39 protein-coding genes and 1 riboswitch (1 of these 40 cut by a window edge) are annotated in these 57,671 nt (G+C 47.2%); of the genes, 17 read left to right on the top strand and 22 right to left on the bottom strand.

The window, feature by feature from the left end; translation table 11 throughout:
* The 4 genes from ACU52_RS01210 to ACU52_RS01195 form a co-directional block, all read left to right on the top strand.
* Positions 1-53 carry the 3' end of a retropepsin-like aspartic protease gene (locus ACU52_RS01210; RefSeq protein ID WP_082335097.1) on the top strand. 814 nt of this gene lie to the left of the window's left edge, so the window shows 53 of its 867 coding nt (coding positions 815-867); its start codon lies off the left edge, out of view; its stop codon occupies positions 51-53.
* Positions 54-419: 366 nt separating this feature from the next.
* Positions 420-1,028, top strand: coding sequence for a DUF6088 family protein (locus ACU52_RS01205; protein ID WP_053397436.1), 609 nt, complete (start codon positions 420-422; stop codon positions 1,026-1,028).
* A 14-nt stretch (positions 1,029-1,042) separates the two neighbouring features.
* Complete coding sequence (locus tag ACU52_RS01200; protein WP_053397435.1) at positions 1,043-2,062, top strand: nucleotidyl transferase AbiEii/AbiGii toxin family protein; 1,020 nt, start codon at positions 1,043-1,045, stop codon at positions 2,060-2,062.
* Positions 2,063-2,759: 697 nt separating this feature from the next.
* Positions 2,760-4,406 carry a fumarate hydratase gene (locus ACU52_RS01195; protein ID WP_021853299.1) on the top strand — a complete coding sequence of 549 codons (1,647 nt, stop codon included), beginning with the start codon at positions 2,760-2,762 and terminating at the stop codon, positions 4,404-4,406.
* A gap of 430 nt (positions 4,407-4,836) precedes the next feature.
* Here ACU52_RS01195 and ACU52_RS01190 read toward each other — a convergent pair whose 3' ends face one another.
* Together ACU52_RS01190 and ACU52_RS01185 are read right to left on the bottom strand one after the other, a co-directional pair.
* The gene (locus ACU52_RS01190; protein ID WP_147630732.1) at positions 4,837-6,246 is read right to left on the bottom strand and encodes a DUF5723 family protein; all 1,410 of its coding nucleotides are present in this window, start codon (positions 6,244-6,246) and stop codon (positions 4,837-4,839) included.
* 19 nt (positions 6,247-6,265) lie between these two features.
* Positions 6,266-8,041 (bottom strand): hypothetical protein, encoded by a 1,776-nt coding sequence (locus tag ACU52_RS01185; protein WP_147630731.1) that lies wholly within the window; start codon positions 8,039-8,041, stop codon positions 6,266-6,268.
* 872 nt (positions 8,042-8,913) lie between these two features.
* Positions 8,914-9,010, top strand: a riboswitch (TPP riboswitch).
* 72 nt (positions 9,011-9,082) lie between these two features.
* Between ACU52_RS01185 and ACU52_RS01180 the strand changes: the two genes are divergently transcribed.
* From ACU52_RS01180 to ACU52_RS01170, 3 genes are all read left to right on the top strand, one after another.
* Complete coding sequence (locus ACU52_RS01180) at positions 9,083-11,353, top strand: TonB-dependent receptor (protein ID WP_053397432.1); 2,271 nt, start codon at positions 9,083-9,085, stop codon at positions 11,351-11,353.
* A gap of 16 nt (positions 11,354-11,369) precedes the next feature.
* Entirely contained in the window at positions 11,370-11,978 is a 609-nt protein-coding gene (pnuC, locus tag ACU52_RS01175) for a nicotinamide riboside transporter PnuC (protein ID WP_053397431.1), read from the top strand.
* Positions 11,979-12,056: 78 nt separating this feature from the next.
* Positions 12,057-12,707, top strand: a complete 651-nt coding sequence (locus ACU52_RS01170) for a thiamine diphosphokinase (RefSeq protein WP_053397430.1) — start codon at positions 12,057-12,059, stop codon at positions 12,705-12,707.
* Positions 12,708-12,867: 160 nt separating this feature from the next.
* Here ACU52_RS01170 and ACU52_RS01165 read toward each other — a convergent pair whose 3' ends face one another.
* The 4 genes from ACU52_RS01165 to ACU52_RS01150 form a co-directional block, all read right to left on the bottom strand.
* Complete coding sequence (locus tag ACU52_RS01165) at positions 12,868-14,235, bottom strand: efflux transporter outer membrane subunit (protein WP_053397429.1); 1,368 nt, start codon at positions 14,233-14,235, stop codon at positions 12,868-12,870.
* A 3-nt stretch (positions 14,236-14,238) separates the two neighbouring features.
* Positions 14,239-17,379, bottom strand: a complete 3,141-nt coding sequence (locus tag ACU52_RS01160) for an efflux RND transporter permease subunit (RefSeq protein WP_053397428.1) — start codon at positions 17,377-17,379, stop codon at positions 14,239-14,241.
* A gap of 19 nt (positions 17,380-17,398) precedes the next feature.
* A complete protein-coding gene (locus tag ACU52_RS01155; protein WP_193391567.1) occupies positions 17,399-18,595 on the bottom strand; it encodes an efflux RND transporter periplasmic adaptor subunit in 1,197 nt (398 codons plus the stop codon).
* A gap of 1,018 nt (positions 18,596-19,613) precedes the next feature.
* Positions 19,614-20,354 (bottom strand): nitroreductase family protein, encoded by a 741-nt coding sequence (locus tag ACU52_RS01150; protein WP_053397427.1) that lies wholly within the window; start codon positions 20,352-20,354, stop codon positions 19,614-19,616.
* Positions 20,355-20,710: 356 nt separating this feature from the next.
* Between ACU52_RS01150 and ACU52_RS01145 the strand changes: the two genes are divergently transcribed.
* The 3 genes from ACU52_RS01145 to ACU52_RS01135 are packed head-to-tail and all read left to right on the top strand — an operon-like array spanning position 20,711 to position 22,739.
* A complete protein-coding gene (locus ACU52_RS01145) occupies positions 20,711-21,160 on the top strand; it encodes a hypothetical protein (protein ID WP_021855050.1) in 450 nt (149 codons plus the stop codon).
* Positions 21,161-21,173: 13 nt separating this feature from the next.
* On the top strand, positions 21,174-21,374 hold the full coding sequence (locus ACU52_RS01140; protein ID WP_021855051.1) for a helix-turn-helix transcriptional regulator: 201 nt from the start codon (positions 21,174-21,176) through the stop codon (positions 21,372-21,374).
* Between the two features lie 60 nt (positions 21,375-21,434).
* The gene (locus tag ACU52_RS01135; RefSeq protein WP_147630730.1) at positions 21,435-22,739 is read left to right on the top strand and encodes a M1 family metallopeptidase; all 1,305 of its coding nucleotides are present in this window, start codon (positions 21,435-21,437) and stop codon (positions 22,737-22,739) included.
* A gap of 253 nt (positions 22,740-22,992) precedes the next feature.
* Here the strand turns inward: ACU52_RS01135 and dnaA are convergent, their stop codons facing one another.
* The 12 genes from dnaA to ACU52_RS01075 all read right to left on the bottom strand — a co-directional run bounded on the left by dnaA (position 22,993) and on the right by ACU52_RS01075 (position 42,579).
* On the bottom strand, positions 22,993-24,405 hold the full coding sequence (gene dnaA, locus ACU52_RS01130; RefSeq protein ID WP_021855053.1) for a chromosomal replication initiator protein DnaA: 1,413 nt from the start codon (positions 24,403-24,405) through the stop codon (positions 22,993-22,995).
* A 430-nt stretch (positions 24,406-24,835) separates the two neighbouring features.
* Positions 24,836-25,738, bottom strand: a complete 903-nt coding sequence (locus tag ACU52_RS01125) for an MlaD family protein (RefSeq protein ID WP_021855054.1) — start codon at positions 25,736-25,738, stop codon at positions 24,836-24,838.
* Positions 25,739-25,753: 15 nt separating this feature from the next.
* Positions 25,754-26,995, bottom strand: a complete 1,242-nt coding sequence (locus ACU52_RS01120) for an N-acetylmuramoyl-L-alanine amidase family protein (protein WP_053397424.1) — start codon at positions 26,993-26,995, stop codon at positions 25,754-25,756.
* A 56-nt stretch (positions 26,996-27,051) separates the two neighbouring features.
* Positions 27,052-27,432 carry a dihydroneopterin aldolase gene (gene folB, locus ACU52_RS01115; RefSeq protein ID WP_021855056.1) on the bottom strand — a complete coding sequence of 127 codons (381 nt, stop codon included), beginning with the start codon at positions 27,430-27,432 and terminating at the stop codon, positions 27,052-27,054.
* A gap of 14 nt (positions 27,433-27,446) precedes the next feature.
* Positions 27,447-30,008, bottom strand: a complete 2,562-nt coding sequence (locus tag ACU52_RS01110) for an adenosylcobalamin-dependent ribonucleoside-diphosphate reductase (protein ID WP_053397423.1) — start codon at positions 30,006-30,008, stop codon at positions 27,447-27,449.
* A 254-nt stretch (positions 30,009-30,262) separates the two neighbouring features.
* Positions 30,263-31,456, bottom strand: a complete 1,194-nt coding sequence (locus ACU52_RS01105) for a nucleoside hydrolase-like domain-containing protein (RefSeq protein ID WP_239684848.1) — start codon at positions 31,454-31,456, stop codon at positions 30,263-30,265.
* 578 nt (positions 31,457-32,034) lie between these two features.
* Positions 32,035-33,717 (bottom strand): hypothetical protein, encoded by a 1,683-nt coding sequence (locus tag ACU52_RS01100; RefSeq protein WP_147630729.1) that lies wholly within the window; start codon positions 33,715-33,717, stop codon positions 32,035-32,037.
* 505 nt (positions 33,718-34,222) lie between these two features.
* Positions 34,223-36,292: a TonB-dependent receptor plug domain-containing protein gene (locus ACU52_RS01095; RefSeq protein WP_053397420.1), complete on the bottom strand. Its 2,070-nt coding sequence runs from the start codon at positions 36,290-36,292 to the stop codon at positions 34,223-34,225.
* A 331-nt stretch (positions 36,293-36,623) separates the two neighbouring features.
* Positions 36,624-37,286 carry a porin family protein gene (locus tag ACU52_RS01090; RefSeq protein ID WP_053397419.1) on the bottom strand — a complete coding sequence of 221 codons (663 nt, stop codon included), beginning with the start codon at positions 37,284-37,286 and terminating at the stop codon, positions 36,624-36,626.
* 205 nt (positions 37,287-37,491) lie between these two features.
* Entirely contained in the window at positions 37,492-38,940 is a 1,449-nt protein-coding gene (locus ACU52_RS01085) for an MFS transporter (RefSeq protein ID WP_053397418.1), read from the bottom strand.
* Between the two features lie 133 nt (positions 38,941-39,073).
* Positions 39,074-41,548 (bottom strand): bifunctional UDP-N-acetylmuramoyl-tripeptide:D-alanyl-D-alanine ligase/alanine racemase, encoded by a 2,475-nt coding sequence (locus ACU52_RS01080; protein WP_053397417.1) that lies wholly within the window; start codon positions 41,546-41,548, stop codon positions 39,074-39,076.
* A gap of 227 nt (positions 41,549-41,775) precedes the next feature.
* Entirely contained in the window at positions 41,776-42,579 is an 804-nt protein-coding gene (locus ACU52_RS01075) for a GSCFA domain-containing protein (protein ID WP_053397416.1), read from the bottom strand.
* A gap of 223 nt (positions 42,580-42,802) precedes the next feature.
* Here ACU52_RS01075 and ACU52_RS01070 point away from each other — a divergent pair, with 223 nt between their 5' ends.
* The gene (locus tag ACU52_RS01070; RefSeq protein ID WP_147630728.1) at positions 42,803-43,195 is read left to right on the top strand and encodes a hypothetical protein; all 393 of its coding nucleotides are present in this window, start codon (positions 42,803-42,805) and stop codon (positions 43,193-43,195) included.
* A gap of 162 nt (positions 43,196-43,357) precedes the next feature.
* On the opposite strand, the gene ACU52_RS01065 is transcribed toward ACU52_RS01070, so the two are convergent.
* From ACU52_RS01065 to ACU52_RS01055, 3 genes are all read right to left on the bottom strand, one after another.
* Complete coding sequence (locus ACU52_RS01065; RefSeq protein ID WP_053397414.1) at positions 43,358-46,198, bottom strand: bifunctional fucokinase/fucose-1-phosphate guanylyltransferase; 2,841 nt, start codon at positions 46,196-46,198, stop codon at positions 43,358-43,360.
* Positions 46,195-48,693: a YfhO family protein gene (locus tag ACU52_RS01060; protein ID WP_053397413.1), complete on the bottom strand. Its 2,499-nt coding sequence runs from the start codon at positions 48,691-48,693 to the stop codon at positions 46,195-46,197. Before ACU52_RS01060 ends, ACU52_RS01065 begins: the two co-directional genes overlap by 4 nt.
* A 130-nt stretch (positions 48,694-48,823) precedes the next feature.
* Positions 48,824-50,269, bottom strand: a complete 1,446-nt coding sequence (locus ACU52_RS01055) for a sialate O-acetylesterase (protein ID WP_082335096.1) — start codon at positions 50,267-50,269, stop codon at positions 48,824-48,826.
* Positions 50,270-50,555: 286 nt separating this feature from the next.
* Between ACU52_RS01055 and ACU52_RS01050 the strand changes: the two genes are divergently transcribed.
* From ACU52_RS01050 to ACU52_RS01025, 6 genes are all read left to right on the top strand, one after another.
* Positions 50,556-51,077, top strand: a complete 522-nt coding sequence (locus ACU52_RS01050) for a hypothetical protein (RefSeq protein ID WP_053397411.1) — start codon at positions 50,556-50,558, stop codon at positions 51,075-51,077.
* A gap of 20 nt (positions 51,078-51,097) precedes the next feature.
* A complete protein-coding gene (locus ACU52_RS01045) occupies positions 51,098-51,592 on the top strand; it encodes a hypothetical protein (RefSeq protein ID WP_147630727.1) in 495 nt (164 codons plus the stop codon).
* A 111-nt stretch (positions 51,593-51,703) separates the two neighbouring features.
* Positions 51,704-52,387, top strand: coding sequence for a 5'-methylthioadenosine/adenosylhomocysteine nucleosidase (locus ACU52_RS01040; protein ID WP_021855071.1), 684 nt, complete (start codon positions 51,704-51,706; stop codon positions 52,385-52,387).
* A 128-nt stretch (positions 52,388-52,515) separates the two neighbouring features.
* Positions 52,516-52,995, top strand: a complete 480-nt coding sequence (locus ACU52_RS01035) for an S-ribosylhomocysteine lyase (protein WP_053397409.1) — start codon at positions 52,516-52,518, stop codon at positions 52,993-52,995.
* Between the two features lie 93 nt (positions 52,996-53,088).
* Entirely contained in the window at positions 53,089-55,212 is a 2,124-nt protein-coding gene (locus ACU52_RS01030) for a TonB-dependent receptor (protein ID WP_053397408.1), read from the top strand.
* Entirely contained in the window at positions 55,199-55,684 is a 486-nt protein-coding gene (locus ACU52_RS01025) for an immunity 51 family protein (RefSeq protein WP_239684847.1), read from the top strand. Before ACU52_RS01030 ends, ACU52_RS01025 begins: the two co-directional genes overlap by 14 nt.
* A 175-nt stretch (positions 55,685-55,859) precedes the next feature.
* Here ACU52_RS01025 and ACU52_RS01020 read toward each other — a convergent pair whose 3' ends face one another.
* The gene (locus ACU52_RS01020) at positions 55,860-57,167 is read right to left on the bottom strand and encodes an MATE family efflux transporter (RefSeq protein WP_053397407.1); all 1,308 of its coding nucleotides are present in this window, start codon (positions 57,165-57,167) and stop codon (positions 55,860-55,862) included.
* Between the last annotated feature and the right edge of the window lie 504 nt (positions 57,168-57,671).

The raw sequence follows: 57,671 nt of genomic DNA, 5'->3' as shown, positions 1-57,671 counted from the left end.
TTAGAAAAGTACGATTCAATTTGGTTGATTTTGTATTAACAACATTTGAATAAGAGCAAATTCTGCAAATAAGAAAAGACTTCAAATATAGGAACAATAATTATCTATTATGCAGACGAAAGAGAATTATTATCATCTTCTTTTCGTCTGCATTTATTTTTTACCTTTGTAGCATCAAGAGTTATCCATTGAAGCATAATAATTAAGAACTCAGAAATAGGAACAGTAGATCTTTCGTTTTTTAAAGTTCAAACAATCCTACCAATCGAGCTATTCTAAGCAAGTTATCTTTTCTTGCAAAAGTTACGGAAAGACATTGGAAAATCGACACAAAACAAAAATTACTTGGTAATTTACCATTTATTTGAATCCTTTCTGTATCTTTGCATTTGAAAAATCATCAAAATTTCAAAGGTGATATGACTAATGAATATTCTATAAATAGTACTACTCTCAAGCAACGTATAGAAGCGATGCCTGAAGATTGTATCCTGTTTCGTTCAGACTTCCCTGAATATCACACAGAATTTGTTGGCAGTATTTTAACTGAATTGACAAATGAAGGTACACTTGTTAAAATTGCACATGGAATATATGCCAAGCCAAGAAAAAGTCGATTCGGTAATGTACTTCCTTCGGTAGATAAAATCGTACAAGCAATTGCTGTACGAGATAAAGCAAAGGTGTTACCATCAGGTATGACTGCATTGAATTCATTAGGGCTATCAACTCAAGTACCGATGAATTATACATTTCTGACTACAGGTAGTGAAAGAACAGTAATTATATCAAACAGGAAAGTAATATTAAAACGAGGTGTCCCTAAAAACTTCTGTTATAGTACTCGCCTTATTTCACTACTTGTTCAAGCTCTTAAGGCTCTGAAAAAGGAGAATATAGGAGAACGCGAATTGAATATAATTCGACAATTGGTATCAAAAGAAACAGATAAGGAGGCTTTAATCAAAGATGTAGATATGATGCCTGCATGGATGAAACGAATTATAAAACCAATGGTAACCGCTTAAAATGAACTTAAATTATGGGAAAGCTGTGGTTAAACAATGAAATAGTGGACCGTTTAGCAATGTTACAGCAGACGGAGATTGAACATCCTGGCATTAATCAGATAGCAATAGAAAAGGACTGGTGGGTAACAGTTACGCTGAAGGCATTATTTCAAACAGATTGCCGTGATTCTTTGATATTCAAAGGCGGAACATCGTTGTCAAAAGGTTTTAATATCATAGAGCGTTTCTCTGAAGACATTGATTTGGCAATCAATCATTCATTCTTTGGTATTGAGAAAACAAGTAAAAGTCAGCGGGAAAGATTACGCAAAAAGGCACGGGCATATATTCACGAGACCCTTTCTGCACAATTAGATGCCCGTTTGAAAGAAATGGGAGTTTCTGGTTACAATATAGAGAATGTATCTCAAGTGCAAGATAAAAATGGGGAATGTAGGCCAATAGATTCGGACAAAGATCCTACTGTAATTCTATTACACTATCCATCAATTCTTGAAGATACGATAAATTATATACCTCCACGTGTTAAGATTGAAATAAGTTGTCTCTCTATGAATGAGCCTACGGAATTAAGACCAATCCGTTCCTTAATAGGTGAAAGTTTTGATGGCGAAGATACCGATGCAGATAGTTCAGCCAGAACCGTAATTCCTACTCGTACATTCCTTGAGAAGCTATTTCTTTTAGCGGAAGAATTCCAAAAAGAAAAACCACGTAGCGTACGAATGTCACGACATCTGTATGATTTAGAAAAACTGATGGATACAGAATATGGAAAAGAAGCTTTGTCAAATCGAAAACTATATGATGCTATTGTTGAACATCGTAAGACTTATTATGCTTTGAAGTATGTAAACTATGATTCACATGATCCATCAACCATCAATTTCACGATACCAGAATCGGTTATAGGGGCATGGAAAAATGACTATGCAGACATGAGGCGTTTCTTCATTTATGGTGAATCCTTAGAGTTTGATGCGCTCATGCAGAAAATAAGGGAGTTGCAAGAAAGAGTGAGGAATATGTAAAAAGTCAAACCACCGAACAGTTCTGTACCATATTACCGAAAAATATAAAAATCAAACTTGTGGGCAAAAATTGGACAGTCACAAAATGGCCAATCCGCCTTCAAAAACTCACTTATTTACGACTAAAAACTCGGCCACTTTTGATGCAAAAGTGGCCGAGTTACGACTCAAAAACGATAGGTTAACAGTTTGAAACTTGCATAGCATCTTTTGCTTACAATCAGCGTCGACAAGACATCTCTTTTACGCAGACATTAAGCATAAGAATATATTTTGCTTTCAATTTTTCGCCCTTACAATTTAACTGTCTTATTTTAAAGATTCTCATATAGCCTAAATATGTCATTACGCTACGCTTGGCAAGTGTGCTCATGCGAACATACGCAGGCATACTCCTGCGCAAGAGACTCCTTTAGAAAGACGATGCTACGGCACGCCGGAAAGGGATAAAACTGAAAAAAGGGTAAAAAGATTTAATAATGTGAACATTGCGCCGGAATGAACGTTTTGGACTTAATAAAGCAGAAATAAAGAATGGGGTTTCAAAAAAATTATATAACTTTGCAGTCAAACACCATGCCGCGACACCGTCGCTGCTGACACGGCATGAAAACACATACGGCAGCCTTAGCCGGAAAGACCGCAAGACGGCCACAAAAGCGACTTACGAACAACTGTTATATAAAATAAAAACATTATGGCAACAACACCAGAATTCAAGTACGCCCCGATGTTCCAGATGGGCAAGGACGACACAGAGTACTATCTCCTCACGAAAGAGGGAGTGTCATTAGGCGAGTTTGAAGGCAAGCCTATACTGAAGGTAAGCCCCGAAGCACTGACCATGCTCACAAACGCTGCCTTCCGCGACGTTAACTTCCTGCTGCGCCGCTCTCACAACGAGCAGGTGGCCAAGATACTTAACGACCCCGAAGCAAGCGACAACGACAAGTATGTGGCTCTGACTTTCCTGCGCAACGCCGAAGTGGCATGCAAGGGCAAGCTGCCTTTCTGCCAAGACACAGGTACTGCCATCATCCACGGCGAGAAGGGACAGCAGGTATGGACTGGCTTCTGCGACGAGGAGGCTCTGTCGAAAGGCGTATACAAGACATATACAGAAGAGAACCTGCGTTACTCTCAGAATGCTCCGCTGAGCATGTATGAGGAGGTTAACACACGCTGCAACCTGCCTGCACAGATAGATATCGAGGCTACAGAGGGCTGCGAGTATAAGTTCCTGTGCGTGGTTAAGGGCGGAGGCTCTGCCAACAAGACATATTTCTATCAGGAGACAAAGGCAAGAATACAGAACCCGGGCACGCTGGTTCCGTTCCTGGTTGAGAAGATGAAGACTCTCGGCACAGCTGCTTGTCCTCCTTATCACATAGCTTTCGTTATCGGCGGTACATCAGCCGAGAAGAACCTGCTGACAGTTAAGCTGGCTTCTACTCACTATTATGACAACCTGCCTACAACAGGCGACGAGACAGGACGCGCATTCCGCGACGTAGAACTGGAGAAAGAGCTGCTCGAGGAGGCTCACAAGATTGGACTCGGAGCTCAGTTCGGCGGCAAATACTTTGCTCACGACATCCGCGTCATCCGTCTGCCGCGCCACGGCGCATCATGCCCCATCGGTCTGGGTGTAAGCTGCTCTGCCGACCGTAACATCAAGGCTAAGATCAACAAGGACGGTATATGGATTGAGAAACTTGACGACAACCCCGGCGAGCTGATACCTGAAGAGCTGCGCAAGGCTGGCGAAGGCAACGCCGTTAAGATAGACCTCAACCAGCCTATGAGCGAGGTTTGCAAGATTCTGTCACAGTATCCTGTATCTACACGTCTCAGCCTCAACGGCACAATAATCGTTGCACGCGACATAGCACATGCCAAACTGAAGGCACGTCTTGACGCAGGCGAGGATCTGCCGCAGTATTTCAAGGATCACCCCGTACTCTATGCCGGTCCGGCAAAGACTCCGGAAGGAATGCCTTGCGGCTCAATGGGCCCGACAACAGCCAACCGTATGGACCCGTATGTAGACGAGTTCCAGGATCACGGAGGCTCTATGGTAATGATAGCAAAGGGCAACCGCACACAGGTTGTTACCGACGCCTGCAAGAAGCACGGCGGTTTCTATCTTGGAAGCATCGGCGGTCCTGCAGCAGTTCTGTCTATGAACAGCATCAAGAGCATCGAGTGTGTTGAGTATCCAGAACTCGGCATGGAGGCTATATGGAAGATTCAGGTTGAAGACTTCCCTGCTTTCATCCTCGTTGACGACAAGGGCAACGACTTCTTCAAGCAGCTGAAGCCGTGGACTCCTTCATGTAAATAATAATTTTTTCTAATATATTTTTCATTTTCAAGGCAGATTGGACGTGATGTCCGGTCTGCCTTTTTTTGCGTGTTCATGGCATGCATGGCTGCAGCGGAGCCACACGCAGCAATATTGTAAGCCAAAACGACGATTAGTCCGCATATAGCTTAATTCCACAAGAATGCAGATACATTCAGCAGGCTGCAGTTTTTCTATTTTCTTCCTACCGGCTGTTGTTTCAGAATATAGCCTGATATGCCGGAAAATAGGCAACGACAATACAGCAGAATGCCAATAACAGATATAGGATTAAGGCAAGAAAACTGCGCCACACGCATAAGCGCAATAGGCAAAAGAACAGCTTAAGATGATGAGAATGCAAAAAACAAGAGGCTGCCCGGAACGAATCCGAAGCAGCCTCTATTATTTTATTGTAAGTAAAAAAAGTTTACCACGCAATGCTCATGCCAAGCGCAAGGCTTGCATTAGAGCTGAGCGGAATGCCCTCCTTGCTGTTCTTGCCGAGGACATGGTCCATTCCGATAAAGAAGTTATAGCCTTTGGGATGAATGTTGAGCACCCAGCCCATGCTTGTTGTGAAGCTGTTGACAGCAAAGTTTACGCCGCCGTCGAGCCAGCTCAGCGGAGTCCAGTTGGCGCTGATGCGTCCTTCTGTCCATGTGTAGGCCCCGTTGATGCGCGTGCTGCTCAGTGCTCCGAATGTTATTTTGCGGTAAACAGGCAAGTTATATTCAGCACCGACGTTTACGGTTGCACCTATTCCGGTTGTACGTCCGCCCTGGTCGCCGTTGTCTCTGAGGTTTACAAAGTCTGTAATCTGGTCGCCATAGCTGTCGAGCTGGTCGTCGATGGTTGACCCGTGGTCGCTCTTGACAGACAAATCGCGGAAACCGCTGAACTCAAACTTGTCGGCTCTGTTAACGGCCTGCATGTCGTTGCTCCAGTTGATAAAACCGAGATCGAGCACAGCAGCATTGACAGTCCAGTCGTCGTTTATCTTGTAAACACCTCCGAGATCGATGGCCATACCGAAGCCTCCGATGCCTGCACCGTCAACATTAGCGCTGTTTATCTTCTCATATTCACCCTTCGACGGGTCGTTATACTCTGCTGTCTCCGACTCATAAGTGAATCCTTTCATCGATACATCGGCAGTAGCCGTTCCTGATATTATCCACTTGTCGTTTGAAGCCAGGTCGGCCTTAACATCCTTGAACAGGAAGTCGGCACTGGCTACGCCCAACAGGAACTTCAGCTTGGCGCCCACACGCAGCTTGTCGTTAATCTGACGAGAGTGGCCAAGGCCGAGCTCGACATACGACTTGGCGCCTACGTTGATGTCGCCGATGTTATAAGTCTTGTTTCCTGTGTTTTTAGCAAACTCAAACAGTTCGTAAGGCAGCGACACGCCAAACGATGTCTTAGACGACAGCGTGATGGTGTTATATCCACCGAAAGCCTTAAATCCGGCAGAAAGCAGCGTTACGCCTACATCGCCGACAATGCGGTTGTTGCCTGTGCTGAAGCCGTCGAGAGCTTCTGAAGCAGAGATATAAGGGTTCATGAATGTTGTCATCTTCTTTCCGCCCTCGATGCCATACATAGGATTATGCAGCACAACATCCTGATAGCCGAAGTTTCCGTGCAGTCCGACGTTGATGTTTCCGAGTGCAGGGATAGACACATAGTTCTGCTCGTTGCCGTAGGCAGGGTTCATTTCATGACGGAAATTATAGTCTTCTGTATAGTAGGCCGAGTTAAGTTCCTGGGCCATGGCGCCGCTGCATGCCATAAGCATTGAGGCTGCAACGATAGCCTTATTATATATTGATTTCATTTTTGCCTGTTGTTTTTTATTAATTAAAGTTGCCTATCAGTTTTCCCACAAGTTTGATTTTAATCTCGTCAACCTTAAGCGAGTGCTTCTGTGCGTTGAGCGTAATGCCCGTAACGGCTCCGCTGGCGCCGTTGGCCTTGCCCGACACGACAAACACGATACCGTCGAGCTTCTTCATTGCGCCTCTCTTGCTCTGGCTAATCTTTATATTAACAGGCGAAACTGTTTCAGTCACTCCGTCTTTAGATGCCTCTACTGTACCCTCTACTTCAACAGAAAGCTCGTCTGAACTGATGGCATTGCCGTCGGCGTCAACAGGCACTGCTGTGATAGACATATAAGCAGGCACGCAGCTCTTTATGCTTGCATCAAGATTGATATACGAACCTTCAGCAAGTTCAAAGTCCTCAATGTCGTCGTTCCATCCGTCAAGCGTGTCGCGATATTCTATATTGGCATTCTCGCCAAAGGCGATAGGAGCGTCTACCTTGTAAACCGGCTGCACCGTGTAGTTGCGTCCGAGTTCAAAGCGATAGTCGTTCTTGCTGTCTGCCGTTGCATTGGCAGAGAAAGTGATGTTGTCAGGTATAGTCTCGATAAGTTTAGACAGACTCTCGTTTACAATGACATGGTCGAAGCCGGTAACGCCTTCAGCCCTGCGGCATATGCATACGGTTGAGGTTCTGTTGGCATCAATCGGAATATCATTTACGTTCACCGTAGCCAGGAGCTGACCGTCCTTAAACGACTTAATCACGCCGTCAAGCTTGCCGGGCACGCTCATGTCGCTTGTCATGGTGAGCTTTATCTGCGGATTATACAGGTCGACAACCACATTGCCGCCAAGCAGGAAGTCTGGAATGCCGCTAACGGTTACGCTGCCGAGGTCGTTAAGCGCAATCTCAGGGTTAAACTTACCCGTAGCTGCATTAACAACAAAGCTGCTCATAGTCATTGTGCTGCTTATCTTCTTGCCTGTAGTGCTGCCTGCACCTGCATTGATACTTGTGGCCACGGCCTTGATATAGACTTTTCCGTCCATCATAATCTTGCCGCCAGAAAGTTTAAGCGAGCCGTATGTGGTGTCTTTCTCCTTAAAGTCAAGAGAAGTTACGTTTGCTGTTATAGTAAGGTTCGACGAAGTTGAAACATTCTTAAGCGTCAGCTCTGATCCAGACATCGTATATGCATGACCGCCGCAATTAACGTCAGACAATGTCATAAACGCCGGAAGGGCAATGACAATCTGGTCAAACTGGCTTACAACAGACCTTACGTCGCTGAAGTTTATCTGAAGATTTACCGAAGAGCTTACCTCAGCGTCAGACAAATCCACCACCTCTTCTGGCTGCTTGCCTTCATAAGTAAATGCCTGAAGCCATCCGTCAGCCACAAGACTTTCGCCTCCGGCACGTGTTGCACGGCTGCGACGGCGCGAACCAGAAGGCGTAGAGAACACAAGTTCAACATCATTAGAAGTCGACGTCTGCTCGGCAACAGTAATCTTATCAATAAAAGGATGAACCGGGGCTACATCGGCACCATCCTGACGGAATACGTAGTCGCCGGTCAGTTCGTCTTCAATAACACTACCATTCTCTTCCAGTTCCAAAACATCCTTCAACGGGATAATCTCTGTTGACATCGAAGGTATCTCGAGACCATCGCCTCCTATACCTATTGTTGAGTCAATCTCATTAAAATCATAGTCATTGTCCGTACATGCGGAAAATCCTAAGATTGCGGCCGTTCCTAAAAGAAGGAACAGCTTAGATGAAAAAGTTCTTTTTCTCATTAGTTCTTTTTATTGGTTTATTTCTTCTTATCAATTTATTTGGAAACAATTAACATTCTCAATATTAATGCAAAATATGCCTGCTTTTTACCGACAAAATTATTTCATACCTATTTTTTAATACCTATAAACAGCGTTTGTTATAAAAGATGTGCAAATTTAATAAAAACTTTTTAAAACAATGCAACTTTTAAACCACTTTATTTTACCAAAAGAACATCCTACAACAGACTGAATACATTTTCACTTTATCCGTAATAATATAACACGCAATATGCACAAACAGCAAGAAACACTAAGTATGATAAAAGTCAAAGACACATTGGCGCACCAAAGAAAACATGAATTCTGAGCCACAAAAGCGACAGAATAACGAAGATATGACAAAAGAGAGACACGCTTTTTAGCCACAAAAAATGGCGGCTAAATGTTAGCCGCCATTCCCTTTAGCAAAAGCGATAAGGAGTAATTATAAAAAACATCCGTATCAACAAACTGCATTTACTTTCTTTCCCCTTTCATCTTAAATAAAAAACATCAATCTCAAATCAAGTGCTTACATCTTCAACAGACTCCTCATCACTTTAAGGGCAATTATCACAAATCATCTTTTTTCTTACTTTATCAGATTGCTCTGATTGTTGCATATTTTTGAGACCGCCAGATAACTATTTGTATCTGTTCTTTTTCTGCCATAAATATACGAATAAAATTTCATATCACAAAATTTTACGCTTGAAAAATTGCTATTTTTTATTTTTTATCCATTCAGCCGTCAAAATATCATGATTATTTACATTTTTGAAACAAAAACATTACAATAGAGTTGCATGTTAGTTAAAAAAGCCTTAACTTTGCCGCCGGTTTACAAACGGTAGATTAAGGGGTGCCTGATAAATTGCAGGCTGAGATTAAACCCTGGAACCTGATACGGGTAATTCCGGCGTAGGGATAAACGGCCGAACTAATTTGTTTTTGGTCTAAAGGATTTAAGCATAAGAAAGTATGCCCCTTTTTGTGTATTTAATTATTAGTTTTTTAATGAAACGTCATTTTTTTGTTGCGGCAACATTGTCATTGGCATTAACCAACGCAACAGCAGCTAACGAAACAGGAAAGACAAAGGCAGACTCGGTAAAGACCGTTGCACTGCAGGAAGTTCAAGTATTGTCTACACGTGCAGGCGAGACAACGCCTATCACGCACACCGACATCAGCAAGTCACAGATAAAGTCGATGAACTACGGCAAGGACGTACCATTTATCCTATCACTGACACCTTCGGTAACGACAACTTCTGACGCAGGAAACGGCATCGGATACACCAGTATAAGAGTGCGCGGTACCGATCCTACACGAATAAACATAACAGCCAACGGCGTTCCAATCAACGACGCAGAGAGCAGCAACGTCTACTGGACCAACATGCCCGACTTTGCATCGAGCGTTGAGAGCATGCAGATTCAGCGCGGTGTGGGCACATCAACCAACGGTGCGGGTGCATTCGGCGCCACGATAAACATGCAGACCGAAAACATCGGCGTGAAGCCTTTCGGCGGAATAGACCTCTCTGCCGGAAGTTACGGCTCACACAAGGAAACGTTCCGCTTCGGCACAGGACTTATCAACGGTCACTGGGGCTTCCAGGGACGCCTTTCCAACGTTGGCAGCGACGGCTACATCGATCGTGCATCGTCGAAGCTCGACTCTTATTTCTTGCAGGGCGGATATTTCTCAGACAACACCGTAGTGAAGTTTATCACCTTCAACGGAAAGGAAGAGACATATCATGCATGGAACTATGCTTCGCTCTACGAGATGAACCTCTACGGCCGCAGATACAACTCCTGCGGATATATGTATACCGACGAAGACGGCAACATGCACTTCTACGACAACCAGATTGACTATTATCATCAGCAGCACTACCAGTTGCTCTGGAACCAGATTCTGTCACGTGAACTGAGCCTCAACGTGGCCCTGCATTACACAAAAGGCTTCGGCTACTACGAAGAATACAAGGACGGAAGAACACTGGCCGAATATACTCTGACCAACGACTGGAGCAAGACGAGCGACCTGGTGCGCCGCAAGCAGATGGACAACGACTTCTACGGAGCCATAGCATCGCTCAACTACAACAACCGTAAGGGTCTGAAAGCCACCATCGGCGGAGGCTGGAACAAATATGACGGCGATCACTACGGCAACGTGCTCTGGGTGAAAAACTTCGACGAAGACATAGAGCCTAACCACAAATATTATGACAACAACGCCAAAAAGACTGACGGCAATATTTACGGAAAGGTAAACTACGAGTTCATAAAGGGACTCAGTGCATACGTTGACCTGCAGTACCGCCATGTAAACTACAAGATGAGCGGACCGTGCGACGCATTCGACTACGACACATACAAGCAGATTGTGTTCAACGAAGACAACTCGTTCGACTTCTTCAACCCGAAAGCCGGAATATTCTGGCAGATGAACAACAACCACCAGGCCTACGCCTCGTTTGCCATATCTCACCGCGAGCCGACACGTAACGACTACGAGGACAACCTTGGCGAAGACCTCAAGGCAGAAAGGCTCTACGACTGGGAACTTGGCTATAAGTTCACCACGAACAGATTCTCTGCCGGAGTCAACTTCTACTACATGACTTACAACGACCAATTTGTGCTGACCGGAGAACTTAACAACATAGGCGAAATGATAGCACGCAACGTGGGCGAGAGCTACCGTATGGGCGTTGAGCTGCAGGCAGCATGGCAACCTGTCGACTGGCTGCGCTGGGACGCCAACGCAACATGGAGCCGCAACCGCGCTAAAGACTGGCACATAACACTGAGCGACACGGGCGAAAGCGTAACGCTCGGCGACACACCGCTGTCATTCTCGCCCGACTTCATCTTCAACAACATCTTTACGTTCAACTGGAAAGGACTTAGCGCATCGCTCCAGAGTCAGTATATCGGCGAGCAGTATCTCACCAACACCGGCATAAAGAGCTACATCAGCGAGAACGATAACGGAGGCAACGAGGTCAGCATGATGATTGACAGCTACTTTGTAACCAATCTTGACCTTTCATATACATTCAAGCTGAAAGGTCTGAAGAGCATAACCCTCGGCTGCACTGTATACAATCTGTTCAGCGAGAAATACATGAACAACGGATGGTCTGCCCCAGGCTACAAGAAGAATGCTGACGGCAAGGTAATAGCCTACACTGAAGACGACGAATACGAAACGGGATATGCCGCACAGGCCCCGATAAACTTTATGGCTCATCTCAGCCTGACGTTCTAACAACAGCAGCTGCAAGATGGACTTCAATCAGTTTATGTCACAATATTGGCTCGACATCGTAACAACGGTGTTGGGCCTTATATACATCTGGCTCGAATACAAGGCCAGCATAGCCCTTTGGATTGTAGGCATAGTCATGCCGGCTCTCGACGTGTGGCTCTACTGGACTCACGGACTGTATGGCGACGCAGGCATGGCTGTCTACTACACCGTTGCAGCAATCTACGGCTATGCGGTATGGAAATTCGGGCGCAAGAAGGGTCAGAAAGAAGGCGAAGATATGCCTATCACTCATTTCAGGCGCTCATTAATCCTGCCTGTAACGCTGTTTTTCTTCGCAGCATGGGCATTAACGTGGTGGGTGTTAGTAACCTACACCAACAGCACCGTGCCCGTTACCGACGCCTTTACCAATGCCCTGAGCTTTGTAGGCCTGTGGGCTTTGTCAAGAAAATACATCGAACAATGGCTTTTCTGGATTGCCGTTGATGCCGTGTGCGCATATCTCTACATCGGTAAGGGCATACCCTTCAAGGCTTCGCTCTACGCTCTCTATGTGGTAATAGCCGTAATGGGCTACTTTAAGTGGAAGCGGATGATGCAGCAGCAGTCACAGCCGGCATAAGTTCAGGCTACATCACCCTACCTCATATTTGTCTCATCCATCCCATTTTCCCATAACTCCCATTCAAAAGAAACAGCAATGCAGAACCTTCTGATAACAACATCCTTCGCCCCTGATGCCGTGATTATCGGCAACGGCGACTTTCCCACTGCCGAAATTCCGCTTGCGGCCATAAGTAATGCACGTTATATATGCTGCTGCGACGGTGCGGCTGCCAGCTATATCTCACGCGGCTTCGTGCCCGACGCGATAGTAGGAGACGGCGACTCACTGGACGAAGTGTTCAAGGAGAAATACCGCGACATACTTCACATCATAGATGAACAGGACGACAACGACCAGACCAAAGCCACACGCCACTGCCTAAGCATGGGTTTCAGAAGTATTGCATACGTGGGAGCAACGGGAAAGCGAGAAGACCACACATTGGGCAACATCAGTCTGATAGAACGCTACAGGAACGAAATGGGCATAGACGCGGTGATGCTAACAGACCACGGCTACTTTGTCGCTGCCGAAGGCGATGCTGAGTTTGAGACTTTCGCCGGTCAACAAGTCAGCATATTCAACTTTTCTTGCAGCAGGATAGAAAGCAGCGGACTGAAATGGAACTCTTACGCATACGGCAGCTGGTGGCAGGGCACTCTCAACGAGGCCACAGACAACAGCGTAAAGTTCTGTGCAGATGGCCGCTATCTGGTGTTCCGCACTTACAAGGGAAAGATTTAACATAGGCTTAACGGATAAGAACGGAACTTCTGTTTCATTTATGTGGATATGAACACAGCGGGCGGACAGTCGATAATGACTGTCCGCCCGCTGTATTTTTTATAGAGTCGGCAACCAAGACATTCCTGTCTGTGCCTGCCATGTGTTCAAACACATATCCTTACCATCCGCCGCCCAGAGCCTTATACAGGTTCACCTTTGCCAACTGACTGTCCAACAAGGCATTGCTGAGTCCGATCTGAGCATCGAGGTAAGTACGCTGGGCATCAAGCAAGTCCATATAGCCGATGGCTCCGTTTACATATTGGACAAGAGCAAGCGACAATGCCGTCTTCGACGAGTTCTCCAGGTCGTAGCGTGTCTTGTATATTTCCTTCACCTTATTAAAGTTGGCTATGGCATTATATGCATCCTTGAAAGCCGTCAGAACAGCTTTTTCGTATGCATAAGTAGCACGCTCGTATGCAGCTTTTGCTGCTCTGTGGCGAGCCTTGTTCTTGCCCATGGCAAAAATCGGCTGAAGCAGATTGGCGCTCAAGAAGTGGTAAGGCGAGCTTAACACTCCTTTCAAGTCGTCGCTTTCAGTTCCGAGATATCCCGTCAGCGTTATGTTCGGGAACATGCTTGTGTATGCAACGCCCACTTTTGCGTTTGCCGCAATAAGCTGCTGCTCGGCTTCGCGCACGTCAGGACGCCGTTCCAGCAGCGATGAAGGTAATCCTACAGGCAGACTATCAGGAAAGATAACTTCCTGAGGCAGCGTCGAGCGCTCTATGCGATGCGGATATTCGCCCGTCAGCAATGCCAGTTCGTTTTCCTTTGTAGTTATCTGCAGTTCAAGGTCGGGCACGAGTGTCTCCGTCCTTGACAATTCCACCTGAGCCTGTCGGTATGTAACCTCAGACGTCAGTCCGCCTTCATATCGTATGCGCGCAAGATGTTCGCTTTCCCGGCGTGCCGTTACGGTCTGATGTACGATTGACAGTTCGTTGTCGAGCGCCACAAGTTCATAATATGTCTGTGCCACCTGCGCAATGAGGCTTATCTGCAGTGCGCGCCGGTTTTCTACAGAGGCCATGAGTTCGGCTATGCTTTCATCATGTGCCCAGCGCAGTTTTCCCCAGAAGTCGAGTTCCCATGACATTGCAGCCTTCAGGTCAAACTGGTTGCTGTTGCCGTGATGTTCTCTTTCCTTCTCGGCGTAGATCTTAGCTCCGAACGCAGGAAACATATTAGCATAGTTTATACGCTTCATCTCTGCCAGCTCTTTTATCCTGGCTGCCGCCATCTGCATGTCCTTGTTGTAGACAAGAGACTTGGATATGAGGTTTTGCAGGATTGTATCCGTGTAAACCTCTTTCCACGAGATGTCGGCCATGGATGTCGAGTCTGTGTTTTCTTCATCAGACAGTGCTGCCGGCAGTTCTATATTCGGACGTGTGTATTTTCTGCCTATCTGACAGGCAGACAGACTTATTGCGGCCGTTAATATCAGCGCATGTATTATGTATTTTAATCCGTGTCTCATAATTTATTGTTGCTGTGCTATCGCTTTTTGTTCCTTGTTCCCTTTCTTAGCCTGCAATCTGTTTTTGGCTTTATATATTGTAATGAAGAAGAATGGAATGAGCTGTATTCCTATGAATACGGCAGCCAGCATTCCGAAGAACACACCCGTACCGATAGCCTTTCGGCTGGCAGATCCCGGTCCTGAGGCAAGCACCATTGGGAGTATGCCCAATATGAATGCGAACGAAGTCATAAGTATCGGGCGGAAGCGCAGTCTAGCTGCGTGCAGCGTGGCTTTGAGGACATTGACGCCCGCGTCGGTTTCATCCTTGGCAAACTCCACAATAAGTATGGCATTCTTAGCCGCAAGTCCCATAAGCATCACAAGTCCGATCTGGAAGTATGTGTCGTTTTCAAGTCCGCAGACTGCAATTCCGATGTAGGCTCCCAATGCAGCTACAGGCAGCGAGAGCAGCACCGCAATAGGTATGCTCCAGCTTTCATACAGTGCGGCGAGGAACAAGAAGACGAAAATGAATACCAGCGAGAGTATTATTCCGGTCTGTCCTCCGGCCTGTTTCTCCTGATATGACAGTCCGCTCCACTCCAGTCCGATATTGTCGGGCAGATGCTCCTTGACAAGTTCCTCCATTATCTCCATAGCCTGTCCTGAACTGTAGCCCTGTGCGGCCGTGCCTCGTATTATTGCCGTGTTGAACATGTTAAAGCGCTTTATGCTGCCGGGGCCAGTGGTATATTCGGTGTTGCCCAGCGCAGTCAGCGGAATCATGTCGCCGTTTGAGCCGCGGACGAAGTAGAGGCTTATGTTGTCGCGGTGCTCTCTGTATGGGGCTTCTGCCTGTATGTAGACTCGGTAAATGCGGTTGAACATGTTGAAGTCGTTGACATACACCGATCCCGTGTAGGCTTTCATTGTTGAGAACACGTCGGCCATAGGCACACCGAGCATCTTCACCTTGTCTCTGTCGACGTCAAAGTAAAGTTGCGGAATCTCTGCCTGCAGCGATGACGACAGACCTGACAGTTCCTTACGCATTGAGGCATAGTGCATCAGCGTGTCGGCAGCGTTCACCAGGTCGTCATAAGTTGCATCGCCGTGAGCTTCGAGCTGCATCTCGAATCCTCCCGACGTACCAAGGCCGGGAATTACAGGAGGAGTGGACAGATAAAACTTACACTCGGGATATTCCGACAGTTCACGGCCCACGCCGGCCATAATGTCTTCTATTGTATTATCGTCACGCTCTTTCCATTCTTTCAATATAACGGTGAGCTGTGCCCTTGTCTGGCTTGTTCCGACGCGCGGGCTCGATCCTGTTACGTTCTGCACATACTCCACAGCAGGATTCTTCATCAGGAAGCTAACCGCCCTTTCGGTTACGGCACGTGTGCGTTCGAGGGTTGTTCCTTCAGGCATTTCCAGTTCCACGGTGAAGTATCCCTGGTCTTCCGACGGCAGGAAGCTGGTAGGCGTAAGCTTGTTGAATATGAATATGGCAATCAGAATCATGCAGAACCCTATGCCAACGCGACGGGGATTCTTGATTATTCTTGATATTCCGGCTAAATATTTGTTATTGCCAAGGTCGAGCCACCTGTTGATAGCCGTGAACACCTTGTTCTTAGGCTTGTTTTTGTCCGTGGGCTTGAGTATCAGAGAGCACATCACAGGGCTGAGCGTGAGCGCCACTACCGTGGAAAGCAGCACAGAGATTACGATCGTTACGCTGAACTGGCGGTACAGCTGTCCTGTTATGCCCGACAGGAAACTAACCGGCACGAACACGGCTGCCAGGACAAGCGACGTGGCAACAAGCGCTCCCGTAAGTCCGTTCATGGCCTTCTTGGTGGCTTCATACGGACTGAGATGCTCCTCTTCCATTATGCGCTCCACATTCTCCACAACGACAATGGCATCGTCTACCACAAGGCCTATGGCAAGCACAAGGCCAAGCAGGGTGAGCATGTTGAGCGAGAAGCCCAGAATCAACATGAAGCCGAACGTTCCTATCAGTGAGATCGGCACGGCCACAAGCGGGATGAGTGTGGCACGCCAGCTCTGAAGGAAGAGGAACACGACGACGATAACGAGTACAAGTGCTTCAAACAGAGTCTTGTATACCTCGTGGATCGACTCCGATATGTATGTCGTCATATCGAACGGTATCTCGTATTTTACACCCTCAGGGAAGTTGTGGCTTATCTCCTCCATTGCCTTCTTCACGTTTTCTGCCACTTCCATTGCGTTTGCACCGGGGAGCATGTATATGCCGAGCACGGCAGCATTGCCGCCGTTTATTCCACTTTCGGTATTGTACGACTGCGCCTCGAGAGAAACGCGGGCTACGTCTCTCAGGCGTATGAACGAACCGTCGGCATTGGCCCTCAGCACGATTTCCTCAAACTGGCCAACGGAAGACAGACGTCCTTGTGCCGTGATGGGTATCGTGAAGTCGAGTCCCTTTACGGGCTGCTGGCCCAATACGCCGGCCGCCGACTCGCGGTTCTGGTCTTTCAGGGCGTTCTGCACGTCCTGCACCGTAAGGCCGAAGCTTGCCAGTCGCGCGGGGTCAAGCCATATCTGCATGGCATAGTAGCGGCTGCCCACGTTAGACACGCGCCCCACTCCCGGTATTCGCCTCAACAGGTCGACCACGTTGAGTGTGGCAAAGTTGCTGAGATATATTTCGTCAAACTTTTCATCGTTTGATGTCAGACAGATAGTCATCAGCTGGCTTGCTGCCTGCTTTTCTATCTCGATGCCGTTCTGCACCACCTCGGCCGGCAGACGCGACTCTGCCAGTTTTATGCGGTTCTGTATTTCCACAGCCGACAGGTCGGGGTCGGCAGAAATGTCAAACGTAACTGTCGCCGAGAACGAGCCTGAATTGGAGCTGTTTGACTCCATGTAAATCATGCCCGGAGTTCCGTTCAGCTCCTGCTCTATAGGCGTTGCCACAGCCTGCGACACCGTGAGCGCGCTGGCTCCCGGATAGGAGGCGCTGATCTTTACCACCGGAGGCGTTATTTGCGGATACTGGTCTATGGGCAGCATTGTAAGTCCGATAAGTCCAACAATGACTATGAGGACTGATATTACTATCGAAAAGACCGGTCTGTCTATGAAGAAGTTTACTTTCATCTATTCGGAAGCTTTTATTTTAATTGGTTTTCGCTTGCGGACGGACCGCAGTCTTCTTTCTGTTGGCTACGCGTACTTTCATTCCTGGGGTAAGCTTGTGGTATCCCTCGCTGATTATGGTTTCGCCGGGGGCGAGTCCTCTCTCCACCACAACCTTGTTGCCGAACTCAGGGCCAAGCTCGATAAAGCGGCGTTCGGCCGTAGAGTCGCGCCTCATTACGAAGACATAGGCTCCACCCTTCTCTATGATGAGTGCCTTCTGCGGTACAACAGTTGCGTTTTCGCGGACATCGAGCAATGCGTGCACTTTCGTAAACTGTCCCGGAAGCAGCACGTGGTCAGGGTTGGGCATCTCTGCACGTACAGAGAATGTTCCTGTCTTCGGACTTACCTGCGGTTCGGCAAAGTCGACGAGTCCCTTATATGGATATGTGCTGTTATCGGGCAGCGTTATTGTTACATACGGCTGCCATGAGCGCGACGAGTCGCGCTGTCCGAGGTTAATGTTTCTCTCCTTGCTCTTAAGATAGTCGAGCGCGGTCATGCTGAAGTCTATCAGCACGGTGTCGCTCTTCACAACGGTGGCAAGCAGCGACTTGCCGCCCGTGCCGACAAGTGTGCCAAGGTCTACAAGTCTTTCGCTGATATATCCTGATATAGGCGAACGCACGTAGGTGTAGCTCAGTTCCTGCTCAGCCTGAACAAGGTCGGCACGGCTCATGCCCATGCTTGCAACGGCCGTCTCATACGCTGCTGTGGCGTTGTCAAGGTCAAGGCGGCTGGCAGCGTTCTGCTCAAACAAGGGGCGTATGCGCTCAAGGTCGCGTCTGGTCTTCAGCACCAGGGCCGAGTCCTTGCGCAGCTGCGCGCGCGCCTTGTCTACCTTTGCCTTATACTGGCGCTGGTCGATTACGAAGAGTATCTGGTCTTTTTTCACGTATGTTCCTTCTGCGAAAGCCATTCGTTCAAGAAAGCCTTCCACCCTGGCGCGCACCTCTACAAACTGATGTGCACGTATGCGGCCCACATAGTCGCCGTAAATCTTGACGTCTTCCACGCCGACTTTCTCTACAGAAACGACGGGTATCTCAGGTGCCTTTTTCTTAGGCCATGTTAGGATAACGTATCCTGCTATTACGGCTACGATGCAACAGGACATCAGAATCAGGCGTTTTTTGCGCAACTTTAATTCTTTCTTGGCGAAAAATTGTTTTATTTTCATCATGGATTGTCAGTATGTTGATACTTTAGGATTATTTGTAACTAATAATTTCTTGTTTCAATATTGTTCGCTCATTTATGGTTTAATGCCCGCAGGCAGCATCTTGCTATGAGCTGTTTTTGCAACGTTCAGCATTCATTCAAAGACAGGGCCATGCAGTTCCTTTACTTGCATTGTCTCGATGGTTTCCTGTCATTATTGTATATTTCGTGTCTTTATCATCTGCAAATATAGTCTTTTAGTTTCATACAGCCAAACAAAGGCATGACGTACTGACTGTTTAGCATTAAATTGGCAAAAGTTAAGCGGGTCTTTATCCAAATTGGTCATTTCCGTCAGGCAGGATAGCCGTTTTCTGCTGTCGCTGTTTTTTTATTGAAATTGCTCCCATGCCAGCAAAAAAGCTAACGAAAATCCGTTCAATATAAAACAAAATGACGGCAGAATGCATCAATATTCTTGTAATGGTCAGCCCAATGTGCCTAATGACAGGGCTCGGTTTAAAGGCATCAAAAGGCGAATAATTTTAAAGGGGCAAAAAATCATAAGCGAAACAGGCACCTAACATTAACAAACGTTCAAAACAAGCACAATTTCTGCACTGACTGTAAGCAAAACAAGATGTATTGGTTTCAAATCATTAACCTATCGTTTACGGGTCAAAACTCGGCCACTTTTGATGCAAAAGTGGCCGAGTTTTTTATCGAAAACAAATGAGTTATAACTGCTAATCCTGAGTCTCAAGATATTTCAACAGCATGAGTTTAATATTTTGGCTGCCGACCCTACCTTCATACTGCTAAATTATACCTGTTTGGGTCGGCTGCAAAGGCCGCGCGGTTTTGCTGCAATATCTCTCTAGATTATCATAAAAGCCCATGACACACATGGAATTGCCAAGCGTATCATGGGCCGTATAATGTATTTTGCTAAACGCAGAGAGACGGCATCTGACGTTACAGGCGTGCCATATCTCACTCTGCTCCGACCTGCAAGGCCGGCAAAAAATGTCTTATCCGATGAAGCCCTGACGTTTAAGAGCCTCCATCATACCAGCCGACATAGCCTCGTTGTCTTTCTTTGTATAGCGTATGTCGGTGAATATCTGCGCAAGAGTTTCCTTGTTGTTTATCTTTACGAACTCGCGGTTTTCCTCAAGCGCCTCTTTTTCGGCATAATAGCGGTCGATGTCGGCAGGAGTATAGTCGTGGTATGTCTCGCTGTGTACAAACGAAGCGAGCGGCAGGCGGTCGGTGAGCGGCGGATTTTCGTCGGGCCAGCCCAGTGTTATCGTAGCCACAGGCATGACGAGCTTTGGCAGACCGAGCACGTCGATAATCATCTGCGGCATATATACGGTTGTGCCAAGATAGCACAGGCCGAGTCCTTCTTCCTCTGCAAGGTTGCAGAAGGTCTGTGTGTAGAGCAGTGCGTCTGATGCTGCGTTGATGAACGACAGAAAATTGTCGTATCCCGGCTCGGCCTTGCGGCAGCGGCACCATGTGCTTGCGCGGTTGAAGTCGGCACATATCGTGAGCACCACGGGAGCCTGAGTAACCATGGGCTGGTTGAAGTGAGCCGGGGCAAGCTTGGCCTTCATCTCGTCAGAGCGTGTAATCACCACGCTGTAGAGCTGCATGTTGCCCATAGTCTGCGTGCGTGCAGCCTCTGTCAGCAGGCGGCTGAGCAGTTCTTCACTTACTTCCTTGTCTGAATATTTGCGTATGCTACGCCTTGTGTTTATTGTCTTCATATATTCTTAATATTTAATGTCTTATGTTGCTGCGCCTCTTGTCGGCAGTCTGTGTGATGCGGCTTTGCCTTAAGGTGCGGCGTCTGCCATGTGCAAAGTTAATCAAATTTCCCGTATTATGCTGTCTTGCCTTTTCAATTATATTATTTTAAAACAGCCAGGTCAACATATCTTATGATGTTCAGTTCAATCGTTGAATATTGTCGGGCGTATGGTTTGAGTAAGCAAAAATGTAAAATTAACATGATTTAATGTAAAGTATACTTGTCTTTATGGAAAGTTTGGCTATCTTTGCGATGAGAATAATACTCATATATTTGAAGCATCTGAATGAATAACCTTAAAATTTTACGATTATGAAGAAGTATTTTTTGTTGCCTCATTGCTATGCTAAGACAGGCCTTTGTCTTATGGTATTGTTTTTAATAATGTTTGGCATAGACTTGGCAGGAGCTGCACCTAAAATTAAGGTACCCATGCCATATATTGTTAATGAAATCATTGGTGAAAACGCATGGTTCGGAATACTACCTTCCGAGGATATGTATATGGAGATATGGATGCTCGGCATTTTCATTTCGCTGCTGTTTATCGCCATGAGCAAGGAAAAGACCGAAGACGAAATGATAATGCAGATAAGACTCAAATCGGTGTTTTTCTCACTTTGGTTTACGTCTGTCTTGTTTGTTGTAGAAACTTTGTTCTTTTTCAACATTGCCTATGCCTACAGTCTTTGGGCCACTCTTTATGTATTGCTGATTGTCTTTATCATAAAGTTCCGTTACGAAATTCATCAACTTAAATAGCTTAAAAACAAAAATGAAAAATACAATAAAGGTAGAACGCGCCATAAAAGATATCACCCAACAGGATTTGGCCGTGGCGATAGGAGTCAGCCGTCAGACTATAAACTCTATAGAATCGGGCAGATATGTGCCTTCAACATTGCTGGCACTGAAGATTGCTGCATATTTCGGCAAAACGGTGAACGACATTTTTCAGCTTGAAGACGGCGACTGAACAGCTTTATTATTCTGTTTTGAAAAGCGATATTGAATGGAAATAAACAAGAATAGGGATATGAACAATAAGGTTTTATTGCTTTCGGTCTGCTTTTTCCTTTCTGTTTTGGCGTGCCGGGCACAGCATATTGGCGATTATGTCTTGAACATAAGCAAAATAAATCAGGACGAGGGCAACATGCACGTCAGCTGTTCGTTCGTTATAGATTTTCAGAAATCAGACAGTGTTGTAATGAATTTCGGCGGCGACGGCAAGCTTTCTGTTGAAAACCTTACCATTCAGACAGACACATCCTCACTGAAATACAGCTATCAGCCTGATGCAAGGAAACTTGTGTTCAAAAAGATTCAAGGCCGAAGCATTGGTGTAAAGATGAACTACAACTACACAAACCTCTCGGCTTTCTTTATCTATGGAGGCGGAACGGCAGAGTTGTGGGAGACAAGCTTCAACGAGCATTATTATCCTTACCTGCCAGACTGCTATGCAGACATCACATTAAATCTGGAGTTGCCTGACTCTATCTTTCCCTTATGCTCTTATCCCCTTAAACATACCGGCAGCGGCAAGTACGGCTGCCGGATTAATGGCATGCTGCAACAGTCGTTATCGCTCGCGTTATTACAGAAAAGTGCATACATCCGCACAACGGCCGGCGAACCTTACGACATGGACATATATCAGATTGCAGGCATGCAATGCAGCAAAAGGCGATACGACGAGCTGCTCGAACTTGCCCGTGCAAGCATATCATATTTCGGCAAAATATATGGCGATGAATATTTATGCCCGCAAAGGGGCATAACACAATATCCCGCTTTCGTGTTTCATAACGGAAAAGGCTTCAGCAACAGATACAACATAGGCTTTATCTCTGCCTCACAGGAGAAATTCTCAACATACCCCGACATCTATCCGCTTGTGCACGAGATAGGCCACAGATGGCTTGGCGAATGGACACTGCTCATTCGAGACGGACAGCCCGGAGCGTATTTTATTAAAGAGTCGCTGAATGAGTTTATGACGCTGATGTTTCTAAGACATCATTTTGGCAACGGTTTGTATCTGTCGCTGATTGAAAAATATAACGCTGAATATCAGAAAATCATAAATACGCCACAGGACGAACCGGTTGTCAATCTCGTAGAAAATAACAACAATACTGTTGTTTACAGAAAAGGGCCGCTGATATTAGACCGTTTCGCAAAAGAAATTGGATACGAAAACTGCATAAGCCTAATATCTTCATTTTATCAAAAGTATGCAGGAAAGCCGAATCTGAAATATTCTGACTTCATCAACTTAGTCAACAGCACTTGGCCAAATGCCGCAAACGAGCTTAAAAACTGGATAGAGAATTAAGTTCAACTTAGCTGTTATCACTCAGCAGGAATCCTGACAAACGTTGAACTGATTATCACTTCTGCACACACGACAGACTATGCAATGAGAAACAGAAGGCAAGACGAAAAGAAGGGAAATGACCAACAATAGCAACAGCATAGCAGCAGAAATAGTCAAATGGCGGCTAATAACATGCAAAAGGAAATATTTCGTTTTATTGAAGCACAGAAACAAAACGAAAAAAGGGGATAAACAAATATCCCCTCTTTAATTATTTCTTAAGTTTAAATGAATTTTCAATGCTTGCAATTTCATCGCTGAACAGCTTATCTGTCTTTATGCGCTGCTCTATCTGTGTGCAGCTGTGTATTACTGTAGAATGGTCGCGACCTCCAATAAGCTTGCCAATACGTGATGCCGGCATCTTGGTGTACTTCTGTGCAAGATACATCGACACCTGACGTGCAGTTACATAATCACGCTTACGGCTGCGGCTGGCCACTGCTGCGGTGGTAACGTTGAAATGATTGCAAACCGTATCAAGAATGTCGTCTATCGTCAACGGCTCATTATCTATCTTAACAGCCCTCTTTATCACTCTCTCCGCAAGGCGCATGTCAATCTTGCAGTTGTAAACCACAGAGAAAGCCAACAGGGAGTTGATGACACCCTCAAGTCCGCGCACGCTGTAGTTAGCCGTCTGCGCAATGAAATAAACCACGTCTTCGGGGATGGTCAGTCCGTCGCGCTTGATCTTGCTGTTAAGAATGTCCACACAAAGCTGAATGTTAGGTTTCTCAAGCTCTGCTATGAGTCCGCAGCTGAAACGTGTCAGCAGGCGGTCGCTCATGCCCTGAAGATCAACAGGAGGACGGTCGCACGCGAGAATTATTCTCTTGCCGTTACGGAACAAGTGATTAAATATATGGAAGAATGTTTCCTGTGTCTTTGCAGCCGACACCCACTCCTGAATATCATCAACAATAAGCATGTCTATCGTCTGATAGAAGTTGATGAAATCGTTAGTTCTGTTGTTCAATACGGCATTGGTATACTGCACCTGAAACAGTCTGGCGCTGATATACAGCACCCTTTTCTGCGGATAAATCTCCTTGGTGCGCACACCGATGGCATTGATAAGGTGTGTCTTACCGCATCCGGACGGACCGTAAATAAACATCGGGTTAAACTGAGTGGTGTTAGGATGTTCCGCTATAGACAGTCCGACAGCTCTCGGCAACTTGTTGCTGTCACCTTCAATATAGTTTGCAAAAGTATGTCGGGGATTCAGCTGTGAGTCTATCTGCTGGGGCTGTGCCGCATCAAGCGTAGTAGGCGACTGGTTTACACGTGTTCTGCGTGTAACTGTCTGCTCGATGTTCACCACCGGGTCGGCCTGAATCTGCTGTGATATATTGTTAGTCTTATCCACCATCACGCGGTAGTTAAGACGTATGCCTTTTCCATAAATCCGTACAAGCACCTTGTTCAGCAGTCCTGCATAGTTTTCTTCAATGTATTCGGCGACAAACTGGCTCGATACTTGAAGCAAAAGCGTTCTGTTCGACTCGTTGAACGATTCGAAAACAATAGGCTTGAACCATGTGTTAAACTGCTGTTCCGAGACATTTTCCTTTATCAGCAAAAGGCAGTTATCCCAGAGCGCACGGGGATTATTACTCATATATTAAGATCAGATTATTATGTCTTTCGACGCCTTTTTAAGCGTCTGCAAATTTCGTAATTTTTATTGAAATACACAAATATGCCGATTTAATTCATTTTAAATGATTTATTGTAAATGTCGGGAATAAGGCATTTTATGGCGTATTTTGAAACATTAATGTAATATTGCCACTTGCATATTTATAAGTACCTGAAAAATAGCGACTTGCACACTACAGAAAAGGCGCAGGCAATGTCGATGCATATAAGGCGGGAAAAGTCAGAAAGTGGTATATACTAATATGTTCCGAAAGATTTGTCAATCGTTTCGGAACATATTTTATTATTTAGACAAATTTTAAATTAGCTCAAAGCAAGATGATAATTTAACAGCAAATCCCTGCAAACGTTGTCTCTGCCATGGCTATAGACAAGCTTTTACATCCTTATTAATTGTCCTTTCTTCCAAAAAGTGAGAAGTGAACATAGCGCTTGGGATGAGCCTTGAGGTCAATAAGCAAAGAGTCGGCCGAGCGCATAGTGCTGTTTAGATTGTTATATAATGACGGATCACGCATCAGCAGTCCTATCGTACCCTCATTACTGTTAAGCTTGGCTGTAAGTTCTTCTACATTAGCCAGTGTTGCGTCAACTTTAGCCATAGTGCCTTCAACATCGATATTGTTGAGTTTCTTTGCAAGAAGGTTGGCATTGTATAGTGTACTGTCTGCACGGCTAACCACACCGGGAACACTTCGGTTGAGTCCGGCAAGGAGAGTGTTTATGCGTGTAGTGGTTACAGTAAGATTACCAGTTATGGTATTCACATTATGCAGCGACTGTGCTATGGCAGGATCAGCCAGCAAGATGTTGAGAGTGGTAACGATAGAGTCGAGCTTTGGCAACATACCCATAACCACCGGCACCATATCCTTCATCTTTCCCAGTGCGCCATCGTTAATTCCGCCCATAATTGTCTCACCTGGCATCACGCGTTCTCTCGGATTTGTAGCCAACAGCAAGTTTACTTTTACGTTGCCGAGCATATCACTAACGATCTCAGCACTACTGCCCTTAGGTATGCGCAGTTCCTGATCGATGTCGGCCTCGACCATTATCTCGCCCGACTTGTTGTAATCATATTTTATGTTTTTCACCACACCCACCTTATATCCGTCGGCATAAATCGGACTTGAAGAAGATAGTCCGCTGATATTCTTGAACGAGATATAATATTTGTTGGCTGATGAAAACAGATTCAGTCCTTTAAGAAAATTCATTCCGAAAAAAAGTATCACCAGTCCGCACACGGCTACTAAGGCAATCTTTATTTCTTTTGTTAAAAACTTCATAATTTAATCTCCTTTCTATTTAGACTTAAACTCACGTATTGCTTGATTGACGTTCATTTTCTTTCCGTTTTTGAATGCTATGATAAACGCTTCGGGAAACTTGTCGAGAATCGTTTTACGCAGACGATAAATCTCATTATAATCGGTCGACGAACCATAGGTGTATTTCACAAGGTCGTTCTCCTTATAAGATTCTACATTCTCAAGCCCTTTAAACTGGCTGCTGCCGGGACGCAGCATACGGCTGCTTGCCAATATCTGCACCTTAAACACAGGCTTATCAACAGGTTCGTCGGCAACCTCTTGTGTTTTTTCCTTGCTGTCACTGTCCGCCTTTTCCTTCGGCTGCTCCTCTACACGAGGACGCGGCGTTTCTGTCCTGCGCCTTGTCTGCTTGCATGTTTTGGGCTTTTCATCATTGCCGTCATCAGGCACAATGGACGGGATATTTATACTATTATCTTTAGGTGAGCTGTAAGGAACAGTAAAGCCTTTATTGTATTTGTCCTTATATTTAACAAAGGCCTGATATATGCCCTTTGCCATTTTGTCTATGTTGTTTTTGTCATTGAGGAAGCGCTCCTCGTCGGGCGTTGTTATGAAGCCAAGTTCAATAAGACACGCCGGCATGGAAGTCTCTCGCAACACCAGGAACACGTCCTGCTTAACGCCCTTATTCTGTCGTCCGGCAGTTGAACAAACGTTGCTCTGCACATACTTGGCCAACTCTACGCTCTTCGACATATTACGGTCGTGTATGAACTCAAACATGATTGTGCTTTCGGGAGAATTAGGATCGTAGCCTTCATAGCGTTCCTTATAGTCCTTCTCTATCATGATGACAGAGTTCTCACGCTTTGCCGCACTCAACTTTTCGTCCGAACGCCTCATACCCATCGTATACGTTTCAAGTCCGCGGGCTATGTGTCCTGCCGGCAGCGCATTTGTGTGTATAGAGATAAATACGTCGGCCTTGTTCTTGTTTGCTATGTCGGCACGCTTGTGCAACGGAACAAACACGTCGGTCTTGCGCGTGTAAATAACCTTTACGTCGGGACAGTTGCGCTCAACGTATCGGCCAAAGGCCAAAGCCACATTAAGATTAATGTCTTTTTCGTAAGAGAAAGAACCCTTTGCACCCGAGTCATGTCCTCCGTGCCCTGCGTCGATAACAAGCGTGAAAGGTTTGTCCGCGCCGAATACAGCTGCGGAGAAAGACACTAACACCAACAGAAAGAATATTATCTTTTTTATCATGAGTGCTTTATTACAGATACAAAGGTAGTTATAAATTGCAGAAAAACTGCAATAAGTCAAATAGTTTTATCATTTATTAAGTGTAATTCAACCGACGCGCTGCCAATATCAGCCCCCATCGGCGGATTTATCTTTGCCACAGATATGTCTATGGCCTCAACAAGAGGTAGCTGACTGAATATGCGCCTGCCTATCCTGCCCGCCACATGTTCGAGCAGGCAGGAAGGCTTTTGCATCTCCTTATTTATGATTTCAAAAATCTCAGCATAATTAAGCGTGTCGGCTACGTCGTCGCTCTCAAGCGAATTGTCGAGCGGATACTTTGCGCGAAGATTGACGACATACTCGCCGCCCGTCTCGCGCTCTTGCGGGAGCACACCGTGACGGGCAAAAAAGCGCAAGTCGTTAAGACATATAAAACCTGAGACCAGTTTCATAATCAGCTTATGATTTATCCACAGCGTGATGCGCCGCAGTTTTTACAGATAAGACATCCCTCCTGATAAACGAGAGTTTCCTGACCGCACACCGGACATTTCTGTCCCTTGGCCTCTGTGCCGTCAACAATATACTTCTTCAGGGCACGCTCAACACCGTTCTTCCATGTGTTGATGCTCTCGCTCTTAAGCTGCAGCGAACCAACGAGCTTGATTACATGCTCTATAGGCATACGATAGCGCAATACGCCTGAAATAAGCTTTGCATAGTTCCAGTATTCAGGGTTGAACTTCTCGCTCAGACCTTCAACAGTGGTCTTATATCCGCGCTTGTTCTCAAACTGGAAGTCGTAGCGGCTCTTGCCGGTTTCGTCCTTATGCTTGATAATCTTACCCTTTGTGACAGTCTTCGGCAGAACGATGCCTTCCTCGTCGTCCTGCAGACCTGTGAATATCTCGTATGGATATCCGTTGAGAAGGCCTACGAACGCAACCCATTTCTCCTTGTTATTCTGGAAACGCACGACATCACACTCGAGCACGGCAGGCCTTACCTCGGTAACTTCGGGATGACGGCACAGCGGAGCTTGCTTCTTCTGATTGTCGTCGTTGTTCTTTTTCTTCTTTTCTACGGCTATCATCACGCCTGAACGCGAACCGTCGCGATATACGGTGCAGCCCTTGCATCCTGACTTCCAGGCCTCAACGTAAAGACGGTTTACCAAAGCCTCGTCTACATTATTGGGCAGGTTTATGGTTACGCTGATGCTGTGGTCTACCCATTTCTGTATTGCACCCTGCATGCGCACCTTCATCAGCCAGTCGACATCATTGGCTGTTGCTTTATAATAAGGTGACTTGGCCACCAGTTCGTCAAGTTCTTCCTGAGTATATTTCTTCTCAGTGTCAATGCCGTTTATCCTCATCCATTCGATAAACTTGCGGTGATAAACGATATACTCTTCAAACGAGTCGCCTACCTCGTCGACAAAGTCAACATGCACATCGGCATCATTCGGGTTAACCTTGCGGCGACGCTTATAAACAGGCATGAATACAGGCTCGATACCGCTTGTTGTCTGCGTCATCAGACTGGTTGTGCCTGTAGGCGCAATGGTCAGACAGGCTATGTTGCGGCGGCCATATTTAGCCATATCCTCATATAGTTGCGGGTCGGCCTCCTTTATACGGTTGATGAACGGATTGTTCTCCTCGCGCTTAGTATCATAAATTTCAAAAGCACCGCGCTCCTTGGCCATTTCCACTGACGAACGGTAAGCAGCAAGCGCCAATGTCTTGTGCACCTCAACAGAGAAGTCGGTTGCCTCCTGCGTACCATAGCGCAGACCCATGGCAGCTATCATGTCGCCCTCGGCCGTGATGCCCACACCTGTACGGCGGCCCATTCCGCTCTTTCTCTTTATCTTCTCCCACAGGTGATACTCTGTGCTCTTCACCTCGTCGCTCTGCGGGTCGGTCTTTATCTTAGCCATTATCTGGTCTATCTTCTCAAGCTCCATGTCCACAATGTCGTCCATTATGCGCTGAGCCAGGGCTACATGCTTGCGGAACAGTTCATAATTGAAATATGCCTTGTCTGTGAAAGGATTAACCACATAAGAATAAAGGTTGATAGACAGCAGACGGCATGAGTCGTAAGGACAGAGAGGAATCTCACCGCACGGATTGGTAGATACGGTGCGGAAGCCCAAATCGGCGTAGCAGTCAGGTATGCTCTCGCGTATTATCGTATCCCAGAACAGCACGCCGGGCTCGGCGCTCTTCCATGCGTTGTGTACAATCTTCTCCCACAGCTTGCGCGCGCTGATGTCTTTTGTCACCTGCGGTGTGGCGCTGTCGATGGGGAACTGCTGAACATACTCTCTGTCTTCCGTGGCACAGCGCATAAACTCGTCGTCAATCTTTACCGACACGTTAGCACCTGTTATCTTGCCTTCGGTCATCTTGGCGTCGATGAAAGCCTCGCTGTCGGGATGCTTTATGCTCACTGAGAGCATGAGAGCTCCGCGGCGTCCGTCTTGTGCCACCTCGCGTGTAGAATTGCTGTAGCGCTCCATGAAAGGCACAAGTCCGGTAGATGTCAGTGCCGAATTGTTCACTGGCGAACCTTTCGGACGCAGGTGAGACAGGTCGTGGCCAACGCCTCCGCGGCGCTTCATCAGCTGCACCTGCTCCTCGTCAACACGCAGTATGGCTCCATAAGAGTCAGCATCGCCGTCAAGACCGATAACAAAGCAGTTTGACAAAGATGCCACCTGATGATGGTTGCCTATACCCGTCATGGGGCTTCCTGCCGGAACGATATACTTAAAATGGTCGAGCAGTTCGAACACTTCCTCGGCACTAATCGGATTTTTATATTTATTTTCAATTCTGGCCACTTCGTTGGCTATACGCCAGTGCATGTCGGCGGGCGACTTTTCAAAGATGTTGCCAAAACTGTCTTTCAGTGCATACTTGTTTACCCACACTCTGGCAGCGAGTTCGTCACCGCCAAAATAGGCCAAAGAAGCCTGATAGGCCTCTTCAAAAGAGTAAATTTTATTATTTTCCATGATGGCAGAAGTAATTTGAGTGGTGCAAATCTACGAACATTTTTTCATAAAAAGAAATACTTTTCGGAATATTTTTCCCGTTTAAAGCTCTAAAAAGTTCACCAAAAAAGTCAACTCAGAATCTTATTTTTCGCAACTAGTTGAATAATAGAGAGATTCAGCACGTTGATGAAACATATTCTTTACCACAGAATGTTTAACTGGCTGATTTTCACGTCTTACAAGAGGGAGCTTTTTCAGCGAACAGGATGTAATCACCTGTCTTTCAGCCAGTTCCATCTCTCTGTCCAGTCTTCAAGTATTTCGTGGCGCAACAGTCTTATCAGTCCGGCTCCTTGCCACGGACCTTCAAAATACTCTTTATCGCCACGGTCAGTGAACCAGTTGCCGCCAACGGTATAGTCGTCCTTACAACGCTTGCCCGGCCACATTCTGTCAACAACGAATGTGCCATGTTGTCCGTCAAGTTCTTTTATACCAGAACTCACAGTGTAACTAAGCACTGCAGGAGCCTTTGGCGAATATCTCACGGCATAAAGCCCGTTGCCCAAATAATATCCAGGCCATGCCTGGCGGTCGATAGTTGCGGTGAAGCACACTGAATCCTGATCAATGTCGAGTTCAGGTCCCTTCATGCGCAGCTCAATCACTGAATAAACCGGTACGGTGTCGTTAAGCGTTGTTGCACGCTCAAACACTCTGCGCGACGTATATGCCGTGCGTCTAAAACTTCCTCCCCAGCAGCTTTCCTTTTCCGGGTCATCAGGATTGCCGTCCATCATATACAACAGCGAAGGCGTGTCGCCCATCTTTACCCTACCTTTATAATAGTTTATAAAGTCGGCACCCATGTGTCCTGCCCCGCTCATCACGCGTTCATAATAACGGCTGTCGGCCTCTCCGTCCCTTTTGCCGTCGGCTATCAGTCCGCGGTATGTGGCATTATTTTCTATCATCCACACATCCGGAAAATTTTCTGCTATATAGGCATAGCTGTTTACGCCCCACTTTTTGTTTGGTCCGCCTATATAATATATTCTTATTTTGTCCTTTATGTCGGGCGCATCGTGCAAGGCCTGAGCCACATCCTCGAGCGTGCCCCACACAAGTATCCACAGCGGGCGGTCGCTCTGCCGGCGCGCCTGTCTCACTATCCATTCTGAACCTTCCGTAGGCTCATCGTAGCCTTTGAAAGGCGCCAGCCCGCGCCTTCCCTGCTTGCAGATACGGCGCAGCGAGTCGGGAGGCATAAGTCCGGCAGCATGTTTCTTCAGTCTGTCATAGTCTTTCTCATATATGCCGATCATGCGCCTTATTTCGTCTGCCGAGCCGCTGCCGAACGACGGCGACGAGACAAGTCCTTCTATGTCGAACATGTCGTTATACATAAGCAGGTGAATCATCGACTGGTTGTCGTCAGGGTCAGTGCCTCCAATATCGCTGCTCACGATAATCCTCGGCCTCTCCGGTCTCGGCTTTTGAGCATGCGCAAAAAGAGAAAACATCGACAATAGTAATAGTAAGACTGTTATATTATGTTTCTTCATTTCCTTGGCTAATAATCATCTGCAAAGATAGTGAAAGGTGAGAGAAATACAAAAAGAAGCTTGCTTATTTTTTATTACCGAGCCGCAGCCTATCTTATTCAAAGATAGTGAAAGGTGAGAGCAGTACAAAATTATAAACGCAGTTTTTTATTTTGAAGCGCCGTGCCGCATCCTATCTTATTAAAAATGAGAAACACACGAAGAAAGCCATGGAAAAACCAACTTAGCCCTAAATCATTAGGATTAAGACCGAATCCTGATATATTAAACGGATTGCCACTTGCTATTTTTCCTGCATAACAATATAATAAGGAATAAGGATTCATTTAAACACATATACGGAATAACGACAGGTTTAGGTTTAAATTATCAGACAAAAACAGCCTTATCACTTCTCTAAAAGAATCTGATAAGGCTGTTTTTAATTTATAATTATTATTATCTATGTTCACATTTGAACACGACACAGTTTATTCTCATTATTCCTCTAAATATATATTTGTACGTATGCCGTCAGCATCCCTCTCAAATATCAGGCGGTTGCTCCTTAACGTCTTACCGTCTATGGTGACTTCCATATACTCGCCGGAAGCCTTCCTCTGATATGAGATAAGGTTTGTGTCGTCTATATCTTCGCTATATTCGCTCTCACCCTCGCTGGCAAAATAAGACGAACATTCTACAGGACCTTTAGGGGTTTCCCACATTATATTCACATCATCGTCAAACCATAATGCCCCGTCTATTTTTCTTTTTATCTTTACAGACATGCCGTCATGCGTAAGACCTGTATAACGGATATACGGTTTCTTGTCATATACTACCGTAAAAGGAACAACGCCAAGGCACACCCAGCCTACATTTACTGAAAGTTCAAAGTAGCCACGGGCTATGAAGTTCTCTGTGTCAAACTCTTTGAAATAATTTTTCCATATACTGATATGTTCGTCTATCTTGCCCGGTGAGACTATATTTACATATTCACCGCTATGGTCTCCCACCAATCTAAAATTCAGCTCAAATCCATATTCCGCAAGATAGTCAGGAACAGAGAGATGGCCAGACAGATTGACTTTAAGCGCGCCATCTACGACAGGCTCGTTGACAACCACAAAATTATCCATCACGATCTCGCCTCCATAAAAAATCTTCAAATTGTCTGGACCGTCTTTTTCAAAGCGCACAAGATGAGGAGGTATGTATTCGCCGCGCTCCACCTTATCCTTTTCCTGCTCTGACACCATGAAAGCACGGACATAATAGGCTTTGCTCTCCATATTCTCCGGAACATCCACCCAAACATAACCGTCCTCTGGCTCCGCCGGCACCAGGTTAGTCTTACATTCGTAGTTACCCAACGCCACATCAGGCGAGCTGCCGAAAACCAGACCGCAGTATACTTTGTTATCCATCTCCTCTCCATAACGGCCTGAGCCATAGCCGCGGTTGAACGTTTTATTGTTTACAGGATCTAATGCTATTCCTATTTTATTGCTGTATGTTGTACGCTCATGTTTATAATGCAGCAACAGCCCTTTTCCGAAAAGGTCGTCACGCAAGTCTTGGTTCCACGCTTCGTAATAATATACAACTTCACAGAAGTTTTTGATGTCCGCGTCATCGTCAGGCGCAGAAGATGTGTTATATTCGCCTCTATCAACGGCTGCAAACAAGTCGTTGATGTTTGTCTTTACAGGCATGGGCAGCAAAGACACTGTCTTATAAACGGTTTTAAGGTTTTCGGTCATTTTCTCAAAAGGATTTCCCAAAATTGGTTCTTGCACATTGAAGTCGAAAGACTCATGCATCCAAGAATCTCCTAAATAAGAGACGTTCAGAGTGTTGTCACGAACAAAGAAATAATACCACACAGAGTTGATGCACGCTTCTCTGACACGGCATTTGTCGTCGAAAACAAATACGGCATCATAACTGTCCATGTCGGTCATCTGCATGACATACCCTCCGTTGACAATATCTGGAGAGCACTGCATCCGCAAGTCATTGTCCAAGGCTACAGCCCATTTCCAACCTTGACGAAGCATCTCTTCGTCATCAACTTCAACAACCACAGGACCTTGTTCCTCTTCGCTGTCAGTACAGCCTGACAGAACGTTCATAACCAATAGTACGATTGGCAGAATGTAATAGATTTTCTTCATAGTTTTTGTTTTGTCACAGTTTTCATTCTCATTATACACTTATGCTGTCTGAAACAGCTGACATCATTCTCAACACCAGATTTACGAGTTTTATCCCCCTGTTCTACACTCCAGGCAAATATCTCTGCTAAATGTCTGTTTAGCTTGGAGTTTTTGCAAAAATATACAAAAATTAATAAATAGACAAACAATTAAAGGGGATTTATTTATTAAAAACAAATGACAGACAAAAACATCTCCGAAAATTGTAAGCAAAACATCAGAAAATAATTACACTTACGAAACGCCGACATCACAAAAAAGAAATACATTAAGCAAAAGCAAGCTGTTTGCTTTCGGACTGAAACCGATAGAGTTACGATGCAAAAGTGGCCGAGTTTTGATACGAAAGTGGGCCGTTTACGATACGCAAACAGCCCACTTATTTTATGTTTTTCAACATGCTGTCAACAGCAATGCATTATTGATGCAGACGGAGACAGACACGCTGAAAGGTCTATTGATGTCACCAAACGTTCCATCTTACTCCTGCCATAACCCACAAGCCGGGCTGAGGCACGTTGCCATAGTCGACATAGGTGGCATCAAACAGGTTGTTGGCCTCTACATAGACGCTGTAGTGCGACTTGTCCCACGACAGACGTGCGTCTACAAGCGAATAGGGCTTATAAGTGACAGACACACCCTGCGGGTCGGTGTATGACCCTACGCGATACTGATAGCGATAGTTGACATTTAGGTTAAGGGCGCTCACTATGTGCAGGCCGAGACCTGCCACGAGCTTATGCCTTAGATACTCGAGGGCATAAAGCGACTGCACGCCCGGCTCCTTGTTCTGACTCTGGTCGATGTAGCTGTAGGACACATTTAACGTGCGCAGCACATCCTGACGTGGCAGCAGACTGGCGAAGCGGAACTTCAGCGAAGCCTCGAAGCCCGTTGAGTTAATCTCGGCATGATTAACCGATGTCCACACAGCGTCCTCGCCAAGCGAGGTGTCCATTATCCAGTCGATCATGTTTGTTCCATGATGATGATAAACCGACAGTGTACCGGTTATTCCTTCTGAAACATACCTGACGCCTCCCTCAACGGCACTCATCTCCTCGGGTTTCAGATATTTATCGGCCTTGTGTCCATCTACCGAATAATAAAGTTCGGTGAACGACGGCATGCGCAACGATATGTTGTAAGATGCAAACACCTTCCAGTTCTGCCCTATCCTGTAGCTGACGTCAACGCCGGGATAAATTTTGAACGGCATCTCGTTCCATGTGTTCTTAACGGCCGTAAAGCCGGCGGAAAGAGTGAAACGCTTAAGGATGACGTTGTGTTCAAGATAAAAACTGAGGTTGCTTCGGTTAAGACCGTAGGCATAGTTGCGGTCGGTGCCGTGGATGTGTATCGGATTGTCGAGCGGCTCGCCGAGGTTTCCGCTCACAAGGTCTTCGTTGCGGAATTCGGCTCCGAAGGCTGTGCGCCCCAAAATCCAGTCGAACCAGCTGTTGAGGTTAAATCCGAACACATCGGTGCGGTTATAGTTGAAGGGCGACTTGTCGGGCGCTCCTCTGTAAAACTCATAACGGTCTTGAAAACGGTTCCAGTAAATAGACGGCCGGAAGTGGAACTTGCCTCCTTTCGTCTCGGCCTGAACGGCCGTGAAATATTTTGTGGTATGCTCATACTGCTCGTCGGACAGAAGACTGTAGAACGTATTGCTGCCCCATCCCTTGTCGCTAACTCCGGCGTGCCATCCTATCGTGAGGTGGTCGTCATCATAACGTCCCTGATAGAATGCCCTCGCGCCTTCATAGTCGGCGTTGAGGCGTCCGCTCTTGCTTCGCAGCCAGCCGTCGCTGCGCGTATAGCCCGCGCTCAGCTGATTGTTCCACTTGTCTTGCTTCAGATTAACACGTCCTCCGGCAGCCAGATAGCCAAACGATCCTCCTTCGGCATGAACATCGGCACTGCTTTTTGCTCCGAGCTTTGTAACAATGTTGATTACGCCCACAAGCGACGATGTTCCGTAGGCTCTTCCGGCAGGTCCCTCAAGCACTTCAATCCGCTCAATCTCGCTTATATCCACGGGCAGGTCTAAGGCGTTGTGCCCAGTCTGCGGGTCGCAGATGTTTATGCCGTTAAGCAAGACGGCGATGTGCTCGCTGGTGCCTCCGCGTATGCTGATGTCGGTCTGTGCCCCGATAGGGCCTCGCTGCCTGACATCCACGCCTGCGGCATACTTGAGCAAGTCGTTAACACTTTGCACAGGGGCAGCGGCAATCTCGTCGCGCCCGAGTACGTTTACAATTCTCGCCGCATGGCCTCCTGTCAGCGGCGCGCGCGAAGCCGTAACGTCCACCTCGTCGAGCATCACGGTCTCACCGGTCGTCTGCATAGTGCTGTCCACCTTCTCTACCCTGGTGCTTATGCCGTCGGCCTTGGCATAGGTAAGAGTGGCAACACTAAGCGTGCCGATAAGCACCTCTCTGCCCAGGCAAGAAAAGAGCGAATAGCCCTTGTTGCCGAAACGAGAGAACTTAAAGCTTTCACGCTTGTTGAAAATTGTTTTGTACATAAAATTTGATATAATTAAAAAATTAACGTTTCGCCTACGCGAAACGTCCGCAAAGATAGTGAAAGGCGAGAGTAATACAAAATAAAACTTGTTTTATTTTTATTACCGAGCCGCATCCTATCTTATCTAAAGATAAAGAAAGGTGAGTGCAATACAAAATAAAATAAGTTTTATTTTTATTTCCGAGCCGCATCCTGTCTTGTCTAAAGACAGCGAAATGTGAGAGCAATACAAAATAAAACTTGTTTTATTTTTATTACCAAACCGCAAACTGCCCTTTGATAAGGGCAGCAAAAAATAAGTTCACTCGTTAAGTGAACTTATATACTTTTCAGAATAAATAAGCAAAAGATGCCGTGAATGTTCTGTTCTTGCAGTCTGTGCCTGTCTTATTAACATTCTTCATTCCCCAATCATATCCAACGGAAAGCTGAACATGGCGGGCTATTTCTGCTCCGGCACGGAAGCCCAGTCCCCAGTCGAAACGGTCTAAGACTTTGTCACTGAACAAATTGTCTGATGCATTTTTCGTCGTAGAAGTGCCCTTGCCATCTGTAACAGTCATTGTAGATTTGCCAAACAAACCGATGTTAAAATATGGTCCGGCATTAACAAACAGGCTTACATTACGCCCAACGGAAAACTTATATCCAATATGAACCGGAATATTCAAATAATAAGGACTGAACTTATAATCAAAAGTGTTATTATTAGTTGTTTCATCTAACCGGGAAATGTTATATCCGCTGTAATAATAACTGGGTGACTTCCATCCATAAGAAGACAGCATCAGTCCAAAGTCCAAATAAAGTCCTTTTGTAACCTGCGGAAGGCCAAGTTCACCCTTTAGGCCGGCATGAAAACCTGACTGAGCATTATAACCACTCGGAGAACTGAGATTATAACCTGCCGTTGCTCCCACTCTGAAATCTTGCGCTTTTGCCACCATACAAAATGACAAAAATAAAAGCGATGTGAATAAAATCTTCTTCATACTAAAATATGTATTAAGATAATTAATTTATCATTTAACACGCAAGGCAGGAAATACCCCTATTCTGTAATGTTAAAATATCATTAGTTTGCCGTTAACCTGTTTTCTGCTTTTCAGGAACTAAAGAATAAGGATATATATACATACGAAAAAAGAGGAGAACGCCTACGCATTCTCCTCTTTGGATTTATCTTAAATAAGATTATTATTCAACAACGATTGGCTTATACTTCGGAACCAGGGCCTTCATTATAACCCAAGCCAGCAGATAAGCAACGGCGCAGATGCAGAATACAATCATATATGCACCCGGTTTGCCTTCCATACCGAGGAACGAGAAGGCTGAACCCATGCCCTCAGCATAAGTGAACAGCTCACCTGCACCGAGGTTGATAAGCAGTGAACCGATACCACCGGCCATAGCGCCTATACCTGTAATGGTTGCGATAGTTGATTTGGGGAACATATCACCGATTGTAGAGAACAGGTTGGCAGACCAAGCCTGATGACCTGCACCGGCAAGACCGATGATGATTGCGGGGAACCATGCAGAATTTGCACCAAGCGGCTGAGCGAACAGCGCGAACAGCGGGAAGAATGCAAAGATAAGCATAGCGCGCATACGGCCTGCATAAGGACCCATGCCCTTCTTCTCAACAAACAGTTTAGGCAGGTAACCGCCGTAGATTGACAATATGGTAACAATGAGATAAAGCACAAAGATAAGAGCCATACCCATTGTTGAAGAAGACTCATAACCGAACTGGTCTGAGAAATAAGCCGGAGCCCAGAACAGATAGAACCACCAAACACCGTCGGTGAAGAACTTACCTACTACGAACGACCATGTCTGCTTATACTTGAAGCACTGCATGAACGGAATAGTCTTTTCCTCTTTAGCCTCAGCTGAAGCAGGCTCCTCTTTTTCGTCCTGATTGATATATATAAGCTCTGCCTTGTTTACTCTCTTAGAGTTTTCAGGTTTCTCATAAAGATGTGCCCAGAAGAACATCCACACGAAACCAATCGCACCGATGATGATGAACGCCATCTCCCAACCGAAATGCTTGGCAAGGACAGGGATGGTAAGCGGAGCTGCCAAAGCACCGACAGACGCACCTGAATTAAAGATTGAAGTTGCAAAAGCGCGGTCTTTCTTAGGGAAGTATTCAGCCGTAACCTTGATGGCTGCGGGGAAGTTTCCTGCTTCACCGAGAGCAAGGATGGCACGGCAAACGAGGAAGAGCCATACGCTGAGCGTTGCAATGGCAACGGCCATTGTGCTTCCAGCCTCAACGGCACGGAGAGCTTCTATTGAGTCGAGGCCCTCAACCTCCATAGTAACCCAGCCGCATCCTGCGTGCATACATGCACCGAGCGACCATATAAAGATAGCCCAAAGATATCCTTTCTTTATGCCCATCCAGTCGACAAACTTACCTGCAAACAGACAAGCCACAGCATAAAAGACAGAGAAGAAACCGGTAATCATGCCATAATGAGCATCATTCCAGTGGAACTCGGGTGCTATAAAGTCTTTCCACGTAAGCGACAGCACCTGACGGTCAAGATAATTGACTGTCGTAGCGCAGAAAAGCAAAGCACAAATTACCCAACGGAAGTTGGTCATTTTAGTAGTTTGAATAGGATTCATTTTTATTTGATTAATAGTATTTTGTTTCAAGCAATAGTTTGTGCAAAGGTAACACTTTTTTTCTTAACCGATACAGCCGTATTTGTTAAAATAGTATAAACACCATAAACAAGAAAAGGCTTTAAAATAAAGCCTAATCTTGAAAATAAACTCTCTTTACGCGGTTGCTTATGCTTGTAAGCACCTCGTAAGGTATTGTCCCAAGCACGTCCGACAGCACCGTTACAGGCAGATGCTCGCCGAATATCTCCACGGTGTCGCCCTCCTTACAGTCTATTCCTGTAAGGTCTATCATGGCCACGTCCATACAGATGTTGCCCACATAAGGCGCTTTCTGGCCATTGACAAGGCAGTAGCAATGGCCGCAACCCAGGCGGCGGTTAAGTCCGTCGGCATATCCGATAGGTATGGCACCGATAACGCTGTCGCGGGTGAGCACACCCTTACGGCTGTAGCCCACTGTATCTTCCTTCGGCACATGGTGTATCTGCAGTATGGTGGTCTTCAGCGTGCTGACCGTATTCAATACAGAATTGTCGCGGCTGTCGATGCCGTACAGGCCTAGACCCAGGCGGCACATGTCCATCTGCCGCTCCGGGAAGTGCTCTATGCCGGCTGAGTTGTCCATGTGGCGCAATATCTTGTGGCTGAATGCCGACTGAAGTTTCTTGCTGCCTTCATCGAACAGCTTAAACTGCATGGCAGAGAAGTTGTCGAAGTCGTCGCTGTCTGAACCAACAAAGTGTGAGAACACCGAGCGCGGTATTATTGCGTTCTGATGCTTCAGGCGACTGATAAGCTCGTCCATGTCGCAACGCGGGTCGAAGCCAAGGCGGTGCATACCTGTGTCGAGCTTTATGTGTACCGGATATCCGGTTATTCCCTCTTTCTGTGCAGCCTTTACAAGGGCATCAAGAAGGCGGAAGCTGTAGACCTCAGGCTCAAGTTTATAGTCGAACATTGTCTTGAAGGCCGTCATCTCCGGGTTCATTATCATTATGTTGCACGTTATGCCGTTCTTTCTCAGCGTCACGCCTTCGTCGGCAACGGCAACGGCAAGATAGTCAACGCGATGGTCCTGCAGGGTCTTTGCCACCTCTACTGATCCTGCGCCGTAGGCATCAGCCTTAACCATGCACACCAGCTTGGTGGTAGGCTTCATGTAAGAACGGTAGTAATTCAGGTTCTTTACAACAGAATTGAGGTTCACCTCCAGTATCGTTTCATGCACTTTCTGCTCAAGCAGCTCTGTAAGTCTGTCGAACGAGAACTTGCGCGAGCCTTTGAGCAGTATCACCTCGTCGCGCAGCGATCTGAACACGGTGCTTCCGATAAACGAGTTGCAGTCGTCAAAGAAGTACTTCTCTTCTATCATTATCTCATCGGCACAACGGCTTATCTCCGGACCGACGCCAATAAACTTCTGCACGCCACGCTTTACGGCAAGCTCTGACACCTTTTTATATAATGTGTCGCCGTCTTCACCGCTCTGATATATGTCGCTCAATATGAGCGTGCGGCGGCGTCCCTCATGGTCGGGGCGACGGTTCATGAAGTCGAGGGCTATGTCGAGCGAGTTGACGTCTGAGTTGTATGAGTCGTTAATCAGCGTGCACCCGTGCTGTCCTTCCTTCACCTCGAGGCGCATGGCCACAGGCTCTATGGCCGGCATGCGCTGTGCTATTTCATCAGCTGTAAGTCCAAGATGAAGCGCAACGGCAGCACATGTTATTGAGTTGGCAACCGAAGCCTCGTCGATAAACGGCAGTGTGTAGGCAGACTCAACGCCATTGAACACATAGGTTACGGTGGTCTGTGTGTTTTTCTTGTCAACCGACTTTACGAACAGTCTTACAGACGGATCCTTCACCGACCATGCTATCTGCTCGCCTTTATAGTCGTAGCTTTCAACACATTGTCTTATCACCTCGTCGTCGTAAGGATAAACAATGGCCTTTGAGTCGTGAAACAGACGTAGCTTCTCATGACACTTGTCTGCCATCGACTTAAAGTTTTCCTGATGGGCGGCACCAAGATTGGTGATAACGCCAACAGTGGGCTGTATGATGTCGCGCAGCGACTCCATCTCGCCGGGCTGGCTTATGCCTGCCTCGAACACTCCCACCTGGCTCTGCTCGCTCAGCAGCCATACCGAGAGGGGCACACCTATCTGCGAGTTGTAGCTGCGCGGACTGCGCGTAACTGTCATTGAGGGCGAGAGCAGCTGATAGAGCCACTCCTTTACAACGGTCTTGCCGTTGCTTCCGGTGATGCCCACCACCGGAATGTCAAACTCGTCTCTGTGGCGTTCGGCAAGGCGCTGAAGGGCCTCAAGCGCAAAAGGCACTTTCAGGAAGTTGGCGTCAGGATAGTCCTTCTGCCAGTCAGCCGGAAGCACCTCAACCACAAAGCTGCGCACGCCGCGCCTGTAAAGGTCGGCTATGTACTTATGACCATCGTTGCGTTCGGAACGTATTGCAAAGAACAATGTCTCCTCCGGAAAACAAAGGCTGCGGCTGTCGGTAAGAATCCATCTTACGTTGCCGTCGCTCTCGCCATAACGGCGCGCGCCTATAAGAGTTGTAACTTTTTCAATTGTGTAAACCATCTCAATTGATATTATTTTGTTTCTTATTTAATCTTTGTCATTGAAAAGAATAAAGACACGTAACAGATATTCAGAGCCACATAAAGACACGGCCGGGCCACACTGCAGCACCACCGGGCTGCATGCCGTCTGGACATGCCCGCGCACGGGCAAAGCATCCATCACTGCGCCCTAACAGCCAGCCAAACAGCCTGAACAAGACACTCAAGCCGGCCATGGGTGCATAATTAAGGTACAAATTTCGGATATTTTTTTGAAAGAGCCTTAACTTTTAACATTGTTTTATTCATAAACTCCTTATATTCGTCAGAGTCGGGCCTGAACGGCTTGTGGCCCAGCGCCTCCTTTATGGGGCGCCACTCTTCGATAAAGCGCTTTGCTGCCGGCGAGAAATAAGCCTCTGAGAACAGTTCCCATATATAGTCTACGGCCTGCTGTGAAGGATGGAGCATGTCGGATGCATAGAAGCGATAGTCGCGAAGTTCGTCGTTTACAATCTCGTAGGCAGGAAAATATGTAACCCTGCCGGGATATTTCCTTACCATGAGGTCGGCGGCGAGCAGCAGCGTGGCTTTAGACAGCTGGCTGCCGTGATAGCCATACTTGGCGTAACGTATCGGGCTGACGGTAATTATCACCTTCACGTCGGCATTTCTTCCGGTCAACAGTTCCACTGCTTCAGAAAGATAGCCTACACACTCGTCTATCGTGAGTTCGCGTTCCGTGAACAACCTCTGCGGACGCTTTGCGCAGTTGTCCACTATCTCGCCTGTCTCGTTCAGTATATATACATGATTTGTTCCGAGCGTCATCAGTGCCACGCGCGGCGCAGCCTCGCTCCGTGCCACGGTATGCAGGATGCTTGCCGGATTATACATCACGCCGTAAGGATTAACCACGGCATTAAACTTCTCTTCGACAAACCGCTTGCCTATGTTGTCGGCAAAGCAAGAACCAACAAAGAGCATGTCTTCAAAAGGCTCAATCTCAAAGTCGGGCTTGTCTATCTTAACTTTTGTCCTGAACTCCATATCATTTCCTCTTTTCCCCTGCAAAGTTAATGCAAACCGAGAGCAATACAAAACAAATCGCATTTGTTTTTATGGCCGAAGTGAAGCTTAACTTATTCAAAGTTAATGCAAACCGAGAGCAATACAAAACAAATCACATTTGTTTTTATGGCCGAGGTGAAGCTTAACTTATTCAAAGTTAATGCAAACCGAGAGCAATACAAAACAAATCGCATTTGATTTTATGGCAGAGGCGAAGCTGAAACGCTTGGAAATATACAGGTACAACAAACAGACATTAAGCAAAACACAGCAAATTAGCCTGCAAAAGGTATGCTTTTGCATGATGAAACACGACCTTTTGCAACGTAATAGATATGCTTTTAGGAAAAGACCAGATAAAGGAAAAGAAACAAAAAAAGTTTTTCACGAAAACTCGTCACTCATCACAACGGCACATAACGCCCTGAAATACAGCGCGTTATTGTGTGATGAGTTGCGTTTCCGACTCATCACGCTTAAAGTCAACCAATATCAGGAAAGCACAATCAACGCCCCCAAAATATCGTTGTGTGATGAGTTGAGCAAGCAACTCGTCACACTACAACATTCTGATAATCAGAATATTATGCTGTAATGTGACGAGTGACGAGTTTTTATAAAAAACTTTTTCGGGTTATATCCGCAAATTGGTTAATACGGATAATTATAAATGAAAACCAAGAACGAAAACTACAAATGCCATGACCGCATAATCAGGCAAAGCAAATCATAATTTTCAACTCTCAATTGTCAATTCTTAGCTTCGGCTCACCTGCAAGCCCTTGGTGCTGAGCGACATATCGACAAAGCGGGCATTGGCATTTGGCCTGTTGCTGTTGAGTATCTGTTTGATACGGGCTGCCGCGTCAGGATCCTTGGCCACCATATACAGATAGCCGCCTCCGCCTGCACCGGCAAGCTTATAGCCAAGACACAGGTCGTCTATAAGTTCTGTTATGCGGCGAACGCTTTCGGGATTGGTGCCGCTGTCGATGGCCTGATTCTGAAGCCATGTCTTGCGCACAAGCATACCCATCTTATTGAAGTCGGCACGCTGTATGGTCTCATACATGTCGAGCGAGTGCTGTTTCATCTCGCGCAGACGTGTCAGCTCGTCGCTCTGATTGAGGAACATGCGGCGCACTATCTCTGCCAGGATGTTCTTTGCCGTGCGTGTTATGCCCGTATAATAGAGCAGGTGGCAAGGCGTGTACTCAGGCTGTGTGAACAAGTCGGACGGAAGCCAGCGCACCGTAGGACACTGGTCGAAGCCGCGGCCTGTCTGCAACAGTTTTACGCCCTGCAGTATTCCGCCAAACTGGTCTTGCCATCCGCCTCCGGTTGTGAGCAGCTGCTCAAGCACAAGCGTGCGGTGGCCTATCTCGTTCTTGTCCCATGCCAGGCCGCAGAAGTCGTTGAGCGCACCGAGAACGGTAGACGCAAGCATGCTGCTCGTGCCCAGTCCGCTGCCTGCTGGAATGGCAGAGAGCAGTGTCAGCTCTATGCCGCAGCCGAAAGCCTTCAGCTGACTTTCGAGCGAGCCGAACTTCTCGGCACAGTAGGCGGGCACAAAGCCTGCAAGGGCCAGCGCGGCCTTGGGTATAGAGAACGGACTGCCCACATGATGATAGTCGGCAAGCTGCTCGTATGTGGTAACCTCCTCAATGGCTCCGAGGTCGATGCTGCGCAGCACGATGTGCGGCTCCTTACACGGACGGACATACGTCTGCAGCGGCGGCTGACCGTTAAGCTCGATGGCAAGGTTGACAACGCTGCCGCCCTCCATGAGGCAGTAAGGCGGCGTGTCGGTCCATCCTCCGGCTATGTCTATGCGCACGGGGCTGCGGCCCCACACAATCTGGTCGCCGTATACCGACATGCGCGGACTCTGTTTCTCGGTGAGCACCTGCTGTGTCAGTCCGTCGCGCAACAGGGCAAATGCCTTGTCTTCATTCTTCTGATATTCGTTGCCACTGATACGTGCCAGCTCAGAGCGGAACATTGAGTCGTGTATGCGTGTCAGCAGCGGCGCATTGTCGCTTATCGCATCCGGCTGAGGAATGTTGAACTTGGCAAAGTCGCGTGCGGCATCGTCAAGGTCAACCTGATAGAACACGCTATGCTCATAGTTGCGTGCCAGAGCCTGCCAGTTGGCAGCACGCAGCAGGTCGCGCTGCTGCTGAAGCCTCATCAGGTCTGCCTCAGCCGATATGTCGTCGGCGCTGAGCCTGCGGCTTTCGCTCCATATTTCGGCACCCTCTTTGAGTTCCGGCTCAGAGAGCATCCAGCGCAATACGAGTCCGGCATCATTCACGTCGGCACATGCCGGGAATATGCGTGCCGACTGCAGGTCGGCATTTCCGTCTATCGTGTCTATGTCGATGTTGCGCTCGGCAGCCCATTCGGCAAACGGACGTCCGAGGAACGTAACGCTGAGGTCGTGAAGGTCGCCGCGGAACTTATCGTCGTATCCGTAAGGCCTTACTATATATTCGTCTTCGCCGGCAGGCACAATGTCAACACACTGTCCCGGCTGAAGGCTTATTGTCCAATTGTTTTCGGGCACGCCCGTTATGATGTTCTCATGCGCCAGCGTCCACGACGAAGGCACATAGCTGTTTTCTATCCAAAGATTCTGGTTGCGCTCAGTGATGGCCGTACCCACGCATGCATTCTGCACGAACATGGCTGGGTGAGGCTTCAGCGAGTGATGCATTATCTCGCGCTGGTCGTTGACAAGATTCTGTATCGCAAGTGTCGACGACAGTATCTCATGACTTGTGCCGAAATGATAAAACTCGCCGCCTGGCAAAGGCAACACGGCTACGCTCAGACTGTTGAGCTCGTCGTCCTTAACCGAAGGATCTGTGCCGAGCGAGCAGCCGAACTCAGAATAGAGGTCGTAGTTGATGCGCTCGCCGTTGCGCTTTGAGCGCTGCATGAGCAGCTTGACGGCGCGGTCGCTCAACAGCCACACGCCTATGTCAGTAAGATAGAAATGATCCTTGAGCAGTTCGCCGAGAGTCTTCACCGAAGGCTTCTGCATCATGCACTCAAGCACCGACGGGGTTTCGCGTCTTGACACAAACACACCGTGGTCTTTGGCTATCTCAGGGCCGAGCCACAGGCCGTAGCACACCACGTCGGCCTCTGGTATAGGCTGAAGCGGCTGAGTGGCACGTATATACACATCGCCACTGACAATCATGGTGTGCATGTTGTCGGGCGCGCAGCTCATTATCTTGTCGTAAAGGGGTATCTGCAGCGACAGAAGATTCTGCGAGAGCCTCTGTCCGCGCTCCCAGCGGAACACCGGCACGGGCGTCAGCACCTTGCCCGACGGGGCGTAGGCCGGCAACCGGCGGCTCTGTCCGCCGGCATGCAGCAGCAGGCGTCTGTCTGAGGCAAGCCACTCGTCGAAGCTCTTGCCGTCTGAACTTTCGGCATAACAGGCCTCCAGCAGCCATGTTGAACCGCCGCCCGAACCGAGCTTATGCCCTATGGGGTCGTTGGTGCAGAACCATTCGCTGCGGTCGTGTCCGGTAACATCATGAAAACAGTTTACCAGATTTGGCGGCAATGACAAAAGCTTTTTCATTTAACCTTCCCTTTCTTTTTCATTTCAATATATACAACAAACAGAAGCGCCAGGATAAGTACGGCATAAGCTATATATGCTATGGTCTCGGTTGTGCTGACAGACTTAGGATAGAACATCAGTTCTACGTTGTGCTTGCCCGGTGCGACATTGATGGCACGCAACAGATAGTTGACACGTCCGAGCTCGACGGGGTTGCCGTCGACTGTGGCTGTCCAGCCGGGATAATACACCTCGGAGAACACTATCACACCGCCGGCATCAGAGTTTACGCTGTACTTCAGGTGGTTAGAAGAATATGATGTGAGCTTGACAACCGACACACCACCCTGCTTCTTGGCATCCTTCAGCTGACTCTTAAACTTGGCGTCGGCCACTGCCTCATGGCGCAGGTCAATCTTTCCAACTCTGTCTATTTCGTCGTTGGCGCTGTTTACATAGGTTATACGGTCTACAAACCATGCATTGCCGTAAGCATACGGATTCTTCAAAGGCACGGTCTGTCCGCTCTGAAGCGGGAATATGAAATATCTTGCGTTTAGCATGTTGAGCACCGGATAGATGCTGTCGCCGTTGATCTTGGTCATGTCGCCTCCGGCCTCAGCCACTGCGGGCACGAGCTTCTGCATCTCAGGAGCGATGTAGGCGTCTATCATGTCCTGATAACGGCGCAACTTGGCGGCGTGGTATCCGCCTATGCTGTTGTGATAGTAAGAAGTTTCGTTCTCGTTGAACGTGTTAGAGGCAAGGTTGAGCACACGGTAACTGCCGAAGTCGGTCTTGTCCTGAAGGATAATCTTGTCGGTCTCGGTCATCTCTATCGGTGCCTCGCGCTCACTCTTGTTGACAAACATGTCGTTGTTGAGGTAGCGCTTGTTGACCTGCCACATGTCAACAAGACAGAGAACTATCAGCGCTCCCACCATGTATTCTGTTTTCAGTTTCTTTGCCTTATAGAGCAGCAGGCAGAGAGTGCCGATGACGATGATGAAGAACGAGCGCCAGCAGTCGGCAGTGAACATGGCTATACGCATCTCGCGCAGATTGGCGAGCAGCGGGTTAAGATAGTCGGCCGGTATCTGCTGCAATGCCCTCATCTCTTCAGACGAAATGAAGTCTGAGAAGAACATTGTAGGCATAACGGCAAACAACAGGGCGATGCCGCCGGTGAGGGCGAAGCTTGCATAAACGTATTTTATCTTTTGAGTAAGGATTTCAGGCTCGTCGACAATCTTCTTCAATGCAAGCATTGCCAACAGAGGTATAGTAAACTCGGCAATGACAAGTATCGACGCCACCGTGCGGAACTTTGAGTACATCGGGATATAGTCGATAAAGAAGTCGGTGAACGGCATGAAGTTCTTACCCCATGACAGCAGTATAGAAAGCACCGTTGCGGCAAGCAGGGCCCACTTCATAGGTCCCTTGACGATAAACAGGCCTAAGACGAACAGCATGAGCACGAATGCCCCGACGTAAACGGGGCCGCTCGTTCCGGGCTGTTCACCCCAATATTGTCCGAGCTGCTGATATATATCTATAAAGTTGTTGTCGGCATGTTCCATGGCAGTTTTGTTCTGTGCCAAAGGCATTGATGCGCCGCCCTTGGTGTTGGGCACGAGCAGAGTCCATGTCTCGCCTATGCCGTAGCTCCACTGCGTTATATAGTCACGGTCGAGTCCGCTGCTTGTCTGGTTTGCAGTGTTCTTTTTCACCAGTTCGCTCTTGCCGCGCATCGATTCCTGGCTGTACTCCCATGTGTGATAAAGGTTGCTCAGGTTGATGCATATACCTATTATGGCACCGGCAGCACACACAGCCGTGGCCTTGCCGAAATGAGCCAGTTTGTGGTTACGGATGGCATCAACGAGATAGGCAATGACCATAAACAGGATGACAAACAGGAAATAATACGTCATCTGCACGTGGTTGGCGTTGACCTCAAAGGCCGTAAACAGCGCCGTGACAATTAGTCCCCACAGGTATTTGCCCCTGTAGGCAAGCACCACGCCGGCTATCATAGGCGGGAGATATGCCAGAGCCATAACCTTCCAGATATGTCCTGCGGCTATGATTATGAAGAAATAGCTCGAGAAAGCCCATATTATGGAGCCCAAAGCCGCCAGCGACTGGCGGAAATCGAACGCACGAAGAAGGATATAGAATCCCAGCAGATAAGCAAAGACATACCACACGTTCTCAGGAAGGAAAAGATGATAAGCCTTTACAACCTGGCCCAGTCCGTCGGTGCTGCTGTATGAAGGCGCCGTCTGATATGTCGGCATGCCGCTGAACACGGAGTTCATCCAGCGAGTCTGCTCTCCGGTTTTCTCCCTGTGTTCTGACAGTTCTCGCCCGAGGCCCTTGCTTGCAGCCGAGTCGTGGCGGAAAAGAATCTTTCCTTCAATATCGGCAGGAAAGAAGTATGCGAAAGAAATAGCCGCGAACAGCAATATGACCAGCACGTCGGGCAGGTATTGTTTCCATGTTTTCATTGATACTTACGTTTTTAAATTAAATCTGAGTGCAAAAATACACAAAATTCATGACATCAGTCAACTCTTTGCATAAAATTAAGATGTATTCGTTGCTTGCTGCCGGCATGGCGCCGTATCAGCATTAATGTCACTTTATTTTTTCCGTCGCCCTAAACGGCGCGGCAGGCAAACCTGCACCATTGCACAGATTGGGCTGAGAGCTGTCGCTCCAGCAATAACGCACCGTCACGGGTCTTGCCATATCCGTTTTTGAACTTAACACAACCTTGTTGCCTACAATCTGGGCTTTGGCCGTGTTGTAGCGGTTCTTTGTGTTTTTCAGTTTAAAGTTGTCGGGCATCTTTCCGTCACGTGTCTTCAGACCGTCAGCGTTTTCAAATGTCAATATGACCTTATCGTCTTCAACTTCCATGCTTTTAAATGTAGGTCCCGAACTTACGACATCTCGCCCATAGGTCTTATTTAAGGCAAGCAGGGCCAGACGCTTTCCGACTATCCATTTATATGGCGGATGTATATCTTTAAGATTATCCACCAGGTCATTAATAACAATCATACCCGTATGGGGTACATCAAGACAAGACGCCTGCTCCTCCCAAAATTTAGGAAGGGCATCCCACGGCAATCCGTTCTCATCGCCCTTGCGGTCTGAATAGAGATAAGGTGCCAGCTGGACGAAATAAAACGGCATGGCGTCATCATGCCAAGCCTTTCGCCAGCCGTCAATCAGCGCACGCTGCTTGACATCATACCCTACCCCTCTTTGGTCCAGGACATTTGCCTCGCCCTGATACCACAGAAATCCACGCATAGAGAATGGAGCCAGCGGAGCTATCATCGTGCGGTAATGATCGGCAACAGGCAGACCATAATAGCTGCCGTTGGCGTATCCATCATTCAACTGCTGCGAGCCCTTGAACGCTTCTTCAGGCATCCACGACTCAATCATCGATCCTCCCCACGACGAGGATATCAGTCCGACTGGTACGTCAAGACTGTCAGACAGATTCTTTGCAAAGAAATATCCTGCGGCAGAAACAGGGGCAAGACTTTCTTCTGACAGCATCTTCCATCCGGCAGTAGGCAGTATCTCGCCATTATTTGAACACTCTACATACATTGTACGTATTATCGGACTGTCTGCCGCCTTAAATTCCTTATACAGCACCTCCGGGTCGTCTTTCTTTGGACGGGCATGGTGCGGGTGGTTATTCATGGAATATTCCATGTTTGACTGTCCTGAGGCGAGCCACACTTCACCAACAAGAATATTGCTTAGCACAATTTTTCCTGACCTTGAACTTACCACAAGTTTTTGCGGTTTCTTAGTAGCGCTCACGGCTTTAAGCACGGCAATCCATTCACCGTTGGCATCGGCTACCGTACTGAATCTCTGAGACATAAAACTTATTTTTATCTTCTCGCCGGCAGGAGCCTTTCCCCATACATATACTGGCATTTCCTGCTGTATCACCATATTATCAGTAAATACCGGTGCCACGGTAATATCGGCAAAAACATACAACGGCAATAGCGACAGCGCTATTATCAATAATTTATAGACTTTAACCATAAGAGGATATAAAATATGATTTGTTTTCAAGTACGCAAAAGTAATATTTTTTCAACTACTCCGCATCATTCTGAAGAACATTTTAGCGCAGTCCGGCCTTACCGGCACTCTGAAAGAAACAAAATTCATATATTTTGCACATATTCGGACCCCGTCAGGCTGTTTTTTCCTATATAAGTATTATCTTTGCCAAGAGCGTTGTCCTGGCATACAGTAACGCGTTATTATAGGTTACATTATTTTAAAACTAATATTTATGAGAACGTCATTATTAAACAGAATATCAATGGCATTGATATTCGCATTTGCCGCATTAAATGTTTATGCCGGAATTAATTCAGGAGACGAGCCGTATGAGTTTGAAGAGGGCCTTAGTGATGGAGGTACTTATTATTACAGGACAAAAGATCTTGAATTTAAGGCATCCAACACTGAAGAAATTGTACTTGGAGGTCTTCAGCTTCTGTATAAGAAAGGAATATATCCGGTAATCTCAATAAGGATTGCAGGCTTTGAACAGAGCCTGATAGACCTTGGAAAAAAAACACGCAGATACGAAGACAAGGCTATGTTTAACCAAACACTGACGCTGACGCTTACAAACGGCGAAGTGATAAGTACATACGCAGCAGGAGTGTCTGATGTCCTGAAAAAAGAATTTGAAGACGCAGAGATGGCTAATCTAGGAATACAAGCGTCGGTATCTGATCTTTCGAGCAGCCGCAGCGACTTTTCCTCCATGTCATCAAGCAACCGTATAAGCCACGTGATACAGCAGCTTACGACCTTCAACATAAAAAAATCGTAATATCCGGCATAACACTCGACGTGTCGACAAAATCAGCCCCTACATATCTGGCAATGTTCAAGGCACTCGACAAAAGATTCGGCCTCAACTACCTTAAAGCACCGTCGTACAACACCTACACCAATTTGAGCGCAACGGTGAAGTCTATCACCACAGAGCATAACCTCTACCAGAACGGGCAGAAAGGAATGAATGTCAAAGTGAGCTTCGACGTAAGCGGCATGAAGGGCAAGACGGGCATCTGCGTAGCCTACTTCTACTTCGAAAACGGAACGGCTCTGAACGACTACAACAAACATTATTACACTACCGACGGCAAGGTGTCGTCTTCAACAAAATATACACCGGGGTGGGACAACACGACATACACCGACCTAAAGATTTTCATACCCTACAGCGAACTTCATCTCGGAAGCGGCAAATCGCACCTGAAGGCCAAGGTTGAAATATTCGACAACAACAACCGCAGCATAGGCAGTAGCCAGTGGACCTACTTCAACTACACCTATCCATGATGCGCCTGCCCGCCACACATTCTAAGAGATTTTTTGCCTCCTATAAGCCGGCGGCACGCTGATATGTCGCAAATTCTTTATATCTTTGCCACATAAAACAACAGCATAAAGATGAAAATAGGAATAATAGTGGCAATGGACAAGGAGTTTGTGCAGCTTAAGGCACTGCTCGAAAACGCCACAATGGAGCAACACCACAAGAAAGACTTCGCCGTGGGCAACATCGGCGACAAGGACATCGTTATACAGAAATGCGGCATAGGCAAGGTAAACTCTGCCATAGGTGCCGTGGAAATGATAAACAACTATGCCCCCGACCTAGTGATATCTACCGGAGTGGCTGGCGGAGCCGACGTAGAGATGAACGTAACGGACGTCATCGTGGGCACGTCATATTGCTATCACGACGCCTACTGCGGCAGCGAGTGCAGCTTCGGGCAAATCATCGGCATGCCGCCTGCATTTACGGCACCCAAAGACCTCGTAGAAAAAGCAGTATCCCTGAGCGGCGAGACAAAGATTCATGCCGGTCTGATTGTCAGCGGCGAATGGTTTGTCGACTCACGCGAGAAGATGCAGGGCATACTCGACAACTTTCCAAAGGCCAAAGCCGTCGACATGGAGAGCTGCTCTATAGCGCAGACCTGCCACATTTACGGAGTGCCGTTCGTAAGTTTCCGCATAATCAGCGACATACCGCTTAAGGACAACAAGGCGTCACAATACTTCGACTTCTGGGCAAGACTTGCAGAAAAGTCGTTCAACGTTACCAAAGAATTTCTTAAAGTAATATAAGCAATGAGTTACTGAGATGTCAAGGAGCGACGCATTTGTCAGAATATCCTCAAAAGCCAGACAACAAAAAAATGAAACAACGCATTTGTCTTAACTCCTTAACTCCATAACTTCTTAACTCCTAAAAAATGAAAAAGATTCCAAGTTTTACAATCGACCACAACCGCCTGCTGCGCGGAATATACGTATCACGTAAGGACAGCGTAGGCGGAGAGACCATCACCACATTTGATATACGCATGAAGGAGCCTAACCGCGAACCTGTTGTTCACGCCGGCGCACTCCACACCATTGAACATCTGGCTGCAACCTATCTGCGCAACGACCCGGAATGGAAAGACCGCATAATTTACTGGGGACCGATGGGATGTCTGACGGGAAACTATCTGCTCATGCGCGGCGACCTTGAACCGAAGGACATTGTGGGGCTGATGCAAAAGACATTCAAATTTGTTGCTGACTTTGAAGGCGAAATACCGGGAGCTGCTCCGAAGGACTGCGGCAACTGGCTGCTGCACGACCTGCCCATGGCACGATGGGAGGCACGCAAGTTCCTGACAGAAGTGCTTGAGGTCATCAAAGACGAAAACATGAATTACCCCGGCTGACATACCTCTGTTATTTAAAATAAGTTAAATCATGTCACATCAGCAATGCGATTGCGTACTAAAATCAGAATAAGACACAAAACAGCATTGCGTATGAAAAGACACAGAATAATAACGACTGCGCTTGCGGCAGCCATGACAGTTGCCGCAGCGCATGCTCAGACCGACACGCTGAAAGTTGACACCACATACAACCTTAGCGAAGTTACGGTTAATGGTATGCGAGTGATAAGCAAGGTAGACCGCCAAATACTTCTGCCGACATCAACAATGAAGAAGCACTCATCGAACGGATACGATCTGCTGAGCAAGATGACGCTCAACGGTATAATGACCGACCCGATTAAGCAGGAAATTAAATCACTGAAAGGCGGAAGCGTGCAGGTACGCATAAATGACGTTAAAGCCAATCAACAGGACATAACAGCACTGAGACCTGACGAGGTTGTAAGGGTTGAATATATCGACAATCCCGGAGTGAGATATTCCGATGGCAGCATGGACGCTGTAATTAACTTTGTCGTAAAGAGAAGATATGCGGGATATGTTGGCGGATTAGGAACGATGCAGGCCTTCACTACCGGCTTCAACAACAGTAATGCTTACTTTAAGTATAACTACAAGAAATCGGAGTTCAGCATATACTACAACTTCAGCTACCGCGGCTACGACGAGCGCAAGGTGGACAGCGAAAACACATATTTCTTTCCTGACGGAACGCAGCGCCAACGCCAATATTTAGGCTACAACACCGACTTCATGTACACCTTTAATACGGTCCAGCTGGGCTACAACCTTGCCGAACCTGACAAATATACCCTGAACATCAGCCTCAACTATAATCAATACAACAACCCGAACTCAGGCTCAAATCAGCTGGCAAAAGAGACATCAATGCCAGACTTGTATCTGTATAACAAGAGTAAGAACAAAATGTACACCCCGTCGCTCGACATCTACTGGTCGCTGAACCTGCCTAAAAAACAGAACATAACGGCCAATGTAGTAGGAACTTACATCGGCACCGACTACAAATATATGTCGCGCAACTATCTCTTCAACCAGTCGCCTGAGCAATCGATGCAGGCTGACCCGGTGAATGACTACAGCTATTCTACCACGGGCCGCAAATATTCGCTTATCAGCGAGGCTATATATACGAAGGAATTCAAGAACAAAGTGTTCTCGGCCGGTGGCGAATACACCGTAAGCCACACTGACAACGACTACACAGGAGCGGTGAACACGGACGCCATACTCAACTCAGACAATCTTTATCTCTTTGCACAGCTACAGGGAAAACTCGGCATATTCAACTATCAGGTGGGCCTCGGTGCAAACTATCTTGCCATTCATCAGGGCGACATAGGATTCAACAAGTGGACACTGCGCCCGCAGTTAAGTCTTTCGACCAAAATAACCGACAATCTGTTTGTAAGATACTCAGGACGAATAAGCCAGCGTTCGCCTTCGCTCTCGCAACTGAGCGACGTAAGAAACCAGAGCGACGAACTTAACGCAAGCGACGGAAACACAGGACTGAAGCCTTACACTGGATACAGCAACAGTCTTATGCTAAACTGGAACCGTCCGCTTTTTAACTTCCAGTTGTACGGAAGCTGGTATTATGCGCCCGACATCATCATGACATCTTATATTCCTGAGCTGCAGGACGACGGCACATATCTGCTCATCAGCAAGCCGGAAAACCAGAAGAGCTTCAGTCAACAATCTATCACGGCCTACTTCACGCTGCACGCCATTAAGGACATTCTCAACATTTCACTCTATGGCGACTATTCCAACTACAACAGCCGCGGACTTGACTACTCTCACAATTACCGCTCATGGCGCTGGGGCGGATACGCCAACCTTATGCTGGGCAGATGGAATGTTTCAGCAAGTTTCTACAACGCACCGAAAAGCTATTTTGCCGAATCTATGAGCACGGGCGAAAACCAGTCGAACTTAAGCGTCAGCTATAAATATAAAGACCTCAAAGTGGGACTTGGAGTTTTGCTGCTCGGCTATGCCCAAGGTTTCGACTATGTGGGCAAGACAGACAGCAAGTATCTGCAGAGCACTACGCATACATATATCAAGGACAACGGTAACATGATTTACTTAACGCTGTCGTACAACTTCAGTCACGGACGCAAATATCAGACAGAACGTAAGAAACTCAATAATTCAGACAACGATAATGGTATCAGGTAAAAATTTCTTCAGCAAAATTCTGCAAGCCTTTAAAGGCAAGACGAAAGAAAGGCCGCAACAGGAGGAAAGCGGCCATGCAGACAGCCACAATGCAATGAGCAACAGCGGCGACGGCAGCTATGTAAGAATAATCGACGATGGCGACGGTAAGATAGCCGTGCTGCTCGAAGTGGAACACGACAAGGTGCTCGAGTTTGGCGATAGATTGGGCGAAATAAACGAAGCGGCCTACATGAACGGATATAACTGGGACGCCCTGATAAGGCATTATCTCAAGAACAACGCACCCGACATACTCGAGGCAATGGACACCGATCCTGAGGCAGGCCTCTATGAGGCTTACTTCAAGGAGAGCGACGCCAACCGCGACAAGGCCAAACGACTTGCAGACATGCTGACCTCACTGATTGACAACGAACAGGAGCTTTGCAGGATAGTGAGGGAAGAAGGCGACAAGATAAACTGGGGATAGTTATTTTCTCTACAATTAGCTCCCTCGCGGCAAACGGTTCATACAAATACAAAGAATGCAGACAGGGCGCACATTCAGTGTGTTTTCTGTCTGCATTCTTTGTTTTTATTCCAAACCGCGTTTTGATTTGCAGCTATATCACAATAATTGGCAAAGTTGACAGCATACATTCCTGTCAGGCAGTGCACCCCGTGCGCCGCCTGCGCCATATCACGGTCTGCGCCAGTCCTCTTACAGCAACAAACGCTATGAACGCAAGCCACAGTCCATGGTTGGCCATCGTGAAGCGAAGAGAATAATAAAGGACGAAAAACGTTACGGCTGCAAGAAACATAGACTGAAGCATGCCGCGCGTCATGGTGCAACCAATGAACACACCGTCCCATACAAACGCCGCCATGCCGGCAACAGGTATTGCCAACGCCCAGTAATAATACTCATGAGAGGCCGCCACCACAGAAGGCTCATCTGTAAGCAACGAGAGAAAGGCGTCGCCGCCTATGCCATAAACCAAGGTGAAGCCTACTGCCATGCCGGCTCCCCACCAGAACAAGCGGCGCACCGTGGAGCCAAGAGCCTCCTGATTGCGCGCCCCATAAAACTTGCCGCTCAAAGCCTCACCTGCATAGGCAAAGCCGTCCATAACGTAAGAGAACAGCATATAGAACTGCATGAGCAGAGTGTTAACCGCCAACACAACCTCACCCTGCCACGAACCGGCGGAAGTGAAAAACAGCATTACGGCAACCATGCACAGCGTGCGCAGAAATATGTCGCGGTTTACCTTGAAGAAATGCGCCATTGCGTCGCGCCGCCATACGCCTTGCCATGAGAAATAACGCCTCAGACGGCGATAATTTACGAAGCAGAGCAGCAGTGCCATAATGAAACCGCCCCATTGGGCAATGAGCGTGCCCAAGGCAACGCCTTCAACTTTCAGTCCGAGGCCGAACACAAGCAGCGTGCTCGCCCCGATGTTTATTATGTTCTGCGTTATGGCTATAAGCATTGGTACGCGCGAATTCTGCATGCCTATGTACCATCCCGACAGACTGAACAGGCCGAGCATGGCAGGAGCGCCCCATATAAGTATGTTGAAATATATCGAAGCAAGTCTTCTTACCTCGGCAGGCGGCTGCATCACGAGCATTGATGCCTCACGCAGCGGCACCTGCAGCACGATGAGCGCCAAGGCAACCGCCATGGCAATACCCAACGAACGGGTAAGCATGCGCACCGTTTCGGTAAGGTCGCGCCTGCCGAGAGCCTGCCCAGTCAGTCCGCTTGTACCCATGCGCAGGAATCCGAATATCCAGTAAATCACGTTGAACGTCATGCCGCCCACGGCTATTGCACCTATATACGATGCTGCCCCGAGGTGGCCCACTATGGTTACGTCAACCAGTCCCAGCAGCGGCACAGTGATGTTGCTCACTATTGCCGGCAGGGCTATGTTGAGTATCTGTCTGTTTCTGTTATCCATCGTTGTCTGTTTTCTGCCCTCATGCACCCATGCAGTCCGTTCTGCCCTATGTACGTGAGAGTAATGCTTAATTGATATTTGCCGTTATCGGGCTGCAAAGTTACTCAAAAAAACATTAATGCGCAACGAACCGGGCATAATGCCAGTTCTGCAATTTGTAAATAAAACGGATTAATTCCGTTCACTTAACGCTCTCAGAACAGCGGTGCCGGACAAGGATTGGTCTTCAGACCGAAAAATTGCGTATTTTCAGGCATTTTAGTTAAGTTGTTGAATGACAAACATTTACAAAACTTTCGCAGCAAAAAGGCAAAAGTTAAAAAACATTACTCGGCCATTTACGGGTCAAAAGTGGTGCATTTACGATGTAAAAGTGGGCTTTTTGTAATGCAAAAAGCCTCAACTTTAAAGGCAAAACCATGCTTTTTAGGACCAAAAAGAGGACTAAACGTAAATGAAAGTTAATAAAGTAACAGTTTTAAGCGGCGCAAATTAACATCCTTT

The organism is Xylanibacter rarus (genome assembly GCF_001275135.1).
Taxonomy (GTDB): Bacteria; Bacteroidota; Bacteroidia; order Bacteroidales; family Bacteroidaceae; genus Prevotella; species Prevotella rara.
The sequence above is the reverse complement of the archived record's forward strand: the minus strand, read 5'-3'. Positions and strand labels throughout refer to the sequence as shown.

Coding starts and splice junctions, on each gene's coding strand:
- ACU52_RS01050 (WP_053397411.1), top strand. CDS start 50,556: ATGGCATTGATATTCGCATTTGCCGCATTAAATGTTTATGCCGGAATT.
- ACU52_RS01195 (WP_021853299.1), top strand. CDS start 2,760: ATGGCAACAACACCAGAATTCAAGTACGCCCCGATGTTCCAGATGGGC.
- ACU52_RS01090 (WP_053397419.1), bottom strand. CDS start 37,286: ATGAAGAAGATTTTATTCACATCGCTTTTATTTTTGTCATTTTGTATG.
- pnuC (WP_053397431.1), top strand. CDS start 11,370: ATGGACTTCAATCAGTTTATGTCACAATATTGGCTCGACATCGTAACA.
- ACU52_RS01145 (WP_021855050.1), top strand. CDS start 20,711: ATGAAGAAGTATTTTTTGTTGCCTCATTGCTATGCTAAGACAGGCCTT.
- ACU52_RS01170 (WP_053397430.1), top strand. CDS start 12,057: ATGCAGAACCTTCTGATAACAACATCCTTCGCCCCTGATGCCGTGATT.
- folB (WP_021855056.1), bottom strand. CDS start 27,432: ATGAAACTGGTCTCAGGTTTTATATGTCTTAACGACTTGCGCTTTTTT.
- ACU52_RS01065 (WP_053397414.1), bottom strand. CDS start 46,198: ATGAAAAAGCTTTTGTCATTGCCGCCAAATCTGGTAAACTGTTTTCAT.
- ACU52_RS01085 (WP_053397418.1), bottom strand. CDS start 38,940: ATGAATCCTATTCAAACTACTAAAATGACCAACTTCCGTTGGGTAATT.
- ACU52_RS01060 (WP_053397413.1), bottom strand. CDS start 48,693: ATGAAAACATGGAAACAATACCTGCCCGACGTGCTGGTCATATTGCTG.
- ACU52_RS01135 (WP_147630730.1), top strand. CDS start 21,435: ATGAACAATAAGGTTTTATTGCTTTCGGTCTGCTTTTTCCTTTCTGTT.
- ACU52_RS01025 (WP_239684847.1), top strand. CDS start 55,199: ATGGTATCAGGTAAAAATTTCTTCAGCAAAATTCTGCAAGCCTTTAAA.
- ACU52_RS01110 (WP_053397423.1), bottom strand. CDS start 30,008: ATGGAAAATAATAAAATTTACTCTTTTGAAGAGGCCTATCAGGCTTCT.
- ACU52_RS01160 (WP_053397428.1), bottom strand. CDS start 17,379: ATGAAAGTAAACTTCTTCATAGACAGACCGGTCTTTTCGATAGTAATA.
- ACU52_RS01020 (WP_053397407.1), bottom strand. CDS start 57,167: ATGGATAACAGAAACAGACAGATACTCAACATAGCCCTGCCGGCAATA.
- ACU52_RS01140 (WP_021855051.1), top strand. CDS start 21,174: ATGAAAAATACAATAAAGGTAGAACGCGCCATAAAAGATATCACCCAA.
- ACU52_RS01150 (WP_053397427.1), bottom strand. CDS start 20,354: ATGAAGACAATAAACACAAGGCGTAGCATACGCAAATATTCAGACAAG.
- ACU52_RS01030 (WP_053397408.1), top strand. CDS start 53,089: ATGAAAAGACACAGAATAATAACGACTGCGCTTGCGGCAGCCATGACA.
- ACU52_RS01075 (WP_053397416.1), bottom strand. CDS start 42,579: ATGGAGTTCAGGACAAAAGTTAAGATAGACAAGCCCGACTTTGAGATT.
- ACU52_RS01125 (WP_021855054.1), bottom strand. CDS start 25,738: ATGAAGTTTTTAACAAAAGAAATAAAGATTGCCTTAGTAGCCGTGTGC.
- ACU52_RS01205 (WP_053397436.1), top strand. CDS start 420: ATGACTAATGAATATTCTATAAATAGTACTACTCTCAAGCAACGTATA.
- ACU52_RS01070 (WP_147630728.1), top strand. CDS start 42,803: ATGGCAGAGGCGAAGCTGAAACGCTTGGAAATATACAGGTACAACAAA.
- dnaA (WP_021855053.1), bottom strand. CDS start 24,405: ATGAGTAATAATCCCCGTGCGCTCTGGGATAACTGCCTTTTGCTGATA.
- ACU52_RS01080 (WP_053397417.1), bottom strand. CDS start 41,548: ATGGTTTACACAATTGAAAAAGTTACAACTCTTATAGGCGCGCGCCGT.
- ACU52_RS01200 (WP_053397435.1), top strand. CDS start 1,043: ATGGGAAAGCTGTGGTTAAACAATGAAATAGTGGACCGTTTAGCAATG.
- ACU52_RS01165 (WP_053397429.1), bottom strand. CDS start 14,235: ATGAGACACGGATTAAAATACATAATACATGCGCTGATATTAACGGCC.
- ACU52_RS01100 (WP_147630729.1), bottom strand. CDS start 33,717: ATGAAGAAAATCTATTACATTCTGCCAATCGTACTATTGGTTATGAAC.
- ACU52_RS01095 (WP_053397420.1), bottom strand. CDS start 36,292: ATGTACAAAACAATTTTCAACAAGCGTGAAAGCTTTAAGTTCTCTCGT.
- ACU52_RS01040 (WP_021855071.1), top strand. CDS start 51,704: ATGAAAATAGGAATAATAGTGGCAATGGACAAGGAGTTTGTGCAGCTT.
- ACU52_RS01190 (WP_147630732.1), bottom strand. CDS start 6,246: ATGAAATCAATATATAATAAGGCTATCGTTGCAGCCTCAATGCTTATG.
- ACU52_RS01180 (WP_053397432.1), top strand. CDS start 9,083: ATGAAACGTCATTTTTTTGTTGCGGCAACATTGTCATTGGCATTAACC.
- ACU52_RS01035 (WP_053397409.1), top strand. CDS start 52,516: ATGAAAAAGATTCCAAGTTTTACAATCGACCACAACCGCCTGCTGCGC.
- ACU52_RS01120 (WP_053397424.1), bottom strand. CDS start 26,995: ATGATAAAAAAGATAATATTCTTTCTGTTGGTGTTAGTGTCTTTCTCC.
- ACU52_RS01185 (WP_147630731.1), bottom strand. CDS start 8,041: ATGAGAAAAAGAACTTTTTCATCTAAGCTGTTCCTTCTTTTAGGAACG.
- ACU52_RS01055 (WP_082335096.1), bottom strand. CDS start 50,269: ATGGTTAAAGTCTATAAATTATTGATAATAGCGCTGTCGCTATTGCCG.